This is a genomic window from Streptomyces ochraceiscleroticus (assembly GCF_000720485.1).
GTDB classification, from domain to species: Bacteria; Actinomycetota; Actinomycetes; order Streptomycetales; family Streptomycetaceae; genus Streptomyces; species Streptomyces ochraceiscleroticus.
In genome coordinates, this window is record NZ_JOAX01000003.1 from 230,687 (window position 1) to 288,357 (window position 57,671).

Annotated in this window: 49 protein-coding genes, 1 tRNA gene and 2 pseudogenes (2 of these 52 running past the window's edge); 18 read left to right on the plus strand and 34 right to left on the minus strand. The window is 70.6% G+C overall.

The annotated features are described in order from the left end of the window. From rho to IG84_RS0105290, 7 genes are all read right to left on the minus strand, one after another. A protein-coding gene (gene rho, locus IG84_RS0105260) for a transcription termination factor Rho (protein ID WP_031051837.1) crosses the window boundary here: on the minus strand, positions 1 to 537 show its 5' end (the start). 1,518 nt of this gene lie to the left of the window's left edge; only the first 537 of its 2,055 coding nucleotides appear in the window; its start codon is at positions 535 to 537; the stop codon falls past the left edge of the window. Between the two features lie 382 nt (positions 538 to 919). Continuing rightward, the gene (gene thrB / locus IG84_RS0105265) at positions 920 to 1,837 is read right to left on the minus strand and encodes a homoserine kinase (protein WP_031051838.1); all 918 of its coding nucleotides are present in this window, start codon (positions 1,835 to 1,837) and stop codon (positions 920 to 922) included. A 370-nt stretch (positions 1,838 to 2,207) separates the two neighbouring features. Beyond that, entirely contained in the window at positions 2,208 to 3,290 is a 1,083-nt protein-coding gene (gene thrC / locus IG84_RS0105270) for a threonine synthase (protein WP_031051839.1), read from the minus strand. 8 nt (positions 3,291 to 3,298) lie between these two features. Then, complete coding sequence (locus IG84_RS0105275) at positions 3,299 to 4,591, minus strand: homoserine dehydrogenase (protein WP_031051841.1); 1,293 nt, start codon at positions 4,589 to 4,591, stop codon at positions 3,299 to 3,301. A gap of 120 nt (positions 4,592 to 4,711) precedes the next feature. After that, the gene (gene lysA / locus IG84_RS0105280) at positions 4,712 to 6,103 is read right to left on the minus strand and encodes a diaminopimelate decarboxylase (protein ID WP_031051844.1); all 1,392 of its coding nucleotides are present in this window, start codon (positions 6,101 to 6,103) and stop codon (positions 4,712 to 4,714) included. Between the two features lie 25 nt (positions 6,104 to 6,128). Next, on the minus strand, positions 6,129 to 7,238 hold the full coding sequence (gene nrtL, locus IG84_RS0105285) for an ArgS-related anticodon-binding protein NrtL (protein WP_031051845.1): 1,110 nt from the start codon (positions 7,236 to 7,238) through the stop codon (positions 6,129 to 6,131). A 139-nt stretch (positions 7,239 to 7,377) separates the two neighbouring features. Further along, on the minus strand, positions 7,378 to 7,839 hold the full coding sequence (locus IG84_RS0105290) for a response regulator (protein ID WP_051861399.1): 462 nt from the start codon (positions 7,837 to 7,839) through the stop codon (positions 7,378 to 7,380). A gap of 212 nt (positions 7,840 to 8,051) precedes the next feature. Between IG84_RS0105290 and IG84_RS0105295 the strand changes: the two genes are divergently transcribed. Both IG84_RS0105295 and IG84_RS41010 read left to right on the plus strand, forming a co-directional pair. Continuing rightward, a tRNA-Arg gene (locus IG84_RS0105295) sits at positions 8,052 to 8,123 on the plus strand. A gap of 218 nt (positions 8,124 to 8,341) precedes the next feature. Next, complete coding sequence (locus tag IG84_RS41010; RefSeq protein WP_157848813.1) at positions 8,342 to 9,202, plus strand: hypothetical protein; 861 nt, start codon at positions 8,342 to 8,344, stop codon at positions 9,200 to 9,202. 1,355 nt (positions 9,203 to 10,557) lie between these two features. Here the strand turns inward: IG84_RS41010 and IG84_RS39550 are convergent. From IG84_RS39550 to IG84_RS42860, 5 genes and pseudogenes are all read right to left on the minus strand, one after another. Further along, positions 10,558 to 11,137, minus strand: a pseudogene (locus tag IG84_RS39550) (IS3 family transposase); the annotation flags it as partial. Positions 11,138 to 11,176: 39 nt separating this feature from the next. Beyond that, a pseudogene (locus IG84_RS39555) lies at positions 11,177 to 11,549 on the minus strand (transposase family protein); the annotation flags it as partial. Between the two features lie 48 nt (positions 11,550 to 11,597). Further along, positions 11,598 to 12,317, minus strand: a complete 720-nt coding sequence (locus tag IG84_RS0105315; protein WP_245659229.1) for a hypothetical protein — start codon at positions 12,315 to 12,317, stop codon at positions 11,598 to 11,600. Positions 12,318 to 12,554: 237 nt separating this feature from the next. Next, a complete protein-coding gene (locus IG84_RS42015) occupies positions 12,555 to 13,613 on the minus strand; it encodes a DUF4236 domain-containing protein (protein ID WP_342668401.1) in 1,059 nt (352 codons plus the stop codon). 334 nt (positions 13,614 to 13,947) lie between these two features. Further along, complete coding sequence (locus tag IG84_RS42860; RefSeq protein ID WP_078648611.1) at positions 13,948 to 14,544, minus strand: endonuclease domain-containing protein; 597 nt, start codon at positions 14,542 to 14,544, stop codon at positions 13,948 to 13,950. 817 nt (positions 14,545 to 15,361) lie between these two features. Here IG84_RS42860 and IG84_RS0105325 point away from each other — a divergent pair. After that, complete coding sequence (locus tag IG84_RS0105325; RefSeq protein ID WP_031051854.1) at positions 15,362 to 17,485, plus strand: restriction endonuclease; 2,124 nt, start codon at positions 15,362 to 15,364, stop codon at positions 17,483 to 17,485. 18 nt (positions 17,486 to 17,503) lie between these two features. Here IG84_RS0105325 and IG84_RS0105330 read toward each other — a convergent pair whose 3' ends face one another. The 8 genes from IG84_RS0105330 to IG84_RS0105365 form a co-directional block, all read right to left on the minus strand. Next, on the minus strand, positions 17,504 to 17,977 hold the full coding sequence (locus IG84_RS0105330; RefSeq protein WP_031051856.1) for an MSMEG_6728 family protein: 474 nt from the start codon (positions 17,975 to 17,977) through the stop codon (positions 17,504 to 17,506). Positions 17,978 to 18,028: 51 nt separating this feature from the next. Beyond that, entirely contained in the window at positions 18,029 to 19,234 is a 1,206-nt protein-coding gene (locus tag IG84_RS0105335; RefSeq protein ID WP_031051858.1) for a hypothetical protein, read from the minus strand. Then, positions 19,231 to 20,349: a hypothetical protein gene (locus IG84_RS0105340; protein ID WP_031051859.1), complete on the minus strand. Its 1,119-nt coding sequence runs from the start codon at positions 20,347 to 20,349 to the stop codon at positions 19,231 to 19,233. Before IG84_RS0105340 ends, IG84_RS0105335 begins: the two co-directional genes overlap by 4 nt. A 58-nt stretch (positions 20,350 to 20,407) precedes the next feature. Continuing rightward, positions 20,408 to 21,043, minus strand: coding sequence for a LutC/YkgG family protein (locus IG84_RS0105345; RefSeq protein WP_031051860.1), 636 nt, complete (start codon positions 21,041 to 21,043; stop codon positions 20,408 to 20,410). Next, complete coding sequence (locus IG84_RS0105350) at positions 21,040 to 22,599, minus strand: LutB/LldF family L-lactate oxidation iron-sulfur protein (RefSeq protein ID WP_037799303.1); 1,560 nt, start codon at positions 22,597 to 22,599, stop codon at positions 21,040 to 21,042. Before IG84_RS0105350 ends, IG84_RS0105345 begins: the two co-directional genes overlap by 4 nt. Then, complete coding sequence (locus IG84_RS0105355; RefSeq protein WP_031051862.1) at positions 22,596 to 23,375, minus strand: (Fe-S)-binding protein; 780 nt, start codon at positions 23,373 to 23,375, stop codon at positions 22,596 to 22,598. Before IG84_RS0105355 ends, IG84_RS0105350 begins: the two co-directional genes overlap by 4 nt. Positions 23,376 to 23,500: 125 nt before the next feature. Continuing rightward, entirely contained in the window at positions 23,501 to 24,292 is a 792-nt protein-coding gene (locus IG84_RS0105360) for a FadR/GntR family transcriptional regulator (RefSeq protein ID WP_031051863.1), read from the minus strand. Positions 24,293 to 24,467: 175 nt separating this feature from the next. Then, positions 24,468 to 25,754, minus strand: coding sequence for a cytochrome P450 (locus IG84_RS0105365; RefSeq protein WP_031051865.1), 1,287 nt, complete (start codon positions 25,752 to 25,754; stop codon positions 24,468 to 24,470). Between the two features lie 195 nt (positions 25,755 to 25,949). Here IG84_RS0105365 and IG84_RS0105370 point away from each other — a divergent pair, with 195 nt between their 5' ends. After that, positions 25,950 to 27,392, plus strand: a complete 1,443-nt coding sequence (locus IG84_RS0105370) for an FtsW/RodA/SpoVE family cell cycle protein (protein ID WP_051861402.1) — start codon at positions 25,950 to 25,952, stop codon at positions 27,390 to 27,392. Next, positions 27,389 to 28,846 carry a penicillin-binding transpeptidase domain-containing protein gene (locus IG84_RS0105375; protein ID WP_031051869.1) on the plus strand — a complete coding sequence of 486 codons (1,458 nt, stop codon included), beginning with the start codon at positions 27,389 to 27,391 and terminating at the stop codon, positions 28,844 to 28,846. The genes IG84_RS0105370 and IG84_RS0105375 overlap by 4 nt, the downstream gene beginning before the upstream one ends. A 24-nt stretch (positions 28,847 to 28,870) precedes the next feature. Here the strand turns inward: IG84_RS0105375 and IG84_RS0105380 are convergent, their stop codons facing one another. The 12 genes from IG84_RS0105380 to IG84_RS0105435 form a co-directional block, all read right to left on the minus strand. Further along, positions 28,871 to 29,134: a hypothetical protein gene (locus tag IG84_RS0105380; protein ID WP_031051871.1), complete on the minus strand. Its 264-nt coding sequence runs from the start codon at positions 29,132 to 29,134 to the stop codon at positions 28,871 to 28,873. Between the two features lie 47 nt (positions 29,135 to 29,181). Then, on the minus strand, positions 29,182 to 30,648 hold the full coding sequence (locus IG84_RS0105385) for a WhiB family transcriptional regulator (RefSeq protein WP_051861403.1): 1,467 nt from the start codon (positions 30,646 to 30,648) through the stop codon (positions 29,182 to 29,184). A gap of 274 nt (positions 30,649 to 30,922) precedes the next feature. Further along, complete coding sequence (locus IG84_RS0105390; protein WP_051861407.1) at positions 30,923 to 31,564, minus strand: hypothetical protein; 642 nt, start codon at positions 31,562 to 31,564, stop codon at positions 30,923 to 30,925. Between the two features lie 67 nt (positions 31,565 to 31,631). Then, positions 31,632 to 32,654, minus strand: a complete 1,023-nt coding sequence (locus tag IG84_RS38725) for a hypothetical protein (RefSeq protein ID WP_051861412.1) — start codon at positions 32,652 to 32,654, stop codon at positions 31,632 to 31,634. After that, positions 32,651 to 33,262, minus strand: coding sequence for a hypothetical protein (locus tag IG84_RS0105400; protein ID WP_031051876.1), 612 nt, complete (start codon positions 33,260 to 33,262; stop codon positions 32,651 to 32,653). Before IG84_RS0105400 ends, IG84_RS38725 begins: the two co-directional genes overlap by 4 nt. 132 nt (positions 33,263 to 33,394) lie before the next feature. Next, the gene (locus IG84_RS0105405) at positions 33,395 to 34,024 is read right to left on the minus strand and encodes a hypothetical protein (RefSeq protein ID WP_031051878.1); all 630 of its coding nucleotides are present in this window, start codon (positions 34,022 to 34,024) and stop codon (positions 33,395 to 33,397) included. Positions 34,025 to 34,093: 69 nt separating this feature from the next. Continuing rightward, positions 34,094 to 36,238 (minus strand): hypothetical protein, encoded by a 2,145-nt coding sequence (locus IG84_RS0105410; RefSeq protein WP_031051880.1) that lies wholly within the window; start codon positions 36,236 to 36,238, stop codon positions 34,094 to 34,096. Positions 36,239 to 36,296: 58 nt separating this feature from the next. Next, positions 36,297 to 36,932 carry a hypothetical protein gene (locus IG84_RS0105415; protein ID WP_157848815.1) on the minus strand — a complete coding sequence of 212 codons (636 nt, stop codon included), beginning with the start codon at positions 36,930 to 36,932 and terminating at the stop codon, positions 36,297 to 36,299. 32 nt (positions 36,933 to 36,964) lie between these two features. Next, a complete protein-coding gene (locus IG84_RS0105420) occupies positions 36,965 to 39,949 on the minus strand; it encodes an ATP-binding protein (RefSeq protein ID WP_031051884.1) in 2,985 nt (994 codons plus the stop codon). Between the two features lie 7 nt (positions 39,950 to 39,956). Then, positions 39,957 to 40,484 (minus strand): hypothetical protein, encoded by a 528-nt coding sequence (locus IG84_RS0105425; RefSeq protein WP_051861414.1) that lies wholly within the window; start codon positions 40,482 to 40,484, stop codon positions 39,957 to 39,959. A gap of 67 nt (positions 40,485 to 40,551) precedes the next feature. Further along, positions 40,552 to 40,812: a TrbC/VirB2 family protein gene (locus IG84_RS0105430; protein WP_030258718.1), complete on the minus strand. Its 261-nt coding sequence runs from the start codon at positions 40,810 to 40,812 to the stop codon at positions 40,552 to 40,554. Positions 40,813 to 40,894: 82 nt separating this feature from the next. Further along, on the minus strand, positions 40,895 to 42,523 hold the full coding sequence (locus IG84_RS0105435) for a conjugal transfer protein (protein WP_245659222.1): 1,629 nt from the start codon (positions 42,521 to 42,523) through the stop codon (positions 40,895 to 40,897). A gap of 269 nt (positions 42,524 to 42,792) precedes the next feature. On the opposite strand from IG84_RS0105435, the gene IG84_RS0105440 reads away from it, so the two are divergent. The 8 genes from IG84_RS0105440 (at position 42,793) to IG84_RS0105475 (ending at position 51,177) form a co-directional block, all read left to right on the plus strand. After that, positions 42,793 to 43,254, plus strand: a complete 462-nt coding sequence (locus tag IG84_RS0105440; protein ID WP_078648613.1) for a hypothetical protein — start codon at positions 42,793 to 42,795, stop codon at positions 43,252 to 43,254. Positions 43,255 to 43,268: 14 nt separating this feature from the next. Then, positions 43,269 to 43,634: a DUF4913 domain-containing protein gene (locus tag IG84_RS0105445; RefSeq protein ID WP_031051890.1), complete on the plus strand. Its 366-nt coding sequence runs from the start codon at positions 43,269 to 43,271 to the stop codon at positions 43,632 to 43,634. Positions 43,635 to 43,802: 168 nt separating this feature from the next. Then, positions 43,803 to 44,462: a hypothetical protein gene (locus IG84_RS0105450; RefSeq protein WP_031051891.1), complete on the plus strand. Its 660-nt coding sequence runs from the start codon at positions 43,803 to 43,805 to the stop codon at positions 44,460 to 44,462. Positions 44,463 to 44,469: 7 nt separating this feature from the next. Beyond that, a complete protein-coding gene (locus IG84_RS0105455; protein WP_031051892.1) occupies positions 44,470 to 46,563 on the plus strand; it encodes a peptidoglycan DD-metalloendopeptidase family protein in 2,094 nt (697 codons plus the stop codon). A gap of 29 nt (positions 46,564 to 46,592) precedes the next feature. After that, on the plus strand, positions 46,593 to 47,990 hold the full coding sequence (locus IG84_RS0105460; RefSeq protein ID WP_157848816.1) for an outer membrane protein assembly factor BamB family protein: 1,398 nt from the start codon (positions 46,593 to 46,595) through the stop codon (positions 47,988 to 47,990). A gap of 59 nt (positions 47,991 to 48,049) precedes the next feature. Continuing rightward, on the plus strand, positions 48,050 to 49,783 hold the full coding sequence (locus IG84_RS0105465; protein WP_031051894.1) for a type IV secretory system conjugative DNA transfer family protein: 1,734 nt from the start codon (positions 48,050 to 48,052) through the stop codon (positions 49,781 to 49,783). 22 nt (positions 49,784 to 49,805) lie between these two features. Continuing rightward, the gene (locus IG84_RS0105470) at positions 49,806 to 50,261 is read left to right on the plus strand and encodes an HD domain-containing protein (RefSeq protein ID WP_031051895.1); all 456 of its coding nucleotides are present in this window, start codon (positions 49,806 to 49,808) and stop codon (positions 50,259 to 50,261) included. Positions 50,262 to 50,364: 103 nt separating this feature from the next. Further along, positions 50,365 to 51,177: an ABC transporter ATP-binding protein gene (locus IG84_RS0105475; protein ID WP_031051897.1), complete on the plus strand. Its 813-nt coding sequence runs from the start codon at positions 50,365 to 50,367 to the stop codon at positions 51,175 to 51,177. Positions 51,178 to 51,234: 57 nt separating this feature from the next. Here the strand turns inward: IG84_RS0105475 and IG84_RS0105480 are convergent, their stop codons facing one another. After that, the gene (locus IG84_RS0105480; RefSeq protein ID WP_031051899.1) at positions 51,235 to 52,344 is read right to left on the minus strand and encodes a ferritin-like domain-containing protein; all 1,110 of its coding nucleotides are present in this window, start codon (positions 52,342 to 52,344) and stop codon (positions 51,235 to 51,237) included. A 170-nt stretch (positions 52,345 to 52,514) separates the two neighbouring features. Between IG84_RS0105480 and IG84_RS0105485 the strand changes: the two genes are divergently transcribed. Then, complete coding sequence (locus tag IG84_RS0105485; RefSeq protein ID WP_031051901.1) at positions 52,515 to 53,459, plus strand: AurF N-oxygenase family protein; 945 nt, start codon at positions 52,515 to 52,517, stop codon at positions 53,457 to 53,459. 51 nt (positions 53,460 to 53,510) lie between these two features. Here the strand turns inward: IG84_RS0105485 and IG84_RS0105490 are convergent, their stop codons facing one another. Beyond that, on the minus strand, positions 53,511 to 55,034 hold the full coding sequence (locus tag IG84_RS0105490; RefSeq protein ID WP_031051903.1) for an alpha/beta hydrolase: 1,524 nt from the start codon (positions 55,032 to 55,034) through the stop codon (positions 53,511 to 53,513). Between the two features lie 98 nt (positions 55,035 to 55,132). Between IG84_RS0105490 and IG84_RS0105495 the strand changes: the two genes are divergently transcribed. From IG84_RS0105495 to IG84_RS0105510, 4 genes are all read left to right on the plus strand, one after another. Next, the gene (locus IG84_RS0105495; RefSeq protein WP_382467302.1) at positions 55,133 to 56,080 is read left to right on the plus strand and encodes a helix-turn-helix domain-containing protein; all 948 of its coding nucleotides are present in this window, start codon (positions 55,133 to 55,135) and stop codon (positions 56,078 to 56,080) included. Further along, positions 56,077 to 56,817 (plus strand): TetR/AcrR family transcriptional regulator, encoded by a 741-nt coding sequence (locus IG84_RS0105500; protein ID WP_051861416.1) that lies wholly within the window; start codon positions 56,077 to 56,079, stop codon positions 56,815 to 56,817. Before IG84_RS0105495 ends, IG84_RS0105500 begins: the two co-directional genes overlap by 4 nt. 35 nt (positions 56,818 to 56,852) lie before the next feature. Next, on the plus strand, positions 56,853 to 57,119 hold the full coding sequence (locus IG84_RS0105505; protein ID WP_031051908.1) for a hypothetical protein: 267 nt from the start codon (positions 56,853 to 56,855) through the stop codon (positions 57,117 to 57,119). Between the two features lie 169 nt (positions 57,120 to 57,288). Beyond that, on the plus strand, positions 57,289 to 57,671 hold the start of the coding sequence (locus IG84_RS0105510) for a C40 family peptidase (protein ID WP_031051909.1). It continues 769 nt past the right edge of the window; only the first 383 of its 1,152 coding nucleotides appear in the window; it begins with the start codon at positions 57,289 to 57,291; its stop codon lies off the right edge, out of view.

Sequence of the window (57,671 nt, forward strand, 5' to 3'; positions counted from 1 at the left end):
CTCGCCGGCGGCGGACTCGGGGCTCCCGGCAGCGGCGGTGGCGCGGCGCCGGCGGCGCTCGCCGGCCGGCTGCTCGTCGCCGGCGCCCTGGCCGGGGATCTCGATCTGCTGCTGGCCTGCGGTGTCCGCGGCCTTCTCCGCCTTCTCCGCCTTGGCGGGCTTCTCGGCGGTCTTCTCGGCCGCCGCCTCGCCGGTACGGGCCTTGGAGGTGGCCCGGCGCTTGGGCTTGGCGGTCTCTGCGGGCGCGTCGGCAGATGCCTCGGCGGCCTTGGCCGCACCGGCACCGCCGGCGGCCTGCTTCTCCTTGATGACCTCGATGAGCTGGCTCTTGCGCATCCGCGCGGTGCCCTTGATGCCGAGGCTGGAGGCTACCTGCTGCAGCTCGGCCAGGACCATGCCCTCGAGGCCGGTGCCGGAACGGCGTCGCCGCGAGGCACCAGTGGCGGCCCCGGTGGCAGGCGCGGCGGGAGCGTCCGTGGCGGGCGCTGCGGCACTGCCATCGGTGCGTACGCCCATCAGATCGGTGGTGTCGCTCACGAAGGGTCCTTCCCTGGAGCGGGCGTCGGCCTGTCTGGCTCGGCGACCGGTTGTGCTGTCCGACCGCGGTCCCTCGACGTTCACGGACCGGGCCGGGGCGGTGGTCCCGCCGAATTCGGCGGAGAGATCAGTTCATGATTCCGACGCGAAAGATGCTGCGCATTCATGCAGGTCACGCTTCATGCACATCACGCCGATTTCCGGAGCGTGCTCGCTTCTGCTTTAGGTCTTTGCTCCAAGCAGGTTGGGAGGCTCCCGGAAGAAAAGTGGTCCCGACTGGGGACGCGAAGCACCTCGCCGCTGCGGCGTCGGGTACTCACTTGAGGTTAACACTACCGGATCCAACAAACATTCCCCCTCTCTCAGACCGGCAATCCGTCGGTCACCCCGCGAGCGGCAGGACGCTCGTCCCCGCCGCGTCGAGGGACAGCCGGTTGGCCGCCCATCCCTCGCCCGCCAGGCGCGCGACCTTGTCGGCCGCTCCCTCCTCGACCAGCGCGAGCACCGTCGGGCCCGCACCGGAGACGACCGCGGGGACACCGTCCGCACGCAGTCGGTTCACCAGGGCGATGCTCTCCGGCATGGCCGGCGCGCGGTACTCCTGGTGAAGTCGGTCCTCGGTCGCCGCCAGCAGCAGCTCGGGGCGCCTGGTCAGGGCCTCGACGAGCAGCGCTGCGCGACCGGCGTTCGCCGCCGCGTCCCCGTGCGGCACGGTGCGCGGCAGCAGGCCGCGCGCGGTTTCGGTGAGCACCGGCTTGCCGGGCACGAAAACCACCGGAACGACGGAACGGGCGGGCTCCATCCTGATGGCACGCGCCGCACCGGCGTCCATCCAGGACAGCGTGAATCCGCCGAGCAGACAGGCGGCGACATTGTCGGGGTGGCCCTCGATCTCGGTGGCCAGTTCCAGCAGTGCGGCGTCGTCGAGCTTCTGCTCGCCGCCTATCGTCACCGCCCGGGCGGCGACGATGCCGGCGCAGATGGCCGCCGAGGAGGAGCCCAGGCCCCGGCCGTGCGGGATGCGGTTGGCGCACACGACCTCGAGACCGCGCGGCTGCCCGCCCAGCAGGTCGAACGCGGTACGCAGGGACCGTACGAGCAGGTGGCTCTCGTCGCGCGGCAGGGTCTCGGCACCCTCGCCCGCGATGTCGATGTGCAGTCCGGAGTCGGCGACGCGTACTACGACGTCGTCGTACAGACCCAGGGACAGGCCGAGGGCGTCGAAGCCGGGACCGAGATTGGCGCTGGTGGCGGGGGTGCGCACCCGGACGGCGGCGGCGCGGAACGCTGGACCGGCCATCGCTCGATGACTCTCCTTGATGTGAAACTGCGGTACTGCCCCGAAGCGCCGCGGTACCGAGGCACCTGATCGACTCATGGGGTCCGTTCTGACCTGCCCTGCACACCACTGCACTATGCCGCGGGGAGGGGAGTTGGCTGCCAGCCTATCGAAGGAAGGTTCAGTGGCGACATAGGGCGCACGGGAGGCGCACGATGCGTGTCGCGCGCCCTCTCATGCCACACCACTCACTTTGCAGCCTTTGCAGGGTTTGCCCTGTGGGGCGGAACGGGACCGGTGCGACAGCCGCGCCGGTCCCGCGGAACCCGTTCCGACCGGCTCTTTCCGGCCGAATTTTTGTCCTGGACCCGCTGGGCCCCGGACGCCTTGCCTACGCCAGGCCGAGGCGCTCGGCCGCGGCGTCCGCGTCGACCGGAACCGTCACCGGCTGCGGCGCGCCGGCCACCGCCCAGTCCGGGTCCTTCAGGCCATTGCCGGTCACCGTGCAGACGATCTTCTGGCCCGGGTCGACCCTGCCTTCCTCGGCGGCCTTGAGCAGACCGGCCACCGAAGCGGCCGAGGCGGGCTCCACGAAGACGCCCTCCTGCGAGGCCAGCAGCCGGTAGGCGGCGAGGATCTGACGGTCAGTCACCTCGTCGATGGCGCCGCCCGACTCGTCCCGCGCGGCCTCCGCGAAGGACCAGGAGGCCGGGTTGCCGATGCGGATCGCGGTGGCGATCGTGCTCGGGTCCTTGACCACCTCGCCGCGCACGATCGGCGCGCTGCCGGACGCCTGGAAGCCCCACATCCGCGGAGTGCGAGCGGCGATGCCGTCCGCCGCGTACTCCTTGTAGCCCTTCCAGTACGCGGTGATGTTGCCGGCGTTGCCGACCGGCAGCACGTGGATGTCGGGCGCGTCGCCCAGCATGTCCACGATCTCGAACGCCGCGGTCTTCTGGCCCTCGATGCGCACCGGGTTCACGGAGTTCACAAGTGCGACCGGATACTTCTCCGACAGGCTGCGCGCGAGCGTCAGACAGTCGTCGAAATTCCCGTCGACCTGGAGAATCTTCGCCCCGTGCACCAGGGCCTGGCCCATCTTGCCCAGCGCGATCTTGCCCTGCGGGACGAGAACGGCGCTGACCATGCGGGCCCGCACGGCGTACGCGGCGGCGGAGGCCGAAGTGTTGCCCGTGGAGGCGCAGATGACGGCCTGCGCACCCTCCTCCTTGGCCCGGGTGATGGCCATCGTCATGCCGCGGTCCTTGAAGGAACCGGTGGGGTTGGCACCCTCGACCTTGAGGTGCACCTCACAGCCGGTGCGCTCGGAGAGCACCTGCGCCGGCACGAGAGGCGTACCGCCCTCGCGCAGGGTGACGACCTCGGTCGTGTCCTTGACCGGCAGGCGGTCGCGGTACTCCTCGATGATGCCGCGCCACTGATGAGTGGTACCGGCGCTCGTATTGGCAGACATGGGTTCCTTTACTCCCCTTCGACCCGCATGATGCTGGCGACGCCCCGGACGGTGTCCAGCTTGCGCAGCGCCTCGACGGTCGAGGACAGCGCGGCGTCGGCGGCGCGGTGGGTGACGACGACGAGGGACGCCTCGCCGTCCTTGCCCTGCTGGCGCACCGTATCGATCGATACGCCGTGCTCAGCGAAGACCATGGCGACCTGGGCCAGGACGCCGGGTTTGTCGGCCACATCGAGGCTGATGTGGTAGCGGGTGACGACCTCACCCATCGGGCTGACCGGGAGCTGCGTGTACGCGGACTCGCCGGGCCCGGTGGCCTCGCTGAGCTTGTTGCGGCACACGGCGACCAGGTCACCGAGGACGGCCGAGGCGGTCGGCGAGCCGCCCGCGCCCGGACCGTAGAACATGAGCTGCCCGGCCGCGTCGGACTCCACGAAGACCGCGTTGTACGCCTCGCGGACGGAGGCCAGCGGGTGGGTCAGCGGAATCATCGCCGGGTGGACCCGCGCGGTGACCGACTCACCGTGCGCGGCGCGCTCGCAGATCGCGAGCAGCTTGACCGTGCAGCCCATGCGCTTGGCGGAGGCGATGTCGGCGGCGGTGACCTCGGTGATGCCCTCGCGGTGCACGTCGTCGATGGTCACGCGGGTGTGGAAGGCGATACCGGCGAGGATCGCGGCCTTGGCGGCGGCGTCAAAACCCTCGACGTCGGCGGTCGGATCGGCCTCGGCGTATCCGAGCGCGGTGGCCTCGTCCAGCGCCTCGCTGTACCCGGCGCCGCTGGTGTCCATCTTGTCGAGGATGAAGTTGGTCGTCCCGTTCACGATGCCGAGCACCCGGTTGACCTTGTCCCCGGCCAGCGACTCGCGCAACGGCCTGACCAGCGGAATCGCGCCCGCCACCGCCGCCTCGTAGTACAGGTCGGCGCCGTGCTCCTCGGCGGCCGCGTGCAGCGCGGCGCCGTCCGCGGCGACCAGCGCCTTGTTCGCGGAGACGACGCTCGCGCCGTGCTCGAAGGCGGTCGTGATCAGCTTCCGGGCCGGCTCGATGCCGCCGATGACCTCGATCACCACATCGATGTCGCCGCGCTTGACCAGCGCGGTCGCGTCGGTGGTGATCAGCTCGGCCGGCACGCCCTCGCGCACCTTGTCGGGACGGCGCACCGCGATGCCCGCGAGCTCCACGGGCGCGCCGATGCGCGCGGCGAGGTCGTCCGCGTGCGTCGTCATGATGCGCGTCACCTCTGAGCCGACCACACCACAGCCCAGGAGCGCCACCTTCAGCGGACGCGTACGCATCATTCGACCTCTGCTCTTCCTCGATATGACCACGTCGGCCATTTCCGTGTTCGCAATGGACCAGTCTCATGCACCGGACGGGAATTCCTATCCCTCGTCCAGATGCCGAGACATCTATTTCACTTATCCGACATCGAGCCGCAGGAGATCTTCCTCCGTCTCGCGCCGGACGATCACCCGGGCCTCGCCCTGGCGCACCGCCACGACCGGCGGCCGCAGCGCGTGGTTGTAATTGCTGGCCATCGACCGGCAGTACGCACCGGTCGCGGGCACCGCCAGCAGGTCACCCGGCGCGACGTCCGACGGCAGGAACGCGTCCCGCACGACGATGTCACCGCTCTCGCAGTGCTTGCCGACCACCCGCGAGAGCATCGGCGCGGCCTCCGAGCGCCGCGAGACCAGCGCCACGCTGTACTCGGCGTCGTACAGCGCGGTACGGATATTGTCCGACATCCCGCCGTCGACGCTCACATACGTGCGCAGCCCCTCCAGCTCCTTGACCGTGCCCACCTCGTACAGCGTGAACGCGGTCGGACCCACGATGGCGCGCCCGGGCTCGACGGACAGCCGCGGCACGCGCAGCCCCGCGGCCTCGCACTCATGGCGCACGATCTCGCCCAGTGCCTTGGCGATCTCGTGCGGCTCCCGCGGGTCGTCGTCCGGCGTGTACGCGATGCCGAGCCCGCCGCCCAGGTCGATCTCCGGCAGCTCGACCCCGTGCTCCTCGCGCACATCGGCCAGCAGCTGCACCACGCGCCGCGCGGACACCTCGAAGCCGGCCATGTCGAAGATCTGCGACCCGATGTGCGAGTGGATGCCGGTGAGCTCCAGCCCGTCCAGCTTCAGCACCCGGCGCACGGCCTCGGCGGCCTGCCCGTCGGCCAGCGCGATGCCGAACTTCTGGTCCTCGTGCGCGGTCGCGATGAACTCGTGGGTGTGCGCCTCGACGCCCACCGTCACCCGGATCTGCACGGGCTGCCGCTTGCCGAGCTCATCGGCGATGTGCGCGACCCGGGCGATCTCCTGGAACGAGTCCAGCACGATCCGCCCGACCCCGGCCTCCACGGCCCGCCGGATCTCGCCGTCACTCTTGTTGTTGCCGTGCAGCGCGATCCGCTCGGCCGGCATCCCGGCCGCCAGCGCGGTGGCGAGCTCGCCCCCCGAGCACACGTCGAGGTTCATGCCCTCCTCGTGCAGCCACCGCACGATCGCCCGCGACAGGAACGCCTTCCCGGCGTAGAAGACGTCGGCCTCCTCCCCGAAGGCGTCCTTCCACGCCCGGCACCGCGCCCGGAAGTCGTCCTCGTCGAGGAAGTAGGCGGGAGTACCGAACTCCTCCTTCAGGTCGGCGACGGAGATGCCGCCGACGGAGACGACACCGTCTTCGTCGCGGCGCACCGTACGGGACCAGACCCGGGGGTCGAGGCTGTTCAGGTCGGCGGGCGGGGCGGTGTAGTGGCCCTCGGGCAGTACGTCGGCGTGACGGGGCCCTGCGGGGTGCGCGGAACGGCTCATGGCGGTGGGAGATCCCCTCGGAAGTTCACAGATGTTCGGGTGCGGAGATGCCCAGCAGGGTCAGGCCGTTCGCGAGCACCGTACCGGCGGCCTGGGCGACGGCCAGCCGGGCGCGGTGAACGGCCATGGGTTTCTGCTCTCCGACGGGCAGCGGCGGACAGGTGGCGAGGAAGCTCAGGCACGCCTCGGCCGTCGCTTCCAGATGCCGCGCCAGCCGATCGGGCGCCCGCAGCCGCGCTGCGGCTTCGAGCACCGCGGGATACGCGGCGAGTGCGGCGTGCAGGGGGGTGTGGGGGATGTCGTACGGGTCGCCGGTACCGGACGGCTCACCGGCCGGGTTGTCGGGTGCCGGGGCATCGACCCCCAGGTCACGGGCGTTGCGCGACACTGCGCACGTACGAGCGTACGCGTACTGCACCAGGAACCGCGGATTGTCCTCCCGCTGCACCGGCCGCTCCGGCACCCGCACATGATCGTGCGCGGCGGGGTACAGCAGCACCCACCGCATCTCATCGACGCCGAGCCGCGCGACCAGCCCGTCAGCGGTCGCGTACCGCCCCGCCGCGTCCTTCACGGGAACGGGCCGGACCTCCTCCCCCTCGGAGCCGGTCCCCTCCCCCACCGCTTCCATGATCGCCCGCAGGGTTTCAGCGACGACGGCGGCCCGAGGGCCGGGGGCGGGGCGGAGGTCGATGCGGGGGGTGCGTCCTTCCGCGGGGCGGCCTGCGGTGTGTCCGTCAGCGGACGCGTCCGCGTCAGCCGGGTGTCCGTCCACGGCCCCCGCTCGGCGTCCGTACGCCGCCCCCGCCTCCAACACTTCCCGTACGACCGCGGCAGGGGCACCGCCCGCCAGCGTGATGTTCAAGAATCCGGGCCCGGCGATCTCGACCCCGGCGATACCCGGCGCGGCCGCCAGCCGCTTCCGTACGACCCCGGCCACCTCACGCGCCGGCAGCCCGGCCGGACCGGCCAGCCGCAGCGCGACATTCGTGGCGTAATCCCCACAACCCGGCCGCGGCGGCACCCGCACGTCGACCGTCACCGGCACGTCGGATTCGCCCAGCGAAAGCTCCCGCGCTTCGAGAGCCCCGCGCACGGAGCGCAGGACGGTGCGGGAGAGCTCAGCGGGAGTCACAGGACAAGCGTATGGGAGAACCGGGGCGGGTATGCGAACGGGTTTCGCACCGCGGACACTCCCCGCGCAGTGCCCCGCCCCTCACCCACCCCTCTCACGCGCCCCTCTTTGCCTCGCGCTGCCCGCCGTACCGGTCGTGTCACCCCGTGGGCCGGACGGCGGGCTGGGAATCCGGATCGGCATCGGCCGCCCCGTCCACCGGCCCGCCTCCAGGCCCGGAGCCGCGGATCCCGCCCAGCAACTGGCGCACGGTCCGTATGAGCTCGACCGGCTCGAACGGCTTGGCGAGGAACGCGTCCACCCCGACGGCCTCCCCGTTGTCCACCTCCAGCGGCGTACACGCGCTGATGATGGCGATGGGGAGCTCCCTGGTCCGCGGATCGGCGCGCAGCCTCTCGGCCGTACGCAGTCCGTTCAGCCGCGGCATCATGACGTCCAGCGTCACGACGTCGGGGCACACCTCGTGCACGATGTCGAGGCACTCGGCACCATCAGCCGCGGTCACGACCTCGAAGCCCTCCAGCTCGAGATTGACCCTGATCAACTGCCGGATGACCTTGTTGTCGTCGACAACAAGGACCCGGCCGGACAAGCCAGGCACATATTGAGACTAGGCGCGCGCCACCTGCTGCGTCCGGGTTTTCCCCACTTCCGCCCCGTGCGAGGGACCTTTCGCCGATCACCCGGGCCACGCCACCCCGATGCGCTACGACCGCCCGCCAACCCCTCCCCACCACTTCCCGAAACCCGTTCATGACCACCCCCTCCGAGCTGGTAGTGTTCTACCCGTCGCAAGCGCACAGCGCCCGACACGCCCCCGTAGCTCAGGGGATAGAGCAACGGCCTCCGGAGCCGTGTGCGCAGGTTCGAATCCTGCCGGGGGCACTTCGCCTGGACCAGCGTGATCACACCGCTGACCAGCACAAGTGCCACGAACAAAGGCCCGGACCCAGTCTCACTGGGTCCGGGCCTTTGTCACTGTTGCGCACTGATCACGTGTGAGGAGCGTGTGGGACGCGATCGCCGCTGACCGGCTGCAGCTTCGCCTCTCGCCCCCGGGGTGTGGTCCAACTGCTCCCCTGGGTTGCGGCAACATCACCGGCATGGACCTTGAGGGAATAGGTGCGATAGCAGCGGCCGGCGTGGCGCTCATCGGGATTCCGGCCACCGTGCTCATCGGCCGATGGCAGACGAAGGCCGCCTTGCGCACGGCAGAGGCCACCAGCGAGGCGGGGCTGACCCAAGCCAAGTCTGCGTATCGTGCGGCACTGGACGCTGTCCGAGCCGAGGCGAACGCTGCTCGCCTACAGTGGCGCCGTGGCATCCAACGGGAGGCGTACGCCTCTTTCCTCCTTGCCGCGCATCGCGTTACGGAGGTGGGTGAGCGATTCGTCGCGGAAAACGAGGAAGAACTTCCGGCGGACCGCCTTGCAGCTGGGAAGGCCGCAATCGATGATGCTTTCGCGGCCCTCAAGGAAGCTCAAACGATCATCGAGCTAGAGGGCCCTGACGGGGTTGCAGCTCCTGCTGCAGGAATGGCCAATGCTGTTCAAGTGATGGCGACTCACCTCAGTAAGCAGGCAGTTTACGAGAGAGCGTTGCATCGACTTGGCCGAATGACGGACGATCCATCACCGTCCGTGAGGACGGCCGCCATAAGACTTGAGGAGGCACTGTCTCACCTGGGGCGCCTTCGCTCAGCAATCACATCTGATTCCAGTGAGCTGGACGAACATGTGGCTCACCAGGTCCGAGCGGCACAACGAACCTGCTCTGAGATCGAGAGCGAACTTCCGCCCAACACGTTCGACTTCGAAGAATTCAGAGCCCTCATAGAGGGCATCTCTACCGTCCCTCCTCTCCTTCATGATAGGTACGACGAAGCCGCTCAGCGATTCGATGAAAATGAAGCACTCTTCGTTCGCGCTGCGAAATCCGAGCTGCACAGCCAAGTCATTGTATGAGACTTGCCCCCGTCACTAGGTCACGGGGCGAGCCGAGTCGAATAGTTGAGGGTCGGGATTAAGCAACGCACCACCGGATGAATCATCCAAGACTGCGCTATGGCAACAGGCATCAACACCCAGCGAGTGCGAGGAGCGCTATCGATGCAGAACAGTGCTGAGCGAGGTTCTGTGAGCCAGCTCAGCACTGCTCTGGACATCTTCAAGCGGTTAACCCACTTCCGCGCTCCACCCCATAGCTCTCTCGATCTTGTTGTTGTTCTCCGCCTCGCTGTCGTCTATGCAGCCTGCATAGCGCCGGTGAATCACCTCTGGTGAGTTTCCGGCTCGCCGGGCGACCTCAGCCACGGGGAGGCCAGCACGGAGCCAGTTCGTAATGCAGGTGCTTCGCAGGTCGTACGGCTGACGTCCCAGTGGAGAGGCAGCCTTGTCCGGCGGAAGGGCCAGTGGCCGGACCTCCTGCCACACACGCCAGTAGCTGGATGAGCCGAGCAGGTCCCCTCGCTCATTGGGAAAGAGCCGACCGTCCTTCGCCGTGCCGAATTCCCCCACGTGCGTACGGAGCATGGCCACCAGGAGGGGCGGGATGGGGACTGGGCGGTCTTACTTGAGTCCCCTCTTGTCGTGGCGCGCACCCGAATCCGTCCACTTCTTGCCTGAGATCGGGCGCGTCTCGCGAAGGGTGAGCGTTCCCCACCTTGTTCCGGGAGGTCGCAGTCAGCGAGTCGGAGCCCGACTGCTTCGGCCGGCCGCATCGCGGCGTACAGGATGCACCCGAAGAACGCGACCAGGCGCCGTCCTCGGTTGCGATGGATTGACCCAACGTACGAGACGGCCGTGAGCAGTTGCGCTCCCTGCACCTCGAGAGCGGGTTCTTCAGGAGGTACCCCTCCTGAACCGCGTACACCACCGCCGTATTGAAGCCCCGGCGACGCCGCTTGTACGTGTCCGCCGCAGCAGGCATGTCGTCCACCTTGAACGAGAGCCGGTAATGGACGTCTCGCAGAACCTTCGAGTCCATGAGAGCCGATATGGGAAGCGAGTGAGCGGCCAGCCACTTTCACGCCGCCCGCAATGCCACTGGTGGTTCTTCATCACGGTGGGCAGGGACAACAGCCCAGCGCATCGCCAACCGAACGGCCTCAAGGCTCGGCGATTTGCGGCCCTCCCCCATCATCCCGAGGGCCGCTGTGGCGAGGCTGTCCGCCAGTCCTTCACGCGTCTTCGCGGCTGCGGTGCGCCAGCGGACCGCCATGTGCTCGCGGGAGAGATCCCACCAGGAGGGGTCCGGCTTGGTGTTCTGCTTCGCCTCGGCAGCCCTTAGGGACTGATGCACGATCGGGTGACAGGTTCGGTCACGCGGCCTGGAGAGCCGGTGCGGTCATGACGGCTTCGTATTCGACAGGGGTCAGTCGGCCGAGTGCGATCTGTCTTCGGCATCGGTGGTAGGTCCGCTCGCCAGGTCATGATCGCGATCCGCGGCTCCTCACGAGGGGCCCACGTCCGGCGATCGAGGACGTTCTTCTGCAGCAGGCTGAAGAAGGACTCCATGGCTGCGTTGTCACCCGTGGCCCCGACCCGCCCTATCGAGCCGACGATCTGGTGGTGGCCGAGCGCCCGGACGAACTTCCGTGACCGGGACTGCGAGCCGCGATCACTGTGCAGAACACATCCCGCGACGTGTCCGCGTCGGGCCACAGCGTTGTTCAGGGCGGTGACAGCGAGCCGGGATTTCATCCACGCGTCGATGGAGTAGCCCACGATTCTCCGACTGAAGGCGTCCTTGATCGCGCACAGGTGCAACTTCCCCTCATCCGTCGCGTGTTCGGTGATGTCGGTGAGCCACAGCCGATTCGGTCGGTCTGCGGTGAAGTCACGGCGGACCAGGTCATCGTGGACCGGCGGGTCGGCCTTCTTGGTCCGGCCGCGCTTCTTCCCACCCGCCGCACAAGGCAAGCCAGTTCAGGTGTCACCCGATCGTGCATCAGTCCCCACCGTGTGGTCGCGGGTGGGCACCAGGGTGCCGTCCACGATGAGCACGGTGTCCTTGCGGAACCGCTTCCGGGGCTGGAGCGCGAGCAGGAGCCTGAGGGGGCGAAGATGCGGTCAGCTGCGGATTTTGAGATGGCGAACAGCGGGGCGAGCTGGCGCATCGTCAAGTTCGACGCCAGTAGGTCGTAACCAGTAGTACCCGGTCTTCCAGCGGCAGGCTCCACGGTCGGCCTATTCGGACTGGGTCCGCCCCGTCACGCCGCAGCGTCGTCATCACCTTGCTGAAACAGCGCGGGCTCAGCCCAGTGAACGGAGTTATCCACGCCAGCTGCGTAGCCGTGATCACAGCGGTCACGGCTGGATCGTTCCAAACACCACGCCTCACCGTTGGAAATTGGGTGGGTCAAGGCTCCAGCGCGGTGGCCACCCGGGCCAGGCGATCGGCTGGCAGGGCGAAATGGTTAGTGGGGTTGCGGAAGGAGTACTCGCCATCGCTCACGGGGAAACCGTGCCCGGCTATCGTCCAGCGCGCGGGTCCAGGGGCCCCTTGGTCCTCCAGGAGAGCAGAGGCGAGGGTCTCGGGGTCTTCCACGCTCGTGCGGGCACGTAGCGCACCCGCCAGGCGGCCAACAGCATCGTCGGGTACTGCATCGTCGCCGAAGGCAGGCAGCAGGAGCAACAGACGGGAGTGGGGATCGGTGGTGCTGCCGCCGGGCAGCACGTTATCCGCAGCTGCCACAAGTTCGGGCCAGGACAGGCCCGGCCCCATGAAGTGCCCGTCATCCCGGGCGAGGAGTTCGGCATGATCCCAGTCGGGGTGGTGGAGGAGGTAGTCGGTTCCGGTGTCGTCCGCGACAGTGCGGTACACCACGTGGAGGCGGTGATCAGCAGTGAGCGGAACCGTGAATGCCGGCCACTCGGCCCGCTCCCACAGTCGCCGCTGGAAGTCGCCCGCCGCGTCGTAGTCCGCGCCGAACAGCAGTTCCTCGGCTTCCTCGCTCTGGAGACACGAGGAGAGGTGCCCCAGCCAGAAGAGCGGCTCGCCCAGGAGCCCAGCCTGGTACGTGAGGGGACCACCGTCGTAACCCGCTATCTGGGCAGGATGCAGGTCTGCGCTGTTCATCACGGAGGACATCATGCCGCCCTGGCGCCGCGCCCTTGAGGGCGGGCGCACCAGCCGATCTTTGCGGGACAGCCCTTCGTCGCCCGCATGGGAGGGGTTGAGGCATCAAGGGGTGACAAAGGCCGAACGTCTTACTCCAGACCGTGCCAGATCCGTACCAGGTTGGATGGGGAGCCACAGGGAACGGCAAGTACTGCATCTCCGGTCTTGAAAGCGTCCGGGACACTCCGCCACAGGTCAGGCGCCGAGAGGCCCTAGATCACCCGAGCTTCCCGAACTGATGGCGTCGACGTGCGCCCGCGTGCACCCGACGGATCCGGCACGCGCCTTCCCGATCGGTGAAAGCCGAGCCACGTTTTCTAGAACTTCACGTACTGCGTTACGAGACCGGAGGGGGAAGCAGCATGGCGAAGTGTGGCGCCCCGACCAAGGCAGGGGGGCGGTGCCAGCGATCGGTAGTGACCGGGACGTCCAGGTGCCCAGTCCACCAGGGACCGTGGTCTGCGTACGGTGTGGCCCAGCGCAAGGAGAAGAAGCGCAAGATCCGCAAAAAGCGCTAGTGCCGGCTGGCATCCACGGGTGACATCGGCAGCGCCAGATGCGGGCATCCGTGCGCGGTCCGGCACGTCCGACCCGACCACTCGCTGACGCCGGTGGGCCGCACTCGGACCGAACTCCTAAAGCGGGGCTCAGGAGGACTGAGACGTCGTGGTTGACGGTCAGCTCTGCGGCGCGGGCCACGGTCTCTACGAAACGGAGGTCCCGCGCAGCAGAGAACGTGACAAGACACAGACGGTAAGTAGTTCCGTCGGACGCCTTGAGTGCGAGCTCCTTCCCGTCCAGCTCTGCGCTGACAAGCTGCACAAGCGGGATGCGGAAGTCGTCGAGACCGCGTCGATGTACGACCACACCACGATCGTCGGCCGCTACCCAACCATCAGTGATGTTGCGGCGTGGAGCGATGAGTGCGCGGAGAGGGGCGTTCGCAGTGAGAGGTGCTGGCGTGCCGGACACGGCGCGACTCCGCTTGGGCCTCTTTCCCGAGGACAAGGTATAGGACACGCCCGGGGCGAGGCGCACAGTCGTCGTGCGACGGCCCCGGCTGTTAAGCGTGACTCGGCCAGCCTTGCCCCCGACACTCAAGCTACTGGACTTATTGCCGAACCGAAGGCGGACGCCAGGTGCGACCTTGAACGATCTGTTGATTCGGAATCCCATGCGTCCCCCCCCAAGACTGTGGGGCAGCAGGTTAGCCCAAGCCCCGCCAACATGAGCCAAACCATTGAAGATCGTCATGTATTACGTCGGACGCTGGGCCGACTCTGTACCGGACGAGGACGTCCGAGGTCCGACAACGCCCTGGCCTTGGATCTGTTCAACGCCGGGGAGAACGCGAGACCGTCGCACCAAAGCGCACCAGATGAGCACCAGATGGGCACCAGATGGAGCGGTGATTCACGGCCATCAGGGGCGCACGGCACCTCAGGCGCAAGGCGCCTTTAGATAGCCGTTCTTGCAGGTCAAGGCCGTGATGACACCCAAACGGTCAGTGATTCCCAAGCTCAGGGTTTAGGCCCTCTGCTGCGAAGCAACATGAGGGCGATCTCGCTGTGCGATACAAGCTCGAGGGCTAAAAGGCCTCATGGAGCGGCCTGCTGGAGCGCCAGCCGGCGAACGAGCCGTCTCGTGAGCGGACGCCGCTGAGATCACCGTGGAACAGTATCGCCGCCTCTGGTCTGCGTGCAGGGGGATCAGCCAGGTAAGTGTTGGCGTGGCCCCAGGTTTGCAGGTCGACCGTGAGACTCTCATACCAAGACAAGCCGCGGGTGTTGCAGTCCCTGCACAGGAGTCCTCGTACACACTGTCCACAGGAGTACGGGCCGGGGCAGCAGGCATGGTCATGATCGATGTGCCACCATGACGGCCCCTCCATCGAGAGGTCGCCGCCCAGTCTGCGGCACAGTGGGCAGGTGTCGTCCTGGGCCCTGAGGATGGCATTGACGCGAGCACGCGTCAGCTTGTGCCGCTTTGCCTGCCGTTCAGCGTTGCGGCACTGCGGACATACCTTCCCCTTGGGGCCCGCGTCGACGCGCCAGAGTTTGTCGAGACACACCGTGCACGGTTCCAGGGTCTCAACCCACGCGTCGAAGTCTTCGCTTGCGAGCGCAATGATCTCATCATCTGTTAACCAGTCCACGGGCCGCACGATAGAGGGCACCACTGACACCCGATGAGCTGATCCCCTAGGGGAAGCCCAAGCTGGCGGTGTAAGTCAGCCATTCCACCCGCGTGGCCAGGCCTAGCTGGGATTCATGAAGAGAGCAGGCGCCAGAGCCGAGGTAACCACTGTCCGCTCTCTACGCACCGTAGAAGGTCAACCAGCACCGACCGTAGGAGCCTCAAGACGAGCCCCGGCAACCCCAGTAAGAGCCTTCTTGCGGATCGAAGGCGTGCAGCCATAGGAGCCATCACTCTCTTCTACAGGCAGAGCCAAGACGCCGCCGTGGGCAGCCGGCCGCCTCCCCAAGTGATGGCTCCGTGGTCTACCAGGGGCCTCCGACACACCTCTGACACATTGCTGGCAGCAGTGGACGCTCTGACATACTCCGCCGCAGGTCAGCCAAGTATGAGGCCCGATCGGCGCAATCACTCCCGAGCCGTGTGCGCAGGTTCGAATCCTGCCGGGGGCACTTCGCAGGGAATCAGCGTGATCAGACCGCTGATCTGCGTGAGTGCCAAAAGTATGAAGGGCCGGACCCAGGATCACTGGGTCCGGCCCTTTGTCGTTGCAGTCGACGCGGGTGCCTGCGGCAGTGGTGTGTTGCGCTCCCTCTCGCGCTCCCTCTTGCGCTCCCGTGCCGCTGAGCGTCGTGGCTTTTCGAGTGGAGTGATGCATCTGCGGTGGATCGCTCGTGAACTGTGCAGTATGTATGTCACATCAACTTTCGCGTGTAGTGGGTTGGTTGTGGTGAGTGGGGACGAGGGTGCGGTCAGCGCCGCGTCTCGGGGGGAGCCTGTGGGGGGCTCGGAAAGGCCAGGGGCATATGAGCCGCCGTTCCACCGGACTGATCGGCACCTGGGCGGAGATCCAGCGCCAGCAGCGGCGACAGGAGGAGGCCCGGCAGCGCGCCCAGGTGCAGCATCAGCGGGAGCAGGAGCGCCGGCAGCGAGCGGCGGAACGGGCGGCCGCGCGCAGTCAGCGGGAGCAGCAGGCGGCCTATCGGCAGCAGCGGGAAGCCGATGCGCGTCGGCGTACCGAGGAGCTGGACGCGCGGGTCGAGGTACTGAAGAACCTCCTGAAGGCAGGGTGTGACGCACCCGCGTTCACGCCTGCCGCACTGGCCCGCCCCGAGCGGGTGGAGCCTTTCGCTCCGGGCCGGCTCGGTGTGCCCGTACCCATGCCGGACCCGAACGCCTACCAGCCACAGCCGCAGGGCGGGTGGGGGTTCGGGGCGAATCGCCAGGCGCAGGAGCAGGCACGCGCTCGGTACGAGCACGACTGGCGGGCGGCGCAGGCGGCTGAAGCTCAGCGGCAGCATCGGCTCGCGCTGTATCACCAGCAGTACCAGCAGTGGGCGGACGAACAGTTGGCGGCGATCCGCCGGCACAACGCCGGCATCGAGGGGCTGACCGCCGCCCTTCAGCGGGGTGAGCCGGAATCGGTGGTGGAGTACTTCACCGCCGCGCTCTACTCCTCGCAGGGCTGGCCGCAAGGCCTTCCCCGTCAGGTGTCCGCCTCGTTCGACTCCGCCGCCCGCCAGCTCGTCCTGAACTGGGAGCTGCCCGGTTACGCGGTCGTCCCCGAGGTGTCGCTGGTGAGATACATGCCCGGCGCCGACCGGGACAAGGAGGTCCAGCGGTCGGCCGTCGAACGCCGGACCCTGTACCGCGACGTTCTGGCACAGTGCGTGCTCCTGGCGCTGCACGACGTCTTCGCCGCCGACCGTTTCGGCGTGCTGGACTCGGTCGTCCTGAACGGCTTCGTGGACGACACCGACCCGGCCACCGGTCACGGGGCGCAGGTCTTCCTGGCCACCGTGATGGCTCCGCGCGCCGACTTCGCCAGGCTGAACCTGACGCAGGTGAGCGCTCCGGACTGCCTGGTGGACGGGCTCCGCGGCCAGTTGTCGGACCGCCCCGAGCGGCGCACCCAGGTGCGGCCCGGCCGGCTGCCCGGCGAGGCCGGAGGCAGCGTGGTCTCCCACGGAGACGGCGAGGAACCGGATCTGTACGAGATGGACCCGCTGGAGTTCGAAGAGCTCGTGGCGGATCTGTTCCGGGCCATGGGGATGCAGGCGGTCACCACGGAGCGGTCGGGGGACGGGGGTGTGGACGTGGACGCGCTGGACCCCGACCCGATCCGCGGCGGCAAGATCGTCGTGCAGGCGAAGCGGTACCGCAGCACCGTGCCGCCGAGCGCGGTGCGCGATCTGTACGGCACGGTGCAGGACGTCGGCGCGAACAAGGGCGTACTGATCACCACCTCCGCTTTCGGGCCCGGCTCGCACGCCTTCGCCAACGGCAAGCCGCTCACCCTCATTGCGGGCACCGAGCTGGTCGACCTCCTGAGCCGCCATGGCCTGAACGGGCGCCTCGGGGGCACCCCCGAACGGCAGGAAGCTGCGGCGCACCTCGATGCCGACCAGAACGGCGGCTTGGACAGCGGGCTGGACGCCGAGCTGAACGACACCAGCGTGCTGGGTCTGACGTGGACCGGAGACGTGGGGCTGGATGTGTGCGCGCTCGTCTGTCAGGGGAACCGCGTTCTCAGCGAGGATCAGTTCGTCTTCTTCAACAACCCGCGTACCGCCGACGGCACCGTCCGGATGATGCCTGCCGTCAGCCCGGACAAAGCGGCTGTGTGGGTGCGCTTCGAACAGCTTCCTCCGCAGGCGGACCGGCTCGTCCTGGTCGCTGCCGTCGACCCCGAGGTCGATCCCGACGCGGACCTGTCCGGCTTCTCGGACGCCCGGATCCGCCTGTCGGATCCCTCGGGCACGGCGATCGACGAACTGGACGTCTCCGACGGCCGCCCCGGTGAGACCGCTCTCGTCCTGGGCTCGTTCCGGAGACGGGCCAATGGCGACTGGAGCTTCGTCACCGGCGGCAAGGGTTATCCGGGCGGTCTGGTCGACCTGGTCGAGGAGTACGGAATCGAGGTTGCCTAGGCCCCCACCCCTGCACGACTACCGCTGCGCGGCGCGGTCGGAGGATGGCCATACGTAGGGCAGGCCGGTGGGGGTGTCCGGGAAGTACTGGCGGTAGTGGTCCGGGTCCTTGGTGAGGAGGGAGGACCGGTGGCTCCGGTGGAAGTCGGGGTCGCCCAGCCAGTTGGGGAGGTCGTGGGAGGCGGCCAGGGCGGCGTAGTCGCGTGGCGGGTCGCCGGGGAAGTGGGCGGTGTAGTCCTGGGTGAGGGTCAGGGCGCAGGTGTCCTGGCGACCGGACGCGGTCCATGCCTCGCAGATCTCCAGGCCGTACCGGACGAGGGCCTCCTCGTACCCCGCCCATATGCGGACCGCCGGGTGGTGGCGCCAGCCGTAGCCGGGGACGGTGAGTCCCCGCAGGACCTGGAGCGCCTCCACTCGCTGCTTGCCGAGCCGGCGCGGGTCGAGGACCGCGGCGGAGGCCGCGAAGTCCGGCCAGGGCAGGAATGTCTGCATGCCGGAGGGTAACCGCCGGGGCCGGTCCCCGCCGGGTGGCGCGGCCGGTGGTCACCGGTCCGGGTCCGGGGGCAGTGTGAGGTGGAGCGGGCCGCAGCCGAGGCGGGCTGCTTCCTTGGATACGTAGCGGGGGAAGAGGGTGCGGACGATGTGGGCGTGGGACGCGTCGTCGGCGCGGATGAGGAAGGTGACCTCGCCGGTCTGGCAGGCGGCCTGGAAGAGGGCGAAGCCGGGGCGGTAGAAGCCGCGGCCGTCCTCCGGGGCAGCGGCCTCGATCCGACGGCCTTCCTGCATCGACTGCCGGCGGTAGAGGACGGAGAGGCGGGGGTCCTCGACGGTCATCAGCCGCAGCGCGGGATGGTCGAAGGAGACGTGGCGGTCGCAGGTGCGGACGGGTCCCGGGCCCCCCGTCACCATCGGGCGGTACGTGGCGGCCCACTCCTCCCCGGACGTCCGCAGCCCCTCGATGCCGCAGAAGGCGCCGGGCTTCTCGTCGGAGAAGCGGGCCGGCCGGGGGAGCCGGGGCACCGGGTCGGCGAGGGTCCCGTCGCAGCCCTTGCCCGCCATGTAGTGGTTGACGAGCTTGACCACCGTACGGGCGAGCCGGTCGCGCTCCGTGCCGTCGACCACGTCGTCGTACATGGTCCAGCCCGTCGCCACGTCGATCACCAGCGGCCCGTCGCCGGTCATCGGCCTGCCGGTACAGCCGTCCGGTACGGCCAGCCAGGCGCGGGTGTCCGACGCCATGCCCAGCAGACCGCCGCCCAAGGGAGTCAGGCGGGCGGACAGGAATTGGTCCGCCCACTGGTCGCCCGCGCCCCCGAAGCGGGGGTCGAGCTCGTGGACCTGCGCGGTGACCCGGCTGCCGTCGGCCGACTGCAGCACGCACTGGCCCGACGGGCCTTCGGAGCCGATCGGGTCGCCGTCGAGAGGGGTGTCGACGCTGTCGATGTCCTCGCTGCCGCGGAACAGCGCCGCCACGTCCGCGCTGTCGAGCGCGGACCAGCAGGCCCGTCGTCCGTCCGCGAACGGGCCTGCGTCCGTCTGCCAGGCCACGGCCGTGCCGCCGAGCAGTACCCCGGCGAGCCCGGCGGCGAGCGCGGGTCGCAGCCGGCCGCGCGTCAGCCGCCGCCAGTGCCACCGGTGCCACCAGGGCGTACGTGGCACGAAGGGTCCGGTTCCGAGTACGCCGCTGCGGGCCGGGGCGCCGTTGTCCGAAGCACCGCTCTCGGTCTCCTTGCTCATGTCGGCGGTCATCGGCCGGTCCCCCCGGGTGCGGCGTCGGCGGCGGGTGCGACGGGGGCGCATCCCAGGCGCTGTGTCACGGCGTTGGTGAAGGCCGCGAAGTACCGGCCGGCCGCGGCCTCGCCGATGGACGGGGCGCGCAGCAGAAAGGTGGTGGACCGGCCCGCGCAGTCGGCGCGCAGGACCTGGTGGGAGTCGGCGCGGACGCCCGTACCGCGCCATCCGCGCGCCGGTGCCGCGTCGCCCACCGCGCCGTCGAACAGCGCGTTCAGCCGCGGCTGGGCGACCATCAGGGCGTCGAGTACGGGGCCGCCGTCGCGGCCCCAGGTCCCGACCGAGCAGGACTGGAGGTCCCGGGTGGCCGCTCCGACCTGGTGCCTCATGCCCTGCGTCGCGTCGTCGTCGAACTCCATGCCCCGGATGCGGCAGGCGCGCGTGAAGACGATCTCGTCGCCCTCGGGCAGCGTGAGCACGGGCGAGGTGAAGCGCAGGTCGCGCTCAGGCGCGCAACCCGCCGCTTTCATCCCGCGGTTGGCCGCCGCCACGACCAGTCCGGCGGCCGGACGGGCGCCGCCGATACCCGCGCTGGTCCGCGACGTTCCGCCGTGCCAGCTCCGTCGGGCGTCGGAGTCGAGCGTGACCGCCGTCGGCCGGCCGTCGCGGGTGTCGCACCGCTTCGGCAGGACGAGGAGCGCGTGGCTGCCGTCGGTGGCTCCAGGGAGCCCGTCGGGCAGCGGTACGGCGCTGTCGCCGAGGTACGTGAGGATCCACTCCATCCGCCGGGCGGCGTCCTGGGGAGCCGGACCGTACGTGACCGTGATCTCGGTCCGGGTCTCCGAGCCGCCGCTCTCGTCGGTGCGGAGGGCGACGGTACAGCGGCCACGCGGCCGCTCCGGCGTGGGCGCGGTCTCGTGGACCGTCCGCCTGCCACCGTCCTCGACCGCCGAGTCCGCCAGGAACTCGGGCCCGCTCTCCGTCTCCCACGCACCCCAGCAGTACCGGTCCCGGTCACCGCCGAACGGCCAACTGCCCGTGATCCAGGTACCGAACCCGCCGGCGATCAGCAGGACCGCAACGGCCCCACCCCACACCGTCGAGCGTCCGCGCCGCCACCACTCCCCCGCCACTTCCGCCCCCCTTGCCTCCGTGGGCGGCGATCCTATCCGGCGCGGACCGGCGCGCGGCTCACATGTCCGTCCGGATCACCACCGCCAGCGTCCGTGGCCCATGCACCCCCTCCAGCCGTTCCAGTTCGATGTCGGAGGTGGCGGAGGGGCCGCTGATGAGGGTGGTGGGGTGGGTGGGGGTCAGGCGGGTTACCGCTTCCGGGACGCCGGGGGTGACCGTGGAGAGGTCGACGACGCATACGTGGAGGTCGGGGACGAGGGTGAGGGCGCGGCGGCCCTGGTCGGGGGAGGCGTCGAGGAAGATGGTGCCCGTTTCGGCGCAGGTGACGGCGGAGGAGGTCAACACGCCGTCGAGGGCGTCGAGTTCGGGGACCGGGGTGTCGGCGGAGTCGACGTGTACCTCGCCTTCGTACGCCGAGAGCCAGGTGCGGTCGAGGCCGGGTGGGATGCCGAGGTGGCACACCGCGCGCTCGCGCAGTACGTCGGCGATCACCTCGGGGGTGCGGTCCGCCGTACACGTATGGACCTCGGCCTTGTAGTCGACCAGGCGATCGGTGAGGAGGGCCAGGCGGTCGGCGTCGGGGAGGGTGCGGCCGGTGCGGTAGTCGCGGGGGATGTCCACGGCGGAGGCGGGCGCGAGGGCCTGGGCGTCGCGGATGCGGGCGAGGATCGTTTCGCGGGCGGTCACTGTCACTGTTCCTCCTCGTCGGGGCCGTCGGCTTCGGTACGGGTCCGCGCGCCTTCCTCCGCCGCGGCGCGCAGCGCGCTCGCGCCCTCCGCAGATGCCAGCCACGCCCGGAAGGACCGTTTCGGCGGGGCCGGGGTGTCGCGGCTGTCGCTCCAGCCGTTGAAGGGGGGCGGGAGGTGGGAGATCTTGCCGTCGCGGCCCGCTACGACGCGGCCCAGGCCCGCCGCCTTCTGGGCTGCTCGGTACACCCCCGGCCTGCCCATCACCGCGGCCGCCGCCTTCATGGCCAGTTTCTCGGCCGTACGGCCCGTGGCCTCCGTGTGCTGGTGGCGGAGTTCGACCAGCAGTGACGGGATGTCGATCTTCACGGGGCAGGCGTCGTAGCAGGCGCCGCAGAGCGTGGAGGCGTACGGGAGGGAGCTGTTGGGGTCGTCGGCGGAGACGTCCATCCCGGCGAGTTGCGGGGTGACGACGGCGCCGATGGGGCCGGGGTAGGTCGAGCCGTACGCGTGGCCGCCGGCCCGCTCGTACACCGGGCACACGTTCAGGCAGGCCGAGCAGCGGATGCAGTTCAGGGCCTGGCGGCCGATGCGGTCGGCGAGCGCCGCCGTCCGGCCGTTGTCGAGGAGGACGAGGTGGAAGTTCTGGGGGCCGTCGCCGGGGGTCACGCCCGTCCACAGGGACGTGTACGGGTTCATCCGCTCGCCTGTTGAGGAGCGCGGCAGGAGCTGGAGGAAGACCTCCAGGTCGGCGTAGCGCGGGAGGACCTTCTCGATGCCCATGACGGTGATCAGGGTGTCGGGGAGGGTCAGGCACATGCGGCCGTTGCCCTCGGACTCGACGACCGAGAGGGTGCCGGTCTCGGCGATGCCGAAGTTGGCGCCGGAGACGGCGACGGGGGTGGTCAGGAACTTCTCGCGGAGGTACGCGCGGGCCGCGGCCGCCAAGTGGGCCGGTACAGAGTCCAGTTCGGGGTCGACGCCCGGGATTCCGGCGCGGAAGATCTCGCGGATCTCGTCGCGGTTGCGGTGGATGGCCGGGACGAGGATGTGGGAGGGCTTGTCGTCGGCGAGCTGGACGATCAGTTCGGCGAGGTCCGTCTCATGGGCCTTGATGCCCTGGTCCGCGAGGTGTTCGTTGAGGCCGATCTCCTGGGTGGCCATGGACTTGACCTTGATGACCTCGTCGGAGCCGGTCTGCTGGACGAGGCGGGTGACGATGTCGTTCGCCTCGGCGCCGTCGCGGGCCCAGTGGACCGTGCCGCCGGCCTCGGTGACCTTCGCCTCCAGCTGCTCCAGGAGTTCGGGGAGGCGGTTCATGGTGTCGGTCTTGATCGCGGAGCCGGCGTCCCGCAGCGCTTCCCAGTCGGGGAGTTCGCCGGTGACGGCGAGCCGCTTGGCGCGGATGGTGTGGGTGGCCTTGCCGAGGTTGCGGCGCAGTTGGCCGTTGCGGAGCTCGTCGTGCGCGGCGCGGGGGAACGTGCGGTCGCCGCGGAGGTTGCCGGTGCCGTACGGGGAACGGGGCGGGAGCGCCGGCATGCCCAGGTACGTGGGGGTGCTCATCGGGTGGCCTCCAGCGGGGTGCTCGGGAGCACGTACGGCGACGTGCGCGTGGACGCGAGGATCTGGGCCAGGTGGAGGGTGCGGGTACCGGCCTCGATACGGGAGAGTCCGCCGCCGATGTGCATCAGGCAGGAGGAGTCGCCGGCCGTGCAGACCGCGGCGCCGGTGCCGGTGACGTGCCGCATCTTGTCGGCGAGCATCGCCGAGGAGGTCTCGGCGTTCTTGACCGCGAAGGTGCCGCCGAAGCCGCAGCAGGCGTCGGCCTCGGGCAGCTCGACGAGGTCGATGTCCTCGACGGCGCGCAGCAGCCGCAGCGGCTTCTCGCCGACCCGCAGCAGCCGGAGGGAGTGACAGGTGGGGTGGTACGTCACCCGGTGGGGGAAGTACGCCCCGATGTCGGTGACACCCAGCACGTCGACCAGGAACTCGGAGAGTTCGTACGTCTTGGCCTGTACGGTCGCGACGCCTGCGCGCAGGGCCGCGTCGCCGTAGCGCTCGGCGACGATGCCGTGCTGGTGGCGGACGGAGCCGGCGCAGGAGCCGGAGGGCATGACGACCGCCTCGATCGACGGGTCGCCGAACTGCTCGGCGAAGCCGCGGACGAGGGGGACGGGCTCGCGCTGGTAACCGGTGTTGACGTGCATCTGGCCGCAGCAGGTCTGGTCCGGCGGGAAGACCAGCTCGTGGCCGAGGCGGGCGAGCAGGACGGCGGTGGCGCGCACCGCGTCGGGGAAGAGCGTGTCACCCAGGCAGGTGGCGAAGAGTCCGATGCGCAATGGAGCCTCCCGTACGGGCCGTCTTCCTTCTACCTTTTTATGGTCGGACCATAGCAGTCGAAGAAAAGACCCGCCCCGGGGAGGACGGGTCGGGCTCCGGGAGCAGGTACGGGACCGTACGCGCGCTAGGCCCCCGGCCCCTCCTCCACCAGCGTCCCGTGCAGGCCGCGGATGTGCTGTTCGACGAGGTCGGCCGCGCGGGGGCCGTCGCCGGCGCGCACCAGGCGGAGCAGTTCGGCGTGCTCGGCGTTGAGCGCGGCCGCGGTGGCCGGCCAGTCCTCGGCGGCCTCCAGGGCGCGCAGGATCAGCGGGCGTACGGACTCGCGGACGGCCGAGGTGAGGGTGGAGGTCAGCGCGTTGCCGGAGCTGCGGGCGATCTGGACGTGGAAGCGGGTGTCCAGGTCGTTGAACTCCGGGACCCCGACGTCCGGCTCGCCCATCCGCGCGACCAGCTCCGCCGCCTCGTCGAGGCCGGCGGCCGCCCCGTCCGGGCCGGCCGCCACCTCGTCGGGACCGGCCGCAGACTCGTCGGCGCCGGCCGCCGCGCGCTCCGCCGCCGCCTGGAAGCTGGAGCGTTCCAGGGTGACGCGGGCCTCCAGTACGTCCTCCAGGCAGTAGCTGCCGAGGGCGAAGTGCAGGCGGAGGAGGCGGCCGAGCGCGTCGTCGGGATTCCGGACGATGCGTGCGCCGGCGTCGGGACCGCGGCCGGCCTGGGCGACCAGGACGCCGATCGTCTCCAGGACGCGGAGCGCCTCGCGGAGCGCGGAGCGGCTGACGCCGAGCACCGGGGCGAGCTCACGCTCGGGCGGCAGCCGGTCACCGGCCTTGAGCTCGCCGGCCAGCACCCGCTCCTCGATGCTTTCGAGGACGAGCTCGTGCGTACGGGACTGCCGTACGGGTCGCCACTCGACAGCCATCCGTCACTCCCTGGTCGGCCGACAGCTTCCACAAAAACTATGTCACACGCCGTGACATTCCATGGCTGCGGTCGGAGGCCACTGACCGGGCGCGGATGGCAGCGCCGGCCGCGGTCGGGCCGGACGCTTCCCCCTTCGATTCCCCCTTCGGGCATCCGTAGCGATGCCCGCCATCTCAGCCGTGCAGCCGCACCGGCAGCGATTCCACGCCGTAGACGATGGACAGCTTCCGGAACGCCAGTTCCTGTTCCGGGACGGCCAGGCGCATGTTCGGGAAACGCCGGACCAGTGCCGGATAGGCGGTGCGCAGTTCCATCCGGGCCAGTTCGGCGCCGACGCAGCGGTGGATTCCGTAACCGAACGCGAGATGCGAGGGGACGTTGCGCTGCGGGTCGAAGCGCTCCATGTCCGGGCCGAGCTTTCCGTCCCGGTCGGCGCCGCTGAGCGAGCACAGTACGACGTCGCCCTCGGAGATGGGCACGCCGCCGATTTCCAGGTCCTCCCGGGCGAACCGGGGAAAGGCGACCTGGACGACGGTGAGATAGCGCAGCAATTCCTCGACGTAGCGGTCGGTGGCGTCGTCGCCGTCCTTCAGCGCCGCGAAGTGGTCGGGGTCGCGGAGCAGGACGAGGGCGCCGAGCGCGAGCATGCTCGCCGTGGTTTCGAAGCCGCCGGTGAGCACGCCGTCGGCGAGGCCGGCCAGTTCATCGTCGGTGACGGTGTCGCCGTGGTCCCGCACGATCTGGCCGAGCAGGCCGTCACCGGGGTCCTTGCGCTCCTTCTTGACGATCTCCTGGAAATAGGCGAGTGATTCCGATATGGCGCCGAACGAGGCGTTCGCGCCGCTGAACAGGTCGAAGCGGGCAGCGCTCAGCCGCTCGAAGTCCGCGCGGTCCTCGTACGGAACGCCCAGCAGTTCGCAGATCACCAGGGAAGGAATGGGCAGGGCAAAGGAATGGACGATGTCGACGGGCTCGCCCGAGCGCCCGAGGCGCTCCATTTCCGCCAGCCGCTCCTCGACGATCTCGTGGATGCGGGGGGTGAGCCGGCCGAGCCGGCGCATGGTGAATTCGGGCGTCAGCAGGCGGCGCAGCCGCGTGTGGTCCGGCGGATCGGCGAATCCGAGGCCGCCGGGGTTCTTCCCGGCGTCGGCGCCGGCATTGCCGACAAGGTTGGTGTAATCGGTGCTGAATGCCTTGGCCTTGCCCAGCACCTCCTTCACCTCGTCGTATCCCGTGACCAACCACACCTTGGAGGCGAGCGGCACGGGAAGCATGCTCACCGGGGACTTCTGCCGCACTGCCGACAAGTCGGCCACCGGGTCAAGGCCGTGGCGACGCAGCGGCATGAGGGTGGACTCGGGCAAGAAGGGCATACGGGATAGATCGAAGCCCTTTTTCTGAGTCCGCGCGAGATATCTGCGGGCCAGCCAAGCGGTGACGCCCGAGCGGATTTTGGTCATGCCCGCAATACTGCCTGGCCGGTACCCGTGCTGACCAAGCGACCTGGCAGCGAACTGGTAACGAGATGAAACGACCGGTACGTCTGGGACGTCCCCCGGCCACCGCGCGCGGCCCTCGGGCGAGCCCGCCGACGCACGACCGGAACATGATCGTCCTCGGTGGGATACGCCCGGCCTCTTGCTACTTTGCCTGACATGACCGCGACCACGGCCGCGACGGCTGACGCCCCTCCCCCCGGTCTCCGGCTGCCCAGGCGCCGGGGCGTCGAACTGCTGCTGCTCGCCGGGGCCGTCCTGATCAGTGTCTACGGTTACGTCGAGGTCGGCCTCGCCCGGCACGGCACTGTACCCGCCGGCGCCGCGCGCTACGGCGCCGGGCTGGCCGTCCTCGCGCTCCTCGGCCACCTCGCCGTGCGCCTCCGCGCACCGTACGCCGACCCGCTGCTGCTGCCCATCGCCGTCCTGCTCAACGGCCTCGGACTGGTCCTGATCTTCCGGCTCGACCAGGAGACCCCGAAGAACGAGGCGGCGCCCACCCAGCTCGTCTGGTCCGCGGTCGGTGTGGCGCTGTTCATCGGGGTGGTGGCGCTGCTGCGGGATTACCGGGTGCTGCAGCGGTACGCGTATCTCAGCGTGGCCGCCGCGCTCGTCCTGATGATCGTGCCGATCTTCTTCCCCGCGGTCAACGGCGCGAAGATCTGGATCCGCTTCGCCGGGTTCTCCATCCAGCCCGGCGAGTTCGCGAAGATCCTGATCAGCGTCTTCTTCGCGGCCTATCTCGCGGCGAACCGGCACGCGCTCGCGTACACCGGCCGCCGGCTGTGGCGGCTCCAGTTGCCCACCGGCCGGGTGCTCGGCCCCATCGTCGCGATCTGGCTGGTCAGCGTGGCCGTACTGGTCCTGGAGCGGGACCTGGGCACCTCGCTGCTCTTCTTCGGCGTCTTCGTCGTCCTGCTGTACGCGGCCACCGGGCGCACCGGCTGGATCGCCGTCGGGCTGCTGCTCGCCGCGGTCGGCGCGGCCGTCGTCGGCAGCCTCGAACCGCATGTGCACAGCCGGGTCGCCGACTGGCTGCACCCCTTCGCGAGCATCCAGCGGGGGGAGGGCGCGAGCCAGCTCGCCCTCTCGCTCTTCGCCTTCGGCGCGGGCGGCCTGCTCGGCACCGGCCTCGGGCAGGGCCACTCGGCCCTCATCGGCTTCGCCATGAAGTCGGACTTCATCCTGGCCACGGCGGGCGAGGAGCTGGGGTACGCCGGGCTGACCGCGCTCTTCCTCCTCTACACCCTGCTGGTCGCCCGCGGTTACCGCGCGGGCCTGGCGATCCGCGAACCGTTCGGCCGGCTGCTCGCGGTCGGGCTCTCCTCACTGCTGGCCATCCAGGTGTTCGTGATCGCGGGCGGGGTGATGGGGCTGATCCCGCTGACCGGCATGGCGATGCCGTTCCTCGCGCAGGGCGGCTCCTCCGTCGTCACCAACTGGATCATGGTCGCGCTGCTGGTCCGCATCAGCGACCGGGCACGGCGCCCCCGGCCGGCCCGCGCGGACACCGGAGTCATCGAGCGGATCGTGGTACCGGAGGAGGAGCGCGGCGGCGGCAGACCGCACGGAGACGGCCGGAACGGAGGTGGGTCCCGGTGATCCGGCACATCCGCCGCACCTCGGTCTTCTGCCTGCTCCTGCTCGTCCTGCTGCTCCTGAACGCCGCCCGCGTCCAGCTCCTCAACGAGGACGAGTACGCGCACAACCCCGCCAACCGCCGCGCCGACCTCAAGCGGTACAACCAGCCGCGCGGCAGCATCGTCGTCGGCGGCCGGTCCGTCACCGGCTCCCGGGACAGCGGCGGGTCGCTGCGGTACGCCCGTACGTACACCCAGGGCCCGCTGTACGCGCCGGTCACCGGCTACGCCTCCCAGGTCTACGGCACGACGCTGCTGGAGAACGCCGAGGACGACCTCCTCTCCGGCACCGACGCCCGGCTCGCGCCCCTCCCCCTGTGGACCGCGCTCACCCGCGAACAGCAGCCCCCCGGGGACGTCGTCACCACCATCGACCCGGCGCTGCAGCGGGCCGCGTACGAGGGCCTGGGCGGCAAGAAGGGCGCGGTGGCCGCCGTGGAACCGGCGACCGGCAAGGTTCTCGCGCTGGTCAGCACGCCCTCGTACGACCCCGGCGAGCTGTCCGGCAGCGGCTCCGGCACCACCGGTGCCTGGACCCGGCTCAACGCCTCCGCCGACCGCCCGATGCTCAACCGGGCGCTGAAGGAGACCTATCCGCCCGGCTCGACGTTCAAGGTCGTCACCGCGGCGGCCGCGCTGGAGCACGGCGTGGTGGACGATCCGGACGCGGCCACGGACACGCCGAGCCCGTACACCCTGCCCGGTACCTCCACCCGGCTCACCAACGAGGCGGGCGGCTGTGAGAACGCGAGCCTGCGGCGCGCGTTCGAGGTCTCCTGCAACACCGTCTTCGCCCGCCTCGGCGTGGACGCCGGCCTGGACGACATGGCGGAGACGGCGGAGAAGTTCGGCTTCAACGACGACGGCCTCACGATCCCGTCCCGGGTGGTGGAGAGCACCTTCGATACGGACATGAACGACGCGCAGCTCGCGCTGTCCTCGATCGGCCAGTACGACACGGCCGCCACCCCGCTGCAGATGGCGATGGTCGCCGCCGCGGTCGCCAACCACGGTGACCTGCGGCGCCCGTACCTGGTGGAGCGGCTGACCGACGCGCACGGCGACACCCTCGCGCGCACCCGCCCGCGCCGGCTGCACCGGGCGATGAGCGAGGACACCGCGGGGCAGCTGCGGGAGCTGATGACCGATGTGGTCACCCGCGGCACCGGTACGAAGGCGGCGATCCCCGGCGCGACGGTCGGCGGCAAGACCGGCACCGCCCAGCACGGCGTCGGCAACTCCGGCACGCCGTACGCCTGGTTCCTCTCCTGGGCACAGGCGGACGGCGCGGAGCGGCCCGCGGTCGCCGTCGCCGTCGTCGTCGAGGACGCGGCGGCCGACCGCGACGACATCAGCGGCGGCGGCAACGCGGCGCCGGTCGCCCGGGCGGTGATGAAGGCGGCGCTCGACCGGTGAGGGCAGTCCCGCCCGTGCCGGTCGTCAGTCCAGCGGTTCCGTGGCGCCGTCGGGGTGGACGAGGAGACGGATCTGGCTGCCGAAGCGGTCGTCCATGATCAGTGCCGGCGTCGGGCCGCCGAGCTGCTGTGCCCGCTGCTGGAGGATCGAGATGACGACTTCCTGGATGTCGCCGTACGGCGGCGCGGTGATCGGTACCCCGTCGATCAGCCCGGCGTTGGGGGAGAACACCCGTACTTGCGCGTCGCCCGGGTAGGCGGGGACCGAGGGCTGGGCCATCTCACTCATGCTGCAGTCGTCCTTCCGGGCCGGCGGGGCGCGGGCCTCCTCGCGGATCAGGTCTCGGGCGTGTCCGGAGCCCCGGCGGCCCCGGCATCGGCAGCCGGCCCCTGAGCACGCACGTACGTCCCCCGGGAAAGCCGCCGCAGACGCCCCGACTTGACCATGGCGGAGAGTACATTGCTCACGGCCTTGGCCGACTCACCGGGCAGCGTGGTGCCGCTCCGCGCGGCGACCTCGTCGATCAGATCCCGCCCGGTGAAGGGCTCGGGGACGGTGGCCACCGCCTGCTCGACGGCCGCCCGGATGCTGAGGCGGCGGAGCTGGGCGGGAACGCTGTGCAACAGGTCCCGGCCCGCGCGTACTTCGCCGGCGGCCCGGGGCGTGAAGGGGCCGGACGGCGTGGCCGCCGGGGCCACCGACCCGTCCGCCGGCGGCCGGTCCGGCGCGGCCTGCCCGGCATCGGTACCCGGAAGCCCGGCGGCTTCGTCCTCCCGGACGCCCGCGGCCAGTTGCCGCTCCAGATACTGCCGGGCGGTGCGTATCGTCTCGATCTCCTTGACGGCGGCCTCGGCGCCGGGCACCGCCGCGAGCATGGTGCCCACCGTCTCGATGTTCGCGAGCGAGCTCACCAGGTGGCGCAGCAGCGGTACCAGGAACGCCTGCCGCAGCGCGGCCATGGGATTCGTCGTCGCGAGCTCCACCGAGACCGACCCCTGGAGCAGGCTCTCCACGTCGGCGGCCGGCTCCGGCTCGTCCGGCAGCAGCGACTCGACGGCCCGGCGCGCCAGCCGGACGCTGGTCAGCGTCTCCGGCCGTACACCGCTGCCCGGAGCCGCAATGAGCATGGCGACGAGATTCTCGGCGCCCGCCAGCGCGGGTGCCGCCGTACGGGCCAGCGGCCACAGCACCGCCTGACGGACGGCCGCCGCCGGATCTCCCAGTGAGAACGCGATTCTTCGCTCGCTCTCTCCGGACATGAATCCCCCGTTCGCTTCATCACATCGCACATGCAGAACCGCGTCTGTTTCCCCGGCACCGGGGCGGGTGCTCCGTGCCCCTCCGACCCGTACCGATATTCCGCGGTCCGCGGCCAGGTGGTCCTGCAGCGCGTCGAAGGCGTCGAGTATCGCGCCGAGTTCGGGTTCGGGTGCTTCACCGCGGCGCGGACGCCGGGTGAACTCGTCGGTCCGGGCCCGCACCTGGGCCAGCCGACGGGAGACGGTGCTGCGGCTGCACCCCAGCCGAACAGCCATTTCGCGCTGGCTGGCCTCCGGATGGCGGCGCTGTTCCCGCGTCAGCTCGCCGAGCGTGCCCTGGTCGGCGCCCGCCGGCCGCAGGCTTCCCTCGGCGTCCCCGATCTTCAGCGCACGCCGCATCCAGCGGCGGTCGTCGGCGGTGGTGGCGGCCGCGTACCCGTAAGGATCGGCATGGACGACGGCGCTCTGCAGGCACTCGGCCCACAGCGGACACGAGGCGCACATCTCCCGCGCCGTAGCGGCCAGCGCTTCGAATTCGCGCATCTGCGCATGCGAAACTCCGTCCCCCACCGGAGGATTCTCCAGGAGGGGGTGGTGAAAGAGGTCGGAGCGTCGCTGACACGGCAGAGCCGGCGAATCATCGGATGGCGCGGACAGCGCAGCAGGCGCCGTACGGTCGACCGTACGCATAAGTTGAATCCCCCGAAACAATCTAATGTTCGTCGGGACTCTAAGGCATGCTCTTTCCGACGTGCAACGCGACCGAAAATGATCAGAGTTCTGCACGCAGAGCCGTGACAGAATTCTCACAGCGCGCTCAGTCGCCGGTTCGCGCGTGCGTTCCGGCACGTCGCAGAAAAGCCGCGAATGCCGTCAATCGACGATGCAATACCGTGATTCCCCGGCCCCGCAGCGCCAGTACGGTGAGCACGCCCAGGAAACCGATCGGCACGGCCGCCCACGGCACCAGCGCTCCGACGAACGAGGCGATGATCAGCACCCCGTCGGCGAGAAGGACGGTGACACCGCGCCGTCCCGGGTGCTCCTTGATCATCCAGGCGCCGAGCAGGGCCATGCCGGCCAGCGCCCAGTAACCGAACACCGCCTGACCACTGATCATATCCGCAGTGACACCCCGTGCCGTATCGCCCGCCGCGGCCAGGTACCCGGTCACGGCCGCGGTGAGCGGAGTGGCGAGCAGCGCGAGGAGCAGCTGCTTCCGGCTGCGCAGCAGCCAGCAGAGCAGCGCGAGCGCCAGCAGTACGGCGACGCCGGTGAATGCGGCGGCACTGGAGGAGGCGACGTGGAACAGGGTGAACGCGGCGGCGATTCCGAAGACGATGCGCGGCAGGAGTTTCACCGCGAGGTGATCCTCCCGGTCCTGGCGCACCAGTCGGCGAAACAGTGTTCCGACGGTCTTTTCGCGGCTCGCCCCACCGGTCTTTTCTGCGGTTTTCATACGCCTCGTTCCCCGTTCCACGCCCCCTGGCGCGCTCATCGGCCGGCTCGGTCATCCGCCGGCTCGGTCATCCCAGTCCCGTACCGGTCACGGCCTTGCCCACGCCCGGCCCCGCGGGCTCCGGGGCCGCCACCGGCGCGGCCGAGGTGCCCTTCGCCGCCGCTGTCGGCCGCGGTGTGAAGCCCATCTGCCATACGGGAGTCGGCGCGGTGGGCCCGGAGGCACCGGCCTCCTTGCCGCCCTCCTGCTTCGCGCCGGCGACCTCCGCGTCCGCGGTCAGCGGCGTGATGCGCACGTGCGACGCGTCGGCCTGCGCAACGTCCGCCGACAGCTTGCCCAGTACCGCCGTCCGTTCCTCGGCCGGCTTCGCCGCGTACTCCGCCGGGTCGACGTGCAGCGGCTTGTCCTCGAGGGCGAACTGCGCCTGGGCGCGCACCGCGTCCGTGCCCAGTTCCTCGCGCGCCACCGGCGGCCAGTCGTCCGGTGCCGCGTAAGCGAACTTGATGTTGTCCGGACCGACATCGGGATTGGTCCGCAGCGCGGGCAGTTCGGTGGTCTGCAGCACCGTGCCGGGAAAGGCCGTCTGCGCGAACACCACGACCTCGCCCTTGGCGGCCTCGGCGTACCGCTGGGAGAGGGTGGACCAGGCGGACTTCGCCAGGTCCCAGCCCTCGTCACCCTGGAGGTTCAGCTCCCGGTGGACCGCCGTGTCCCACAGCCGGAGGTTGCCGAGGGCCCGGCCGCCCCGCGTCCCTTCCAGGTAGCGGGCCGACCCGGGCACCTTCTCGTTCTCGGACTCCGCCCATGCCTCGGCGATGTACATGTTCGACAGCGCCTTGCCCGGAGGGAGGTCGGGGTGCGGCACCTCGAAGGACCAGAAGGCCGACTTCACCTCGGGGTTCTCGGGGGTGACGTTCAGCCGCCGGGCACGTTCGCGCACGTACTCCGGGACGCTCATGCCCACCCGGTCGGCCGCCGTCATGATGCGGTCGGCGATCCGCCCGGCCTGCTCGTCGGTCGCCGGGGTGTCCGCATCGCGCAGGCCCAGGGCGCGCCTGCCGATGTCCTCCGGGATGTACGGCGCGCTCACAGCGCGTCCTGCGGGTAGCAGTGCACGTTGATCATGACGCCTCGTTTCCCCACTCCCCTGCGCGTGACCCCGCCGCTCTTCGCCGTCAGCACGGTCACCGGCCCCTCCGGATCTTTGGCGCTCCACACGGCCATCCGGTACGGGTCACGGCGTCCCAGCCGGAAGTCGCGCGAGGGCAGCCAGTGCCGGTCGTTCGGCGGCTCGGGAAAGGCGGGATCGTCCCAGGCCCCCGAGAATTCCGGCGCGCCCAGCACCTCCCGGGCCGCCGCCTCGTACGCCGGCCACACCTCGGCCGTCTGCTCCAGTACCAGGTCGTTCTCGTCCTGCGAGTCGGCGTTCAGGTGCCGGACCGTGAAGGTCACGGAGCGCACGGGGCTCCAGCCCCCGGAGACGAGGGGCTCCAGGGTGAGGTCCGCTCCCGTCGTGGTCCGCACCCGCAGGACGCGCTCCACGGTGAGCGGCTGCCAGCCGAACAGCGCGCACCAGTCGTCCAGGGCCTGGCCGGGGTTGGGCGGACCCGCCCAGACCGCCGTCCAGTCGACATGGGTCAGCCCTCGCAGCTCTTCGGCGAGGGCCCGCGGCGGACGCTCCTCCGTCACCGTCGGCATCCTGTCACTGCCTTCCACTCGTACGCCGTATCAGCCGGACCGGCCGGATTCGACCGGTTCCTGCCCGGCTCGGAAGATCCTCGCACCATGGCCCCGTCGGCCGGTAGCACCGCCCGGCCCCTCCCTCGTACGTCACAGCAGCCAGCCCGGTCCCTGGTCGTCCGGGTCCTCCGGGCCGTGGCAGACGAGGGAGATCCTGGCCTCACCGAGCCCCTGGCCGGTCGCGATGCCCGCCCCCAGGTTCGCCCGGAGGGAGAAGAGCGGTGCGCCGGGTGTCCGGAAGGACCACAGAGCGAGGCGGTGCGGATCCTGGTGCTGCAGGCGCCACTCGTCGCTGCCGTCGAAGCCCCGGCCCGGCAGGTCCGGAAAGCCCTCCGTGTCCCAGGCACCGCTCCAGGTCGGCGGTCCCAGTACGGTCGTGGCGGCGGCGAGGCAGGACTGCCAGCGCTCCAGCAGCGCCTCGGTCAGGCGCGCGTTCTCCTCGACGGCCGTCGACCGGACGGCCCACGACGTGTAGTCGACGCGGGTGACCGGACGCCCGTACGCCACCGAGCCGAGCCGCAGCTTTCCGCCCTGCCGGGTCCGGACGTACTGCCCTGCCTCGAACCACAGGGGCTGCCAGCCGAAGGCCGCGCACCACTCGCGGCGCGCGGTCTCCTCGGCCGGGACCCCCGCCCACACGACGTCCCAGTTGAGTCCGGTCAGCGACCACAGCTCCGCGCCCAGTTCCTGCGGGGGGCGGTTGGCGATCTGACTCGGCACAGGACTCCTCCGTGGGGTGCGAGGGGGACGGTGGTCGGTGGGCGGTGGGAGGCGGGTCGGGGCGGATGCCTACTGCTGGATCCGGCCGTCGGAGCGGGGCGGAGGCGGCTGCGGAGGTTGCTGCGGGGGCTGCGGCTGCTGCGGCGGTGCCTGTCGCGGCAGCGGCGCCTGGCGCGGCTGAGGTGCCGGCTGCGGCTGGGGCTGCTGGGCAGGTGCCTGGTACTGCTGCTGCGGTGCGGACGGCTGGGCGGGCTGCTGCCCGGTGCTGCTCAGCCGGGGCCGGGCGGACTTCTTCGGCCCGGTCTGCTCCGTCGCCGGTGCCTCCGGCCGCTGCGGCGGGGACTGCTGCTGCGGCTGCTCACCGGGCTGCCCCACCCGCTGCTTGTTGGCCTGTGCCGCCTCGTAGGCGTTCTGCCGCTGCTGCCGCTTGGTCGGGTTGGTCCAGCCGCCCTTCTCCAGCTTGCCGCCGAGCAGCTTGCGGTCGGCGAACCGGGTGGCGGCGCCCGCGGCGCCGGCCGCGACCCGCCCGCCGACGCGTCCGGCGCTCCCCGCGCCGCTCTGGCTCTTGTCGATGAACTTGCTGGTGGCGGCGTTCGCCATGTCTCCGACGCCCAGCGCGTCCTCGGCGCCGGCGATCTTCGGGCTGAAGTTCCCGGACAGCAGCTTCTTGAGCATCATCACCACCGCGACGGTGACCAGGAGCAGCAGCAGGAGCTGCATGCCCAGCGCGATCTGCGCGGGCAGGATCATCTGGTAGAGCACCAGCAGCACCGTGAGGATGACGCCGAATCCCGCGCGCAGCACGAAGCTGTGGATGAACGTCTCCAGCCAGCCCTTGAGCAGTTTCTGCTGCGAGGGATGGATGCCGAGCGTCGCCACGAGGGGCAGCAGCACGACCAGGATCAGCGTGACGGCGTGCCAGAGCAGCGTCAGCACGCTGAGCACCATGACCATCAGCCCCACGATCAGCGCGGCGACGATGGAGTAGAAGGCCATGCCGACACGGTTGCCGGCGTTCTGTCCCGACCAGTCCTTGAAGATGTCACCGTGGTCTCCGCCGGCGACTTCCTGGCGGATCGGGGTCCAGTCGTCCTCGAATTTATTGAGGTCCTTTCCGCGGTCCTTGTTCGTCTCCGACTGGGCGACGGCATGACGGACGCGCAGGTCCTGGCAGCGCGCTCCCTTGCCCCAGTCGCAGGTCTCGCCGGGGTCCGCGGCGGTGCAGCCCGTCTTGTCGTCGATGATGCAGTCCTTGCCCGCATCGCCGAACTGCCCCAGGGCCCAGGGCCGGAATGCCAGGGTGTCGTACATCGCGCAACTCGACACCCGCATACCGCGGTTGTGCACGCCCTTCGGCAGGTCGCACGGTGGCTGCATGGTGCCGGAAATGCCGGACAGCACGGCCTCGGTCAGCAGTGAATTGGCCTGGGCGATACCCGAGTCGGCCGTACTGACGACCTTGTCGTAATTGCCGCCCGTCAAGAAGGCCATCACCGCGACAATGGTGAGGCCGGCCCATGCGACGCCCGACCAGACCTCGCGCATGTCACCCTTGCGCCATTTGCCGAACACCCAGAGGCCGGTCAGCACGATCATGACGGGGACGGCGGGCCGCAGGACGTTCTTCTTCAGCGTCTGCACGACGTTGTCCCGGCCCTCGTAAAGGCCGGCCAGCGGGCTGGGGTTCGACGCCGATTCCTTGATGGAGATGGACGCGCGCGTAAGGATCTTGGTGCCGTTGAAAATGCTGTCGGCGATGCCGTTGTTGACGTAGTCCATGACGCTGCACTCGTCGGCGCCACTGCCCCACTCGCCGTTGTCCTCGGCCGCGTCGCCCTTCCCCTTGAAGGTCATGGACCAGTTCAGCCCGCGCATGCCGTTGAGCTCGTACAGCGTGTAATTGGCGGCCGGGCCCGGCATTTCCACCGAACCGCTGACCGTGCCACCGCGCACCCGCTCGGTCAGCGAGCCCTCGTCCGGCTTCGCATTGCGGTCCCACTGCTTGACCGCCGGCATCAGCGCTTCACCGTTGTTGCCCGGCGTGTCCATCTGGTAGCTGTCGTCACCGGTGATGTCGCACGCGAATGCCATGGCGTTCGCGGGCGCGGGGGTTGCCAGCAGGACGGCCGCCAGGGCGAGCAGCACGAAGAGGCCGGCCCGCACCGCCGTGCCGACCTTGATCAATCGCCAGCTTATTGCGCGGCGCGGAACCATAGGGAATCCCCCGAATGAGAATGAGTGAGCGAAGAGGGCGGTACCGGCCCGGGCCGGTTCAGTTCTCCACGTAATTGGTCAGTACGCATCCGGAGATATGGGCCTTCTCCTTCTTGTAGCCGCTCGGCGGCGCGAAGGACGGCGCACAGTTGAGCTGCAGCAGGCCGGTCTTCTCCAGGCCGCCCGAACCCTCACCGGAGTAGTCCACGACGAAGTCCTTGCCCAGGAAGAACTTGCCGTCGGTACGTCCGGCGTCGATCACCCCGCGCTTCACCTTCTTCTCGCGGTCGTTCTTGTACGCCTGCTCGAAGGCCGTCATGTTCTTGGGGCGGTAGATCAGATAGCTGGACGTCCAGTCGGTGCCGCACACCGCTTCCTCCTGGATCGTCCAGGCCGCCGCTTCCCGCTTCTTCTCGGCGGACGCCGAGTCGGACACGTCGTCGACGAAGGGGTCGTTGAGACGGTCGTCATGGGGGTCGTTGCTCAGGTTCGAGCAGTCGACGTGCTGCTGCAGGAATTCCTGTGCCTTCTTGAGCGAGGAGGCACTGGGCAGCCCGCCGTCCTGCTTTCCTTCGCCCTTCTGGTCCGCACCGCTGTGCGCGCCGCCGCCCTTCGCGTCGCCCCCGTCGCAGGCGGCAACCGACGTCAGGGCGGTCAGAGCGGCGCCGATCAGGAGCATTCGCTTCATCCGCATGGCTCTTACCTCTTTCGTTGGTGTCTTCCGGCTCAGGCGGCGGACGTGCTGCCCGGCGTGCCCGCAGGGGCAGGCTCCGCGGCGCGCGCCGTCGCGGCCGGGTCCGCCGCCGCTTCCTGCAGGTACGTCCACTCCCACACGCTCAGCGGCGGGTTCTTGCCCTGGCGGGCCGGGCGGGTGGTGCCGTTGGTGTCGGTGGCGGCGAGGATCTCCTGGAAGACGAGGTCGACGGCCACCGTGCCGACCCGCTTGTCCGCGTCGCGCTGCAGGCAGACACCGGTACGCAGGTCCTGGAGGGCGTCGATGACCTTCTTGTCGTCCTCGGCGCGGCCGAGGAGCGGGGCCACGAGAGCGGCCTCCTGCGCGGACTTCTGCTTGAAGGCGAAGACGGTGTGGATCTGGTTGGCGCCACCGCTGCGCGCCTCGGAGTCCTCGATCTGGACCAGGTCGATGGCCTGCTGGGTGATCAGCACGGTGACCGCGAGGTACGAACGGCCCTGCTTGAGCGCCCGTCGCATCAGGTCGCGGCCGCTCTCGGTCGCGGTGACGACGTACGCCTCGTCGACGAAGAGGGCCTTGGGGCGCAGCCCGACCTCGCCGGTGACCGGGTTCTTCTCGTACCCGACGTCCAGCATCTGGCTGCCGAGCTCGACGACCGCCATCAGCGCGGTGGCCGCGAGGCGTTCGGCGGGGTTCCAGTTGCGGGGGTCGGTGGCCGACGGGGACTGGAATCCGCGCAGGGTGATCACCGTTCGGCGCTTGCGCATGCTGGACAGCGGCTGCGGCCGCTCGGCGAAGGCGAGTCGCGCGTACGGCAGGGTGCGCAGCTCGGTCAGCAGCATCTGGGCCAGCTTGAGGTCCTTGGCGGCCTCCCGGTCCCCCGTGGCGACGGCGTGGTCGTAGGCGCGCACGACCTCGTCCACGACCTGCCACAGCGTCGGGCGCGGCACCTGCTGCGCGGCGTCGCGCGCGGACATGCCCTGCTCGACGGCCTGGCGCACGGCGGAGTTGTACCAGCCGACGACGGTCGCCATCGCCTCGATGACGGGCAGCCGGACCCGCTGGTAGTCCTCGTCGCCGAGGAAGCCGCGCAGCATGCTCTCCGCGAGCAGCCGGCCGGAGGCGACGTCCCGGGCGATCACCCAGGGGTCGAGGACGCCGGCCTGGCCCTTGAGGAGGTCGACGACCTCGGTCTCGTCCCAGAACTCCCGGTTGACGGGCTGGAAGCGGCTCTGTGGCGTGCCGAGGATGCCGGACTCCGCGTCGCCCGCGAACCCCGGATCGTTCACCTGGGCCCCGAAGCCCAGGTAGTAGCACATCTGGGCGAAGTCGGTCTTGGGGTCGATGACCAGGCAGCGGACGCCGGACTCGGACTCCTCGTAGAACTTCTGCAGCGCCAGCGAGGACTTGCCGCCGCCGGACGCGCCGACGATGGCCAGGCCACCGCCGTCGTTGCGGGCCGGGCCCACGTGCAGCGAGTAGTGCACGGGCATCTTGCCGGCCCAGCCGACGAGGTTGCCGACCCAGCCGAGCCGCTTGCCGGAGCGGTGCTCGGGGTTGTCCCCCAGCTCGGTACCGGCCGTGGGCAGCCCTGCGCCGAGCTGCTCGACCTCCTGCAGGCGCAGGTAGGGAGCGATGGGCAGCTTCGGCGCGTCGCCCGGAAGCTGGGACTGCAGGAGCCGCCACTGCTGGCGGGTGGGGCGCAGCAGCGTCACCTTCAGGTCCTGCTTGAACTGCATCTCCAGGATGCGGCGGCGCCGCTCCAGCTCCTTGACGTCCGGAGCGGAGACGGTGAAGCGGATCTGCGCCTCCATGCCCGGCATCTTGTGCTCGTCGATGTCGTCGCAGAGGTTCTGGGCGCGGGTGACCTGGTGGGCGAGCTTGGTGTCGGGCTGCCGCCCGGAGTTCGCCATGTCGTTCATCTCGTCGACGAGGTTGCCGCGGATCTTGTCGGCGCGGTCCTTGAACTTCGGGTACGGGATCAGGGTGAACCGCATGTCGATCTCGACGGGGAACTCGACGTGCTGGGCGGCGTACCGGGCCCACGCGGTGCTCTGCCGGAAGCGCGTCTCGGCCGGCCAGTTGGCGGCGACCAGGGTGGTGGTGTAGCTGGTCTGGCGCTCGCCGCTGACCTCGTCGTACTGGTGCAGCACGATGTGCGTCTTGCGGTTCTCGCCGGAGAAGTCGACGACCAGGTCGAACTGGTCGGGGCCCCACGAGCGACTGCCGAGCACCGGCTCCGGCGGCACGGGCAGCTCGCCGTGGAGCGGCTTGCGGATGAGCCAGACCAGCTCCTCGCGGGTGAGCGGGGTGCCGTTGAGGCCCTCCAGGCTCTCGTGCACCTCGGTGGCGACCTGCGTCCACTCCGCGAGCGCCATGGGCGAGAGGTACTCGTCATTGACTCCCGTGGCGGTGGCCGCGGCCTGGTCGGCCACGCCGCGCACGCCGCGCAGCAGGCCGGGGTCCTCGTGCGGTTCGTCCTCCTCGGCGACCACACCGCTGTCGCCGCGCTTGAGCGAACCGAGCTTGACCAGCAGGATGTTGCGCTCGCGCATCGCGCCGATGCGCTCCTGGTACTCCGCCTTGCGGAGGTTGTACGCCTTGTAGTTCTCGGTCGGGTCCCAGGCCACCGCGTTCAGCTCCTCGGCCCAGTTCAGGGCCGTGATCGGCTGGTAGACCTTGCGGTAGTGGCACTCCACGTTGCGGTCGCCGCGCGCGAGGCTGAGCAGCCCGCGCGCCGGCCCCTCGGCCATCGACTGCAGCTCGGCGGCGCTGAGGTACTCGTCGATGGCGGTGGGTAGGACGAGCCCCGTCCACACGGAACTGCCGTGGACGAAGATCATGTCGTCGGCGTAGCGGTACGGGAGCCGGAGCTCCTCGCGGGCGGTCTTGGTGCGCTGGGTCGCGGACTGCTTACGGGCGCCCTGGCCCTGGCCTTTGCCCTTGGAAGCAGCCGCCATGATCATGGCGACCACGAAGAAGGCGGCCGCCCCGCCCAGAAGGATCAGCATGAACATGGAGAAGTCATCCTGCGGTGGTGTCGGACAGGCCCCCGCCCGCCGTGCTGCGGGCGGGGCCTGCGGAGAAGGAGGAGCCGCGTTCGGCGGCGGCCCGGCGCGCCTGGTCGTAGTGCGACTGCCAGCGCGGTGAGCCCGGCTGCCAGAGGATGACCTGCCAGTGCAGCTCCTCCGGCTCGCGGTCGGCGGAGAGTCCCTGCAGCCGCTTGGGCTGGAACCAGTAGTCGGCCCAGACCACGATCTGCTGGCTCAGCGTGAGTGCCGAGGGCAGCGGGCGTCCCCAGATGAAGTAGATGGCGAACGGCGGTCCGAAGTACAGGATCGATGTCCACATCGACAGGCCGAGGAAGGGGAGGAAGGCCGACAGCGACAGCAGCGCGATCAGCCACACCAGGCCGAAGCCGAAGGCCGCACCGAGGGCGGGCAGCAGCAGACCGGGAAGCGGGATGTTGCCCCAGTTCCAGATCCGCTTGGGACGGTTCAGCAGATCGGTGTGGTCGTAGGCGACCATGGACTCGGGTGCTTCGGGCGCCATCAGCCGCTCCCCTCGAGGTCTGGCGGTCGGAATCGGGTGATCCTGCGGGCCCGGGAGGCCCAGCGGGTCAGCCCTTGCCGCCGATCTGCTCGCCGAGGCCGATCAGCACGGACGCGAGGCCGGTGGCGCCACCGATGATGAGCGCGGCCAGCGCGATCATGCCGAAGCCCTGGAACGCCTCGCGCATTCCGTCGCCGCGCTTCATCGACAGCAGCATGCGGATACCGAGGATCAGCAGGGCGATGACCGCGACCATCGTGCCCGCGTTGCGGAGGATGTCCTGGATGTTGCCGAACATCTCGTTCATGGTGGTGGCTGCCAGATACATGGCGTGTTCCTTTCAAGTACTGAGGGGGGAGCGGAGTGGCCGGCGGTCCGGGACGGCACGGCGCCGGCCTGTGGTGTGCGGGTCAGTCGTCCTTGCCGGAGCGCTTCTTGCCGCCGGCGGACTCCTTGTCCTTCTTGCTGGTGGGCTCGGTGGACGGCTCGGTCGCCGCGTCGTCGCCGGAGCCGGCGCTCGCCTCCGGCGCGGGGGTCGCCTCGCCCGCGTCGGCGGAGCCGCCTTCGGGGTCGAGGACGCCGCCCCTGATGTCCTTGATGAACCAGCCCTGCTCGGTGTTGACGACCGTCATCCGGTACGCACGCCGGACGGTGCCGCCGTCGGCGTCGGTCCAGTCGACCGTGACCCGCGCCTGTACCGCCTGGTCGGTCTTGTACGAGATCGTGTCGCCGTCGTCGGAGCCCTCGGGCGCCAGCGCCTGGACCTCGTTGACCTGCGGCTCGGAGAGCGCGCTCTGCAGGCCGGAGGTGGCGGAGGAGGTGGCGTCCGGAGTCGTGAAGCGGGTCATCGCCGTGGCGTCGGAGCGGCCCCACGCCTCGAAGTAGCCCGGCAGCACCTTCTTCTGGAGCTGCGCGGACAGGACGTCGTCCACGACCTGGTCGTCCTCGTCGACCGGCGGGACCGAGCCGCGGGCCGGCAGGGGCATCTCGCCGACGTTGCCGGCGATCCGCAGGCCCTCACCGTGGGCGAGGTCCTTCACGTACACCGGCACGGAGAGGGTGGTGAGCCTGCCGTCGCTCAGCCGGACCTGGATGCCCAGGTAGCGGCCGTGCTCCCCGTACTCGGGCAGCTTCTCGACCGTGCCGTCCCAGTTGGCGACGACGGCCTTCTGGGCACCGTCACCGCTCCAGCCGCAGTCGGCGTCCACCCCCGCCGAAGCGAAGCGGGCCAGCGCCTTGCGCCGGTTCTCCGAGGTCTGCGGTGAGTAGGTCAGGCACAGCAGGGCGTAGTGCTCGGCGAAGGTGGCGGCGGCCTGCGTCGGGAACTGCGTCAGCCGGTACTTCTCGGCCTCCGCGGCGTCCAGAGCGGCTGCCTGCGGTGCGCCGGACTTGCCGATGACCAGGCCCATGACGCCGCAGGAGCCGAGCGCGAGCGCGCAGGTGGCGATCATCAGCGTGGCACGCAGCGCCACGTGGGTACGCCGGCCCGAGGGGATGCGGCCGCCGGGCTTGGGGACGTCGAAGGACTTCCCGGTGCCGGCCGCTCCACCACCCGGGCTGCCCGCCACCGTGGTGGCGGCGCCCGGCTTGCCGCCCGACTTGCGCTGTTCCCGGGCCGCCTTCTTGCGCTCGTACTCCGCCTTGCGCTCGGCCCTGGCCCGCTCCCGCTTCTCCTTCTTCGCGTCCTTGCCGGAGCCGGCGGAGGCGCGCGGCGGGAGGGTGGGTACCGCTGCCTGGCTCGGCGGCACGGCGGCCTGCGGCGCCCTGCGCACCCAGGCCGCGGCGACCTGCGCCCGCGCGGCGTCCGAGGGCATCGAAGCCGGCTGCGGGGGCTGTCCCTGCGGCTGTCCGCCCTGCTGCGGGCTCTGCGGGTTCTGCTGGTAGCCCGGGTACTGACCGCCGTACTGCTGTTGCTGCGCGGGCTGTTGCTGAGGCGGCTGTTGCGCGCCGCTCTGTTCCGCAGGATGACCGAAGGGAGCGGGGTGCCCGGAAGGCTGGCCTCCGCCGACCGCGCCAGCAGGGCTGTTGTGGTCTGTCATCGAGTCGGTTTCTCCAACGCGTTCGGTCACCGGCCGCCGCATTGTTCGTGGCGGGCCCCCGTTCAGCCAGGTGCCCGAGCAGTGTGGCAAATACTTGTCGCAGCAATGCCGTTGTTTTCCTCGCCCGGCGGGCGGGAGGAAAAGGCGAGGAATTGCGGTGAGGAAAACCGGAGACGCGTCCGCCACCGCTGACACAGCCTTTCGCGACAATGCGGCGGGGTCTGTCCATCCGGCGCCCCCGATCCGACAGCCCTGGCGAAGGACGAGAGTTGAGCGAGCAGTACGCGCACCCGCAGCCGGACGATCCGCGTGCCCCGGGTTACGCGCAGCCCGCCCCCGCGCCGCAGACGCTGGCGGCGCAGCATGCCTGGGTCGCGGGCTACGAGCCCGGCAACCCGTGGCAGGCCCAGCTCTGCATGCAGACGCAGTACGGCACGGTGGCGTACCCCCTCACTCCGCACACGATGCCCGAACTCCTCGAGTCCCTGGTGCTGGTGGCGCAGGAGCAGCAGGGCATGCCGGCCGGTCTCGAGGATTCCGCCGGCGCCGCCGAGCACCGGGAGGCGCCGGAGGAGGACCCCGAGGACGCCACGATGCACAACGGCCGGGCCGCCCGCCTCACCGGCTGGGCACTGGTCCACGACCTGTGGGAGAGGGAGGACCCCACCGCCCGCATCGTCATGGGCGCGGTGGTCGTGGCCCTCCTCGTCCTCGGCGTCTTCCTCGCCTGACCTTCGGAGACCTCATGACCACAGCAGCAGAAGCCGCCCAGGGCGAGCCGGAGTTCCTCTTCCCCGACGTCTACGCGTTCGTGTCCGACTATCTGGCCCAGGTGTTGCGCCGGCGGCTCAACGGCTCCGTCGCGACATGGTGTCCGCGCTGGTGGGAGCACCCGGAGGCGGGTGCCCGGCTGTCGGCGCTCTGGCTGGCGTTCGAGCATCTGCGGCACGACACCGCGCTGGGCATGTCGACCTGGTGGCTCCATCACGCCGACCCCCATCTGCGCGTCCTGATGGATCCGGACGTGGGGCCGTTCGCCGCCTGCTCCCCCAAGGACGGCCACACCGCCTACCCGTTCGATCCGCTGCCGGTGGATCCGCGGCCGTCCTGATTTCGGCCCCCGGATTTCCTCTTCGGGGAAAGGAATTCCTCGACGGGGAAAGTGCCGCGGTGCTCCGGAAAGCGCGGCAGCCTCCTTGCTACAGCCCCGACCTATCGTGTTCCGGTCAACATTGCCCACCGCCGGACCGGCAGCAGAACACAAGGGGGACGCGGGGCCGTGGAGTCGGACGCGGAAAACAAGCGCAAGGGGCTGCTCGCCCTCGGACTGCTCGGCTTTCTCCTGGTCGTGGTGCTGGCGGTGTTCACACTCTTCGACGACGAGGACGGCTCGGAGGCGGGCGGTCGGGCCACCCCGTCGCCCACGGCCTCCGGAGGCGCCGCGGCGGACGGCACCGGCGGCACGAGCGCGAGTGGCGACGGCCCGGCCCCGATCATGTCCCGCGCCGACATCGCCGAGGCGCACGACGTCATGGCCCGGTACATGGCCGGCATCGCGACCTACAGCCACACCTCGGCAGCCGGTACCTGGGTACCGCCCCTGCTCGAACTGACCAACCGCGACACCGCGATGAAGCAGGAGACCGCCTTGCCCAGCGGCAAGGAGTGGGCCACGTGCAAGGCGTCGAAGTGCGTGTCCAAGGGCACCGCCGTGGTCAAGCGCGACGCCATGATCGCCGACGATCTGACACGCGGCAGCGGACAGTCGATCTCCAGCGTCGTGGAGGTGACCGCGCGGCGCACCTTCGACGGCGAGGCGAGCGAGGAGACCAACGCCTGGCTGGTGACCGTGCAGAAGAGCGGCGGCCAGTGGCGCGTCTCGGGATTCGACATCTTCGGCCTCGGCAACGTGGGCGCCTCCGACCAGACGGGAGAGTGAGCCGCTAATGGTGGCGCCAGCGGTTCTGGCCGCCGCCGCCAAGGCCGCGAAGGCAGCCAAGACAGCCAAGAAGATGGCTCAGCTTGCTGCCGGTGACGGGGGCGGGGGCAACGACAAGAAGAGCAGCAGCACCAAATGGCTGCTGATCCTGGGGGGCGGCGGCAGCGCGCTGTCCGTCGCGGGCATCGGCTTCCTGATCCTGGTGCTCATCAGTTCGCTGGTGGGCGGCATGGGCGGCGGCACGGCGGGCGCGGCCTGCGCCGACTACAACGACAACGCCAACTCCGGCAGTACGGGCCCCGCCGCGGCGACGAACCCGATCATGCCGGCGGGCAAGATGTACATGCCGAGCGAGACGGCGCGCAACGAGATACCGCCCAGGATGATCCTCGCCTCGATGCGTGCGGCCGCGCGTTACAAGGGGCTCGACTGGACGCTCATCGCCGGGCAGATGTACCAGGAGACCAAGTTCGGCCAGGACAAGTCCGCGGCGCCCGGCGGCAAGAACAGCGCCGGGTACATGGGCATCCTGCAGTTCGGCAAGCCGGCCTGGCACGACTACGGCGACGACGGCAACGGCGACGGCAAGAAGGACCTGTACAACATCGACGACGCCGCCTACGGCACGGCCAACTACCTGCACGCGAAGCACGCCGAGACGAACGCTGCCGAGGCGCTGCGCATCTACTCCGGCTCGTCGACGAGCAACACGATCTACATGCGGGTGGTCCTCACCCAGGCGGCGCGCTACCGCGGCACCCTGACCGGTGACCAGGACCTGATCAAGCGCTGGTACGCGCACCTGAAGGAGACCATCGAGAAGAACCCGGACTTCCCCACCCTGGGGCAGCAGTCCGACATTCCCGAGCCGGTCAACAACGGCGCGAACCCCGGCAAGGCGCTGAGCATCAGCGCGACGGCCGCCCGCTCCTGGTCCACCCCGCCGCTGGACGGTGACGACAGCGGCTCCACCGAGCAGGCGGCGTACGAGGACTCCCCCTCGGCCGCAACCGCCATCGTTCCGGCCGCCTACGCACAGCCGCTCGCCAAGCCGCAGCCGTCGGCCGGGGGCAAGGACTGGCAGTGGCCCCTGAAGAAGGGCACCTACCAGATCGGCACCAAGTACCACCAGCGCGGCAACATGTGGAGCCTCGGCTACCACACGGGGCTCGACCTCGTCGCGGACAGCGGTACGCCCATCTACGCGCCGGCCGACGGCAAGGTCACCAAGGCCGGCAGCGGCGGCTCGTACGGCAACGAGACGAACATCGAGCACGCGGGCGGAGTGGTCACCCTCTACGCGCACCAGACCCGGATCATGGTCAAGACCGGCCAGCAGGTGAAGCGCGGGCAGCAGATCGGCACCGTCGGCGCGACCGGCAATGTCACCGGCCCCCACCTGCACTGGGAGGTCCTGAAGCCGGGCGTGGACAACCCCTGGGTCGGCGGCCAGGACAACGGTCCCGGCATGATCGACCCGGAGCAGTGGATGGCGGGCAAGATCACCGCCAACCCGGACTACGGCACGGTGCCCGGCTCGGAGGACGGCCAGGAGGGCCGGGACGCGCAGTTCGCCAACTGCGCCAAGGACCACGACGGTCCGGCGGTCGCCCCCGACGGCGCGGGCGCGTCCGGCGTCCTGCCCGACTCGGACGACCCGGTGATCCGGGCCGTGCTCGGCTGGGCGCAGCGGGGCGTCGGCGTCCCGTACGTGCTGGGCGCGCCGCGTCTGCAGGGCGAGAACCCCACCAGCTTCGACTGCTCCAGCTTCGTGCAGTGGGCGTACTACCAGGCGAGCGGCGGCAAGATCGACATCACCGGCACGACCTTCTCCCAGGAGCCGTACCTCAAGAAGTACGAGATCTCCCTGAGCGAGGCGCAGCCCGGCGACCTGATCTTCTTCAACCCGAGCTCGCGCGGCTCCGAGCACGTCGGCATGGTCTGGGACCCCAAGGGCCACAAGATCATTCACGCGCCGCGGCCGGGCAAGTCCGTGGAGTTCAGCAAGTGGGACTACCAGGACAAGATCACGCACGTGTACCGCGTACCGATCCCCAAGGGCACCAACGCCGTCGAGGGCGACGGCCACGGGGACGCCTGAGCCGGCCACGGGAAAGCAGAGTGAAGACGGTGAAGTGGCAGACACGCAGCACGGCGGTCCTCGGCGCAGCCCTGGTCATGGGGCTGGTGGCCGGGTGCGGTGGGGCGGACGCGCCAACGACCGGTGACCGGGCCGGGAAGGACGGCTCGCCCGCCGCGCGCAAGGGCCCCGCATGGACCGGGAAGGCCATCCCCGGGCTGGCCCGGAAGGCGTCCTGGAGCCTGTCGTCCGAAGAGGCCGGCAGCTGCCCGGGCTACGCGGGGACGATGAGCAACGGCCGGGCGGAGGACGAGCGGTGCGTCGTGGGCGACGCCTCGGCCCTGGTCGTGGAGGAGCCGCACAAGGAGGGCGCCGCCGAGACCCGGTTCACCGTCCGGCTCCGCGGCCTGAAGACCGGCGCCGTCCGCAAGAAGCTGGCAGTGAAGGTCGCGGCGGACCCCGACGGCACCGTGGACTCCGCCGGCGCGACTGCCGCGGAACACGTCCAGGTCAGCGAGTGGAAGGACGGCTCCCCCGCGCTGCTGGTGCGCAGTCGTGAGCACACCGCTGCCGACGGTCTGGAGAAGGAGCGGCTGCGGAGCGTCTTCACGATGTACGCCCCCTCGGGAAAGAAGCTCGGCAGCTCCGTCTTCGACGCCGACGCCTATGAAGGGCTGCCGGTCCGCAACGGTTACGTGGTGGCGGACGGGGACGGCGACGGGGAGAAGTACCTGCCGATCGGCGGCGGGGAGACGATCCGCACGAAGCTCAAGGGCGGCACCGACCTCGGGGCGAGGATCGACGCCGGCTTCGGGATCAGCATCTCCTCCGACGTCTCCTACCAGCCGTCCGCCGAGTGGCTGGTGGCCACCGACGCGCTCACCGGCAAGAAGCTGTGGAGCACCGAGGACCTGGAGCCGCCGGCCGCCATCCGCAAGCGGCTGGACGAGGAGACCGGGACGAGCTCCTGGATCGCTCCGCTCCAGGAGGGCAAGGCCGTACTCGGCTGGTCGGTCTACGCCGAGGAGAGCAAGGGCAGCGTCCTCACGCTCATCGACGCGAAGACCGGCCGGCGGCTCATCGAAGGACCGGCGAGCGACTACAGCACCGGCGCCGCCGACGACGCCGCCGCCCTCTCGCCCGACGGCGAAACGGTCGTGACCCAGTACGGCGAAGGCGCCGTGGCCTGGGACACCGCGTCGGGCAAGGAGCTGTGGCGGCAGGACGGGGGCGAGCAGAACATCCGCCCGGTGGCCCTGCCGGGCAACGGTGTGCTCTACGCGGACCTGGACGAGAGCGGCCCCGCCGCGCTCGGCATGCGCGACAAGAAGGTCCTGCAAACGGGGATCGAGAAGCTGCCCGAGTTCTCCACCAACGGCTACGCCGTCATCAATGCCGGCCACGGCTTCTTCGTCTTCGCGACCCAGGACGTCCGGCCCACCGACTGACCCGACGTCCGACCCAACGACCCTGCCGTGCCGGCGCACGCAGAAAGGATCCCCCGCACGTGACCGTGGAACAGAAGAAGAAGCCTCGGGCCGAGGACGACTGGACGGTTGAGATCTTCATTCTCGTCGCGGTCGTGCTGCTGGCCGTGTGCGCCGCGTGGCTGGCGGCGATGGGTGGTGCGGCGGCCTCGGGCGGCCCTGCGCCGGCGGGGAATCCGCTGACGTTCGTCGTCGCCCTGGTCAAGGGCGATTACACCTGGCCGGGCGGTGCCGCCAGCGCCATCGCCGCCGGCGAGGCGGTGGTACTGGCCCTGGCCGGGCTCGCGGTGTACCGCGTGGTGCAGAAGCGGCGCACCAAGCCCAAGGTCGACGGCGCGGCCCGGCACCTGGCCCAGCGCGAGGAGCTGGGGAAGCTCACCATGCAGGGCGCCGCGGCCACGGCCGAGCGGCTGGGGGCCCAGGTCGGCGTGCCCGGTGTCTTCATCGGCCGGTCGGTGCGCGGCAAGCAGCCGCTGTTCGGCTCGTTCGAGGACATGCACGTCGACATCTGGGGACCGCGTACGGGCAAGACGACGCGGCGGGCCATTCCGGCGATCCTGGACGCGCCCGGCGCGGTGCTGGTGACCTCCAACAAGCGGGACATCGTGGACGCGACCCGCGGTCCGCGTGCGGCGCGCGGCCCTGTGTGGGTGTTCGACCCACAGCAGGTCGCGCAGGAGGCGCCGAGCTGGTGGTGGAACCCCCTCACCTACGTCACGGACATCGCCAAGGCCCGCAAGATGGCGGACCACTTCGCGTCCGGCTCGCGGGACGCCGAGGCGTCCACCGACGCGTTCTTCGACCCGGCCGGCCAGGACCTGCTGGCCAACCTGCTGCTGGCGGCGGCCACCGCCGGAATGCCGATCACGCAGATCTACACCTGGCTGTCCAACCCCAAGGACGACACCCCCGAGCGCATCCTGCGCGGCGCGGGCCACACCATGCCCGCCGACGGGGTGTACGGCGTGGTCAACGCGCCCGACAAGCAGCGCAGCGGTATCTACGGCGTCGCGCAGCAGATGGCGTCCTGCCTGATCAACCCGGAGGTCAACCGCTGGGTGACGCCGTCGCCCGGGGCGCCGCTGCCGGAGTTCGATCCGCACGAGTTCGTCCGGACCGGCGGGGCGCTGTACTCGCTCTCCCGCGAGGGCCGCGACAGCGCGGGCCCGCTGGTCACCGCGCTGACGGTGGCGGTCGTCGAAGCCGCCGAGGAGTACGCGACCACGCAGCGCGGCGGCCGGCTGCCCGTGCCGATGGTCGGCGTGCTCGACGAGGCGGCGAACGTCTGCCGCTGGCGGAACCTCCCCGACCTGTACTCGCACTACGGCTCGCGCGGCATCATCCTGATGACGATCCTGCAGTCCTGGGCCCAGGGCATCGAGGTCTGGGGCGAGCGCGGCATGGAGAAGCTGTGGTCGGCGGCGAACGTCCGGGTCTACGGCGGCGGCGTCTCCGACACCAAGTTCCTCGGTGATCTCTCGGAGCTGGCGGGTGAGTTCGACCTGACCGACTACCAGACGACGCGCGAGTCGGAGTTCGGCGGCTGGTCGGGCCACCGCACGGTCAACGAGTCCACGCGCCGGGAGCGCGTCCTGCACGTCTCCGACCTCGGGTCCATGCCGCCGGGCCGGGCCCTGGTCCTGGCCTCCGGCACCAAGCCCGTGCTGGTCGAGACGATCCCCTGGTGGGAGGGCCCGCACGCCAAGGAGGTCAAGAGCTCACTGGCGAAGTACGACCCGGGGGCCGCGCGCTGAGTGCGCCCGTAAGAATGGCCCCATGAGTGACGTGACGCTGCTGACGCTGCCCGAGGTGGAGGCGCTCGCGCGCCGGGCGCACGAGGGGCAGACCGACAAGGCGGGGCGCCCGTACGCCGGGCATCTGGCCGCGGTGGCGGCCGGGGTACGGGCGCGCGGCGGCAGCGACGAGCAGATCGCGGCGGCCTGGCTGCACGACTCGGTCGAGGATGACGCGCTGTCGTCGGAGTGGCTGGCGGGGGCCGCGCTCCCGCCGGCCACGAAGGCCATGGTCCTGGCCCTGACCAAGCGGGCCGGGGAGCCGCCGGAGGAGTACGCCGCGCGCATCCTGGCCACGCCCGGCGCGCTGCTGGTCAAGGAGGCCGACCTCGCGCACAACGCGGATCCGGACCGGCTGGCCGTCCTGGACGCGGCGACCCGGGAGCGGCTGACGGCGAAGTACGCACGGATGCGGGCGCTGCTGGGCCTGGCCGGCTGAACGGACCTGGTCCGGGCCCGGCCCGCCGGCCCGACCGGCCGGAACTCGTCCACCCGCCGGACACCCCCGCACAAACATGGCCCATGCAGCTAACCTGCCGCGCATGAGCCCATCGGACGACACCCAGGCGCGTGTGATCGCTGCCCTTTCGGGGGCGAGCGTCCGCCGCGTCACCACCGGCCAGACCATCCTCGACGGCATCGACTGGTCCGTACGCAGCGGGGAGCACTGGGCGCTGCTCGGCGCGAACGGCGCGGGCAAGACCACGATCCTCCGCCTCGTCGGCGCGCTGATGTTCCCCACCGCCGGCACCGTGGAGGTGCTCGGGCACCGGCTCGGCACGGTCGATGTACGGGAGCTGCGCGCCGCGATCGGCCTGGTCTCCAGCGCGCAGAAGGTACCGGTGGACCTGCCCGGGCACACCGTCGTCCTCACCGGCGCGACCGGCACCGTCCAGCCGCTGTGGAAGAAGTACGACGAGGCCACCCGGGAGCGCGCGCACGCGCTGCTGACCGAGCTGGACTGCAAGGAGCTGGCGGACCGGCCGTACGGGGTGTGCTCGGGCGGACAGCGGGCCCGGCTCCTGATCGCCCGCGCGCTGATGGCCGACCCCTCGCTGCTGCTGCTCGACGAGCCGTTCAACGCGCTCGACCTACCCTCCCGCGAGGACCTGATCGACACCATGCACGAACTGGCCCTGAACCGGCCGGAGCTGGCGACGGTCACCGTGACCCACCACCTGGAGGAGCTGTCGCCGGCCATCGGCCACGCGGTCCTGCTGCGCGACGGCCGCGTCCAGGCGAAGGGCCCGGTGGCGGACGTACTGACCGACGCGGGCATGACGGCCTGCTTCGGCCGCCCGATCGAGGTCACCCGCCACGAGGGCCGCTGGCTGGCCCGCTCGGGCCGCCGCTGACCACGACGCCGACCGCGGGCCCGCGCGGCGTCCGGCCACGCCGCCCGGGCCCGCGGTTCACTCCGCCGTGCCGCCGCGGGTGATCGCCTCGGCCACCTCGGCGGTGCGGGCGGCCTCCTCGGCCGCGAAGCGTTCCGCGTCCAGTTTCTCGGCCACTTCCTCGTCCTGGGCCATGAGCAGATCCAGGTTGGAGTCGCCGAGGTCGAAGACGCCCATGTCGAGGTACGCCTGCTGGAGACGCTTGCCCCACAGGCCGATGTCCTTCACGCACGGGACGATGCGGCTGAAGAGCAGCTTCCGGAAGAGGTGCAGGAATTCGGACTGCTCGGTGAACCGCTCCGCCTCGGCCTTCGGTATGCCCCAGTTCTCCAGTACTTCGAGGCCGCGCAGCCGGTCGCGCATGAGGTAGCAGCCCTCGATGACGAACTCCTCGCGTTCGCGGAGCTCGGCCTCGGTGAGCTGCTTGTAGTAGTCGCGCAGGGCCATCCGCCCGAAGGCGACGTGGCGGGCCTCGTCCTGCATGACGTAGGCGAGTATCTGCTTCGGCAGCGGCTTGTTCGTGGTGTCGCGGATCATGCCGAAGGCGGCCAGCGCCAGGCCCTCGATGAGGACCTGCATGCCGAGGTAGGGCATGTCCCAGCGGGAGTCCTTGAGGGTGTCGTTCAGCAGCGCCTGCAGGTTGTCGTTGATCGGGTAGAGCATCCCGATCTTCTCCTGGAGGAAGCGGCTGTAGATTTCGGCGTGCCGCGCCTCGTCCATGGTCTGGGTCGCGGAGTAGAACTTCGCGTCCAGGTCGGGGACGGACTCGACGATCCGCGCCGCGCAGACCATCGCGCCCTGCTCGCCGTGCAGGAACTGGCTGAACTGCCAGGAGGCGTAGTGCTGCCGCAGCTCCCCGCGCTCCTTCTCGGTCATCCGGTCCCAATATGTCGTGCCGTACAGGGACATGGCCTCATCGGGAGTGCCGAGCGGGTCGTGCGGGTCGACCTCCAGGTCCCATTCGATGCGCAGATCGGCGTCCCACTGCTTGTCCTTGCCCTTCTTGTACAGGGCGAGGAGGCGGTCGCGGCCGTCGTCGTACTCCCAGGTGAAGCGGGCGGCACCGGTGGCCGGCACCTGCCACAGCGAGTCGCCCGGGTCGGTTGTGTAGAGCTCGCGGGTGGACATGGGGAGCCTCCTCGGATCACCGAACACCGCTGCGGGTGCGGTAGTTGGCAGGCTCACACGCTCCTTACCGACGGGTCAAGAAGTCGTGTGCGGGGGATTGACGGCCTTACTGACGCGCAGTCTCATAAGACGTGACCGCCGGTAACCCCACGAGCGAGGTAGCCACAGCCATGACGACAGCTCCTGACATCAGCACGGCGGAAACCGAGGCCCTGCGCGACGCGCTCGGGCTGCTCAAGGACCGTGAGCAGGTTGCCGAGCGCCTGCTGGACTCCTCCGCCAAGCACTCCTTCGACCCGGACACCGAGCTGGACTGGGACGCGCCGATCGAGGACGGCAAGTGGTTCTGGCCCCCGGAGCTCGTCTCGCTCTACGACACGCCCCTGTGGAAGAAGATGTCGGAGGAGCAGCGGATGGACCTCGCCCGGCACGAGGCGGCGTCGCTCGCCTCGCTGGGCATCTGGTTCGAGATCATCCTCATGCAGCTCCTCGTCCGGCACATCTACGACAAGTCCGTCACCAGCGCCCATGTGCGGTACGCGCTGACGGAGATAGCGGACGAGTGCCGGCACTCCAAGATGTTCGCGCGGCTGATCCAGACGGGCGGCGCGCCCACGTACCCCGTCTCCCGCTTCAACCACAACCTCGCGCGGATCCTCAAGACCGTCTCCACCACGCCCGGTTCCTTCGCCTGCACGCTGCTGGGCGAGGAGATCCTGGACTGGATGCAGCGGCTGACCTTCCCGGACGAGCGGGTGCAGACCCTCGTACGCGGCGTCACCCGCATCCACGTCGTGGAGGAGGCCCGGCACGTCCGGTACGCCCGCGAGGAATTGCGCCGCCAGATGGTCCGCGCGCCCCGCTGGGAACAGGAGCTGACCCGCATCTCCTCCGGCGAGGCAGCGCGCGTCTTCTCCGTGGCCTTCGTCAACCCGGAGGTGTACACGAACGTCGGCCTGGACCGCCGGGAGGCCGTCGCGCAGGTGAAGGCCAGCGGCCACCGCCGCGAGGTCATGCAGAGCGGCGCCAAGCGGCTCACCGACTTCCTGGACGAGATCGGTGTGCTGCGCGGTGTGGGCCGCAAGCTCTGGAAGAGCTCCGGCCTGCTGGCGTGAGCCGAAGGGCGGCGGTGCCGGTCGCGGGAGCGGCCGCCGCCCGGCGCCCGGTCAGCCGCGCAGATGCCCCAGTACGGACCGCGCCGCGCGCTCCACGGCCGCGCGCGCCTCGTCGGTGTGATCCCTGGTCTCGAACCCGTGGTGGCCCTGCGGGATGTCGACCACCTCGACCGCGGCTCCGCAGTCCGCCGCGGCGGTCAGGAACTCCTCGACCGTCGCCGCGACCTCCGGGCGCTCCCGCCCCACCCGGGTCAGCACGAACGGCAGCCGCCCCGCGCCGCGCACCGCCTCGGCCGGGCGGAACCGGGATCCCCCCAGGCCCCAGCTCGGCAAAGGCGCGAGCATCGGGTAACTGGCAGCCACGCACCGCAGCCACGGCGGCGGCGCCGCGAGCCAGTCCGCCAGCAGCAACCCGCCCGCGGAGAGGTGCCACAGCGCGATGCGGTCCTCATCGACCCGGGGATCGGCCCGTACCAGCTCGACCGCCTCGGCGAGGTCCTCGGCGGCACGCGGGTAGTCGGTGACGGCGTGCAGCCGGTGGTCGAGCGTGACGCCGATCGCGCCCAGCCCCGCCACGTACCGCCCGTAGCCCACGAAGGTCGGCCAGTCGCGCGGCGTCGGGTCGATGCCCGGCGGCACCGGGCCGCCGTGCACGAACACCACCGCGGGGCGAGGGAGTTCCGCCTCCGCCGGGCCGTCGGGCAGGTAGAGGTCGACCCGCCCGATGCGCTCGCGGCGCCGCTCCGGTACCTCCATGAGGAACGGCCGCAGATGGCCGGGCTGTTCGCGCACCGTCGCGGCCAGCCGGTACCCCTCGCCCGCCGCGGCCTTCAGCAGTACTTCAGCCAGCTCGTCGGGCGCGGAGAGCATCGGCCAGTGCCCGGTGTCCAGTTCGAAGAAGGTCACCCGGGGGTCGACGAGCGCCTTGAGGCGGGGGTCCCCGAACCCGACCATCGCCTCGGCCGCGGCGATGCTCGCCCCGTTGGCGGTACAGAAGACGCCGGTCGTCGGCAGCGCGGTGGCCGCTTCGGGGAGGCGGAGCGGCTGGGTGAGGGTGCCGCGGGGCTGCGGCGCGGCGAGGCGGGTCAGCCGCGCCAGGTCGGCTTCGGAGAGACCGGCGGTGCTGCCCCAGCGCTGCCACTCGTCGGCCGCCGGCGGGGGCAGCAGCCAGTCATCGGCCGACTCGCCCCCGTCCTCGCCCGACAGCCGGTCGCGGACCACCGGGTCGGGCACCAACTGGAGCGCCGGGACGCCGTCCTGGGGCATCCCCGCGTCCAGGTACACGACCCGGGCGATCCGCTCCGGGCGCCGGCCGGCCGCGCCGAGCACCGGATGGATGCCGTAACAGTGGCCGACGAGCACGACCTCCGGCTCCGCCACGTCGTCCAGCAACCGGACCAGATCCTCGACATGGGTCTCCAGGTCCGTGCCGGGGCCCGCCAGGTGGCGGCGGTCCCCCATGCCGGTGAGCGTCGCCGGGTACGCCTCGGCACCCGACTCCCGCAGCCGGTCGGACACCTCCCCCCACACCCAGCCGCCGGTGTAGCTCCCCGCCACCAGGACGAATGCCGTCATGAATCTCTCCTCGCGCGCCTCGGTCCCCCGCGCCCGGCCCCGTTCGGCCGGCCACGCTCGCCGGTACCGTAGGAGCTCCCCCTGAGGGAGGTTCAAGCGTGGAATCCGACGGCATGTGGAGCATCGGCGAGCTGGCCGGACAGGCGGGCGTCACGGTCAAGACCGTCCGCTTCTACTCGGACCGCGGCCTGCTGCCCGAGGCCGCGCGCAGCGCCGGGGGCCACCGCCGGTACGGGCCCGAGGCGCTCGACCGGCTCCGCCTGATCCGCTCGCTGCGCACCCTGGACCTGCCGGTCCCGGACGTGGGGCGGGTGCTGGAGCGGGAGGAGGCGCTCGGGGAGGCACTGGAGGACGTGCTCGCCGGGCAGTTGCGGGAGCTCGGCACGCGGCTGGCCGCCCTGCGCTGGCGGGAGGCCGCCCTCCACCTCCTGCGGGACTGCGCCCCCGAAGAACGCCCCGAGCGGCTGCACCTCCTCGGCTCCGTGACCGCCCCGCCGAGCACCGCGGCACCGGCCCGTTTCTGGCGGTCCTGGCTGCCCGTGCGGCTCCCGGCCCGGCTGGCCTCCGCGATCGTCGAGAAGTCGATTCCGCAGCCGCCCGAAGACCCGACGCCTGCCCAGGTACTGGCCTTCGCCCGGCTGCACGCCCTCCTCACGGGCATCCCCCGCCCCGACGCCGACTACTGCCAGCCGGCGGCACACCGGCCGGAGCTGGGCTACGACCTGGGCGTGCTCTACGACGGCCTCACCGAGGCCGCATCGCTCGCCGCGCAGGCGCTGCGGGCGCGGCGGTCACCGCACGAGGGCGAGGCGCTCGACTGCTTCGTCGACGCGCATGCCCGCGCCCGCGGGCTGCGCGACACCCCCGCCTTCCGCCACCGGCTCGGCCACCAGCTCGCCGCCGACCCGTACATCGAGCGCTACTGGCAGCTCCACGCCGAGCTGTCCGGCGCCGACCCCAACCTCGGCGCCGCTCACGACTGGCTCCGCGCCGCCCTGGACACCCAGGCGACCCGCACCGTGGGCCGGTTACGCTGCTGTCCATGAACGGCAGCGGCACCGCACCAGCAGTACCCCGCCCCGCGTACCGGCGGCTGAGCGTGGCGGAGCGGCGCGCCCAGCTGCTGGCGGCGGCCCTCGGCCTCTTCGCCCAACGGGCGCCGGAGGACGTGTCGTTGGACGATGTGGCGAACGCGGCGCAGGTCTCCCGGCCGCTGGTCTACCGGTACTTCCCCGGCGGCAAGCAGCAGTTGTACGAGGCGGCCCTGCGCAGCGCCGCCGACAACCTCGAGGGCTGCTTCGACGAGGCGGAGACCGGCCCGCTCACCCTGCGGCTGGCCCGCGCGCTGGACCGCTACCTCGCCTTCGTCGACCAGCACGACGCCGGATTCAGCGCGCTGCTGCAGGGCGGCAGCGTCGTGGAGACGGCCCGCACGAACGCCATCGTCGACGAGGTGCGGCGCACCGCCGCCGAGCAGATCCTGCGCCACCTGGGCGCGCCGGAGCCGGGCCCGCGGCTGCGGATGATGGTCCGTACGTGGATCACCGCCGTCGAGGCGGCCTCGCTGATCTGGGTCGACGAGGAGAAGCAGGTGCCGCTGGACGAGCTGCGCGACTGGCTCGTCGACCACTTCGTCGCGCTGCTCGTCGCGACCTCGGCGACGGACGAGGAGAGCGCGCGGGCCGCGGCCGCCGCGCTGGCCACGGAGACCGCCGACGGGCCGGTCGGCATCCTCGCGCGGCGGCTGGCCCCGGCCCTGTCGGGCGCCGCCCACCTGCTCTGATCCCGCCCCGCTTGCCGTGATGTGACACTGGCCGCGTGAGAAGCGAGAACACGCCCTTCGTCGGCGGCCCGATGGACGGGCGGGTGCTCCCCGTCCTGGTCGACGCGACCGGCCGGCCACCCGCCCGGTACGAGATCCCCGTCCCCGGGGAGGCCGGCGCGCCGGAGACGGTGCACGTCTACCGTCGCGAGCCGGGCCCCGCCGGCCGGCTGGGGCTGCCGCGCGGCTGGGTGTACGCCTACGACGCGGAAGCGGCACCCGGTGCGGGGCGGCCCAAGTGGCCGTGGAAACGGCGCCATTGAGGGAACTCCTGCCGCCCGCCGGTCGTTCTGCTCTTACTCGACGGCCTGCACTGCGGCCGCCGATCGGGTGATGCCCGTCCCCCGGTTCGCCCGCTCCCCCGGCGGGAAGGCGTGACCCATGGCACCATCCGAACCAGTCGGATGGTCGGTCCAGAGCGGAGGTGGCGCGGTGCGGGGACGGTTCCGGCGGTCGGTGGGTTCGGTGGCGCTCCTGGGCGCCGTCGCCGTGGCGCTGCCCGCGGCACCTGTGTACGCGACGAGCAGGCCCGCCGCGCCGCCCGACATCCCCGTGAGCGAGCTGCTGACCCGGCTGCAGAAGCTCTACCAGCAGACGGAGGCGGCCACCGAGGCGTACAACGCCACCGAGGAGGACCTCAAGGCGCAGGCCAAGCTGTCCAAGAAGCTCGACGGACGGCTGCGGGCCGCCCGCTCGGACCTGGCGCAGGGCCGCGCGGACGCCGGACGGCTGGCCCGCGAGCAGTACACGGGCTCCGGACCCGGCGGCCTCTCGCCGTACGTCCAGTTCCTGCTCTCCAAGGACCCCGAGCAGGC

Bases quoted from the DNA above. Each gene is read 5' to 3' on its own strand.
- IG84_RS0105480 (WP_031051899.1), bottom strand. From the start codon at position 52,344: ATGTCCACCCGCGAGCTCTACACAACCGACCCGGGCGACTCGCTGTGG.
- IG84_RS0105485 (WP_031051901.1), top strand. From the start codon at position 52,515: ATGACGACAGCTCCTGACATCAGCACGGCGGAAACCGAGGCCCTGCGC.
- IG84_RS0105380 (WP_031051871.1), bottom strand. From the start codon at position 29,134: ATGAGTGAGATGGCCCAGCCCTCGGTCCCCGCCTACCCGGGCGACGCG.
- IG84_RS0105360 (WP_031051863.1), bottom strand. From the start codon at position 24,292: ATGGCTGTCGAGTGGCGACCCGTACGGCAGTCCCGTACGCACGAGCTC.
- IG84_RS42015 (WP_342668401.1), bottom strand. From the start codon at position 13,613: ATGACGATCTTCAATGGTTTGGCTCATGTTGGCGGGGCTTGGGCTAAC.
- IG84_RS0105490 (WP_031051903.1), bottom strand. From the start codon at position 55,034: ATGACGGCATTCGTCCTGGTGGCGGGGAGCTACACCGGCGGCTGGGTG.
- IG84_RS0105400 (WP_031051876.1), bottom strand. From the start codon at position 33,262: ATGCCGACGGTGACGGAGGAGCGTCCGCCGCGGGCCCTCGCCGAAGAG.
- IG84_RS0105470 (WP_031051895.1), top strand. From the start codon at position 49,806: ATGAGTGACGTGACGCTGCTGACGCTGCCCGAGGTGGAGGCGCTCGCG.
- IG84_RS41010 (WP_157848813.1), top strand. From the start codon at position 8,342: ATGGACCTTGAGGGAATAGGTGCGATAGCAGCGGCCGGCGTGGCGCTC.
- IG84_RS0105370 (WP_051861402.1), top strand. From the start codon at position 25,950: ATGACCGCGACCACGGCCGCGACGGCTGACGCCCCTCCCCCCGGTCTC.
- IG84_RS0105325 (WP_031051854.1), top strand. From the start codon at position 15,362: ATGAGCCGCCGTTCCACCGGACTGATCGGCACCTGGGCGGAGATCCAG.
- IG84_RS0105385 (WP_051861403.1), bottom strand. From the start codon at position 30,648: ATGCGCGAATTCGAAGCGCTGGCCGCTACGGCGCGGGAGATGTGCGCC.
- thrB (WP_031051838.1), bottom strand. From the start codon at position 1,837: ATGGCCGGTCCAGCGTTCCGCGCCGCCGCCGTCCGGGTGCGCACCCCC.
- thrC (WP_031051839.1), bottom strand. From the start codon at position 3,290: ATGTCTGCCAATACGAGCGCCGGTACCACTCATCAGTGGCGCGGCATC.
- IG84_RS0105350 (WP_037799303.1), bottom strand. From the start codon at position 22,599: ATGAGCACCCCCACGTACCTGGGCATGCCGGCGCTCCCGCCCCGTTCC.
- IG84_RS0105315 (WP_245659229.1), bottom strand. From the start codon at position 12,317: ATGAACAGCGCAGACCTGCATCCTGCCCAGATAGCGGGTTACGACGGT.
- IG84_RS0105475 (WP_031051897.1), top strand. From the start codon at position 50,365: ATGAGCCCATCGGACGACACCCAGGCGCGTGTGATCGCTGCCCTTTCG.
- IG84_RS0105420 (WP_031051884.1), bottom strand. From the start codon at position 39,949: ATGTTCATGCTGATCCTTCTGGGCGGGGCGGCCGCCTTCTTCGTGGTC.
- IG84_RS0105435 (WP_245659222.1), bottom strand. From the start codon at position 42,523: ATGACAGACCACAACAGCCCTGCTGGCGCGGTCGGCGGAGGCCAGCCT.
- IG84_RS0105330 (WP_031051856.1), bottom strand. From the start codon at position 17,977: ATGCAGACATTCCTGCCCTGGCCGGACTTCGCGGCCTCCGCCGCGGTC.
- IG84_RS0105430 (WP_030258718.1), bottom strand. From the start codon at position 40,812: ATGTATCTGGCAGCCACCACCATGAACGAGATGTTCGGCAACATCCAG.
- IG84_RS0105275 (WP_031051841.1), bottom strand. From the start codon at position 4,591: ATGATGCGTACGCGTCCGCTGAAGGTGGCGCTCCTGGGCTGTGGTGTG.
- IG84_RS0105390 (WP_051861407.1), bottom strand. From the start codon at position 31,564: ATGAAAACCGCAGAAAAGACCGGTGGGGCGAGCCGCGAAAAGACCGTC.
- IG84_RS0105415 (WP_157848815.1), bottom strand. From the start codon at position 36,932: ATGCGGATGAAGCGAATGCTCCTGATCGGCGCCGCTCTGACCGCCCTG.
- IG84_RS0105455 (WP_031051892.1), top strand. From the start codon at position 44,470: ATGGTGGCGCCAGCGGTTCTGGCCGCCGCCGCCAAGGCCGCGAAGGCA.
- IG84_RS0105500 (WP_051861416.1), top strand. From the start codon at position 56,077: ATGAACGGCAGCGGCACCGCACCAGCAGTACCCCGCCCCGCGTACCGG.
- lysA (WP_031051844.1), bottom strand. From the start codon at position 6,103: ATGAGCCGTTCCGCGCACCCCGCAGGGCCCCGTCACGCCGACGTACTG.
- IG84_RS0105365 (WP_031051865.1), bottom strand. From the start codon at position 25,754: ATGACCAAAATCCGCTCGGGCGTCACCGCTTGGCTGGCCCGCAGATAT.
- IG84_RS0105445 (WP_031051890.1), top strand. From the start codon at position 43,269: ATGACCACAGCAGCAGAAGCCGCCCAGGGCGAGCCGGAGTTCCTCTTC.
- IG84_RS0105425 (WP_051861414.1), bottom strand. From the start codon at position 40,484: ATGGCGCCCGAAGCACCCGAGTCCATGGTCGCCTACGACCACACCGAT.
- IG84_RS0105335 (WP_031051858.1), bottom strand. From the start codon at position 19,234: ATGACCGCCGACATGAGCAAGGAGACCGAGAGCGGTGCTTCGGACAAC.
- IG84_RS0105410 (WP_031051880.1), bottom strand. From the start codon at position 36,238: ATGGTTCCGCGCCGCGCAATAAGCTGGCGATTGATCAAGGTCGGCACG.